32 protein-coding genes are annotated in these 52,917 nt (G+C 75.2%); 14 read left to right on the top strand and 18 right to left on the bottom strand.

Features of this window, described 5'->3' with window-relative positions; translation table 11 throughout:
* The first annotated feature begins 117 nt into the window (after positions 1 to 117).
* Entirely contained in the window at positions 118 to 1,410 is a 1,293-nt protein-coding gene (locus tag ACFXGA_RS17955; protein WP_378089163.1) for a cellulose binding domain-containing protein, read from the top strand.
* A 71-nt stretch (positions 1,411 to 1,481) separates the two neighbouring features.
* On the opposite strand, the gene ACFXGA_RS17960 is transcribed toward ACFXGA_RS17955, so the two are convergent.
* Positions 1,482 to 4,307, bottom strand: a complete 2,826-nt coding sequence (locus tag ACFXGA_RS17960) for a beta-L-arabinofuranosidase domain-containing protein (RefSeq protein ID WP_378089165.1) — start codon at positions 4,305 to 4,307, stop codon at positions 1,482 to 1,484.
* Positions 4,308 to 5,179: 872 nt separating this feature from the next.
* On the opposite strand from ACFXGA_RS17960, the gene ACFXGA_RS17965 reads away from it, so the two are divergent.
* Positions 5,180 to 6,157: a PASTA domain-containing protein gene (locus tag ACFXGA_RS17965; protein WP_378089167.1), complete on the top strand. Its 978-nt coding sequence runs from the start codon at positions 5,180 to 5,182 to the stop codon at positions 6,155 to 6,157.
* Between the two features lie 91 nt (positions 6,158 to 6,248).
* Here the strand turns inward: ACFXGA_RS17965 and ACFXGA_RS17970 are convergent, their stop codons facing one another.
* A complete protein-coding gene (locus ACFXGA_RS17970; protein ID WP_378089169.1) occupies positions 6,249 to 7,529 on the bottom strand; it encodes a citrate/2-methylcitrate synthase in 1,281 nt (426 codons plus the stop codon).
* Here ACFXGA_RS17970 and ACFXGA_RS17975 point away from each other — a divergent pair.
* Entirely contained in the window at positions 7,528 to 8,691 is a 1,164-nt protein-coding gene (locus ACFXGA_RS17975) for a citrate/2-methylcitrate synthase (RefSeq protein ID WP_378089171.1), read from the top strand. The genes ACFXGA_RS17970 and ACFXGA_RS17975 overlap by 2 nt on opposite strands.
* Positions 8,692 to 8,835: 144 nt before the next feature.
* On the opposite strand, the gene ACFXGA_RS17980 is transcribed toward ACFXGA_RS17975, so the two are convergent.
* The 7 genes from ACFXGA_RS17980 to ACFXGA_RS18010 all read right to left on the bottom strand — a co-directional run bounded on the left by ACFXGA_RS17980 (position 8,836) and on the right by ACFXGA_RS18010 (position 14,830).
* The gene (locus ACFXGA_RS17980; protein ID WP_378089173.1) at positions 8,836 to 9,600 is read right to left on the bottom strand and encodes a class I SAM-dependent methyltransferase; all 765 of its coding nucleotides are present in this window, start codon (positions 9,598 to 9,600) and stop codon (positions 8,836 to 8,838) included.
* Between the two features lie 229 nt (positions 9,601 to 9,829).
* On the bottom strand, positions 9,830 to 11,029 hold the full coding sequence (locus tag ACFXGA_RS17985) for a thiolase family protein (RefSeq protein WP_378089175.1): 1,200 nt from the start codon (positions 11,027 to 11,029) through the stop codon (positions 9,830 to 9,832).
* The gene (locus tag ACFXGA_RS17990) at positions 10,995 to 12,494 is read right to left on the bottom strand and encodes a class I adenylate-forming enzyme family protein (protein ID WP_378089176.1); all 1,500 of its coding nucleotides are present in this window, start codon (positions 12,492 to 12,494) and stop codon (positions 10,995 to 10,997) included. The genes ACFXGA_RS17985 and ACFXGA_RS17990 overlap by 35 nt, the downstream gene beginning before the upstream one ends.
* Positions 12,494 to 13,075: a biotin transporter BioY gene (locus tag ACFXGA_RS17995; protein ID WP_378089178.1), complete on the bottom strand. Its 582-nt coding sequence runs from the start codon at positions 13,073 to 13,075 to the stop codon at positions 12,494 to 12,496. Before ACFXGA_RS17995 ends, ACFXGA_RS17990 begins: the two co-directional genes overlap by 1 nt.
* On the bottom strand, positions 13,075 to 13,704 hold the full coding sequence (locus tag ACFXGA_RS18000) for an energy-coupling factor transporter transmembrane component T family protein (protein WP_378089180.1): 630 nt from the start codon (positions 13,702 to 13,704) through the stop codon (positions 13,075 to 13,077). The genes ACFXGA_RS17995 and ACFXGA_RS18000 overlap by 1 nt, the downstream gene beginning before the upstream one ends.
* On the bottom strand, positions 13,701 to 14,423 hold the full coding sequence (locus ACFXGA_RS18005; RefSeq protein ID WP_378089182.1) for an energy-coupling factor ABC transporter ATP-binding protein: 723 nt from the start codon (positions 14,421 to 14,423) through the stop codon (positions 13,701 to 13,703). Before ACFXGA_RS18005 ends, ACFXGA_RS18000 begins: the two co-directional genes overlap by 4 nt.
* Complete coding sequence (locus ACFXGA_RS18010) at positions 14,420 to 14,830, bottom strand: acyl-CoA thioesterase (protein WP_378089184.1); 411 nt, start codon at positions 14,828 to 14,830, stop codon at positions 14,420 to 14,422. The genes ACFXGA_RS18005 and ACFXGA_RS18010 overlap by 4 nt, the downstream gene beginning before the upstream one ends.
* 87 nt (positions 14,831 to 14,917) lie before the next feature.
* Here ACFXGA_RS18010 and ACFXGA_RS18015 point away from each other — a divergent pair, with 87 nt between their 5' ends.
* The gene (locus ACFXGA_RS18015) at positions 14,918 to 15,895 is read left to right on the top strand and encodes a zinc-dependent alcohol dehydrogenase family protein (RefSeq protein ID WP_378089186.1); all 978 of its coding nucleotides are present in this window, start codon (positions 14,918 to 14,920) and stop codon (positions 15,893 to 15,895) included.
* A gap of 39 nt (positions 15,896 to 15,934) precedes the next feature.
* On the opposite strand, the gene ACFXGA_RS18020 is transcribed toward ACFXGA_RS18015, so the two are convergent.
* Together ACFXGA_RS18020 and ACFXGA_RS18025 are read right to left on the bottom strand one after the other, a co-directional pair.
* Positions 15,935 to 17,023 (bottom strand): polysaccharide deacetylase family protein, encoded by a 1,089-nt coding sequence (locus tag ACFXGA_RS18020; RefSeq protein WP_378089189.1) that lies wholly within the window; start codon positions 17,021 to 17,023, stop codon positions 15,935 to 15,937.
* 202 nt (positions 17,024 to 17,225) lie between these two features.
* Complete coding sequence (locus ACFXGA_RS18025; protein WP_378089191.1) at positions 17,226 to 18,188, bottom strand: GlxA family transcriptional regulator; 963 nt, start codon at positions 18,186 to 18,188, stop codon at positions 17,226 to 17,228.
* A 72-nt stretch (positions 18,189 to 18,260) separates the two neighbouring features.
* Between ACFXGA_RS18025 and ACFXGA_RS18030 the strand changes: the two genes are divergently transcribed.
* Entirely contained in the window at positions 18,261 to 18,596 is a 336-nt protein-coding gene (locus ACFXGA_RS18030) for a cupin domain-containing protein (RefSeq protein WP_378089193.1), read from the top strand.
* A gap of 43 nt (positions 18,597 to 18,639) precedes the next feature.
* Here ACFXGA_RS18030 and ACFXGA_RS18035 read toward each other — a convergent pair whose 3' ends face one another.
* Entirely contained in the window at positions 18,640 to 18,789 is a 150-nt protein-coding gene (locus ACFXGA_RS18035; RefSeq protein WP_378089195.1) for a hypothetical protein, read from the bottom strand.
* Positions 18,790 to 18,897: 108 nt separating this feature from the next.
* Between ACFXGA_RS18035 and ACFXGA_RS18040 the strand changes: the two genes are divergently transcribed.
* A complete protein-coding gene (locus ACFXGA_RS18040) occupies positions 18,898 to 19,944 on the top strand; it encodes a DUF2330 domain-containing protein (protein ID WP_378089197.1) in 1,047 nt (348 codons plus the stop codon).
* A 13-nt stretch (positions 19,945 to 19,957) separates the two neighbouring features.
* On the opposite strand, the gene ACFXGA_RS18045 is transcribed toward ACFXGA_RS18040, so the two are convergent.
* The gene (locus ACFXGA_RS18045; protein WP_378089198.1) at positions 19,958 to 21,016 is read right to left on the bottom strand and encodes a virginiamycin B lyase; all 1,059 of its coding nucleotides are present in this window, start codon (positions 21,014 to 21,016) and stop codon (positions 19,958 to 19,960) included.
* A gap of 116 nt (positions 21,017 to 21,132) precedes the next feature.
* Here ACFXGA_RS18045 and ACFXGA_RS18050 point away from each other — a divergent pair, with 116 nt between their 5' ends.
* Positions 21,133 to 23,937, top strand: coding sequence for a TIR domain-containing protein (locus tag ACFXGA_RS18050; protein WP_378089200.1), 2,805 nt, complete (start codon positions 21,133 to 21,135; stop codon positions 23,935 to 23,937).
* Positions 23,938 to 24,010: 73 nt separating this feature from the next.
* On the opposite strand, the gene ACFXGA_RS18055 is transcribed toward ACFXGA_RS18050, so the two are convergent.
* The gene (locus ACFXGA_RS18055) at positions 24,011 to 25,051 is read right to left on the bottom strand and encodes a methyltransferase (RefSeq protein ID WP_378089203.1); all 1,041 of its coding nucleotides are present in this window, start codon (positions 25,049 to 25,051) and stop codon (positions 24,011 to 24,013) included.
* Between the two features lie 182 nt (positions 25,052 to 25,233).
* Here ACFXGA_RS18055 and ACFXGA_RS18060 point away from each other — a divergent pair, with 182 nt between their 5' ends.
* Genes ACFXGA_RS18060 through ACFXGA_RS18070 form a run of 3 tightly spaced genes read left to right on the top strand, consistent with a single transcriptional unit; the run spans position 25,234 to position 27,282 of the window.
* Entirely contained in the window at positions 25,234 to 25,602 is a 369-nt protein-coding gene (locus ACFXGA_RS18060; RefSeq protein ID WP_378089205.1) for a hypothetical protein, read from the top strand.
* Positions 25,571 to 27,031 (top strand): glycosyltransferase family 2 protein, encoded by a 1,461-nt coding sequence (locus ACFXGA_RS18065; protein ID WP_378089207.1) that lies wholly within the window; start codon positions 25,571 to 25,573, stop codon positions 27,029 to 27,031. The genes ACFXGA_RS18060 and ACFXGA_RS18065 overlap by 32 nt, the downstream gene beginning before the upstream one ends.
* Positions 26,962 to 27,282, top strand: coding sequence for a hypothetical protein (locus ACFXGA_RS18070; protein ID WP_378089209.1), 321 nt, complete (start codon positions 26,962 to 26,964; stop codon positions 27,280 to 27,282). Before ACFXGA_RS18065 ends, ACFXGA_RS18070 begins: the two co-directional genes overlap by 70 nt.
* On the opposite strand, the gene ACFXGA_RS18075 is transcribed toward ACFXGA_RS18070, so the two are convergent.
* Together ACFXGA_RS18075 and ACFXGA_RS18080 are read right to left on the bottom strand one after the other, a co-directional pair.
* Positions 27,231 to 29,024 (bottom strand): caspase family protein, encoded by a 1,794-nt coding sequence (locus ACFXGA_RS18075; RefSeq protein WP_378089211.1) that lies wholly within the window; start codon positions 29,022 to 29,024, stop codon positions 27,231 to 27,233. The genes ACFXGA_RS18070 and ACFXGA_RS18075 overlap by 52 nt on opposite strands.
* A 5-nt stretch (positions 29,025 to 29,029) precedes the next feature.
* On the bottom strand, positions 29,030 to 29,245 hold the full coding sequence (locus ACFXGA_RS18080) for a hypothetical protein (protein ID WP_378089213.1): 216 nt from the start codon (positions 29,243 to 29,245) through the stop codon (positions 29,030 to 29,032).
* 617 nt (positions 29,246 to 29,862) lie between these two features.
* On the opposite strand from ACFXGA_RS18080, the gene ACFXGA_RS18085 reads away from it, so the two are divergent.
* Both ACFXGA_RS18085 and ACFXGA_RS18090 read left to right on the top strand, forming a co-directional pair.
* Complete coding sequence (locus ACFXGA_RS18085) at positions 29,863 to 31,416, top strand: aspartate aminotransferase family protein (RefSeq protein WP_378089215.1); 1,554 nt, start codon at positions 29,863 to 29,865, stop codon at positions 31,414 to 31,416.
* A 13-nt stretch (positions 31,417 to 31,429) separates the two neighbouring features.
* On the top strand, positions 31,430 to 32,590 hold the full coding sequence (locus ACFXGA_RS18090) for an acyl-CoA dehydrogenase family protein (RefSeq protein ID WP_378089217.1): 1,161 nt from the start codon (positions 31,430 to 31,432) through the stop codon (positions 32,588 to 32,590).
* 124 nt (positions 32,591 to 32,714) lie between these two features.
* Here the strand turns inward: ACFXGA_RS18090 and ACFXGA_RS18095 are convergent, their stop codons facing one another.
* Positions 32,715 to 38,975, bottom strand: a complete 6,261-nt coding sequence (locus ACFXGA_RS18095) for a type I polyketide synthase (RefSeq protein WP_378089219.1) — start codon at positions 38,973 to 38,975, stop codon at positions 32,715 to 32,717.
* Between the two features lie 39 nt (positions 38,976 to 39,014).
* On the bottom strand, positions 39,015 to 50,903 hold the full coding sequence (locus ACFXGA_RS18100; protein ID WP_378089221.1) for a type I polyketide synthase: 11,889 nt from the start codon (positions 50,901 to 50,903) through the stop codon (positions 39,015 to 39,017).
* Between the two features lie 265 nt (positions 50,904 to 51,168).
* Here ACFXGA_RS18100 and ACFXGA_RS18105 point away from each other — a divergent pair, with 265 nt between their 5' ends.
* Both ACFXGA_RS18105 and ACFXGA_RS18110 read left to right on the top strand, forming a co-directional pair.
* Positions 51,169 to 51,714 carry a flavin reductase family protein gene (locus ACFXGA_RS18105; protein WP_378089223.1) on the top strand — a complete coding sequence of 182 codons (546 nt, stop codon included), beginning with the start codon at positions 51,169 to 51,171 and terminating at the stop codon, positions 51,712 to 51,714.
* On the top strand, positions 51,711 to 52,229 hold the full coding sequence (locus ACFXGA_RS18110; protein ID WP_378089225.1) for a pyridoxamine 5'-phosphate oxidase family protein: 519 nt from the start codon (positions 51,711 to 51,713) through the stop codon (positions 52,227 to 52,229). The genes ACFXGA_RS18105 and ACFXGA_RS18110 overlap by 4 nt, the downstream gene beginning before the upstream one ends.
* Positions 52,230 to 52,917: the final 688 nt, after the last annotated feature.

The raw sequence follows: 52,917 nt of genomic DNA on the forward strand, positions 1-52,917 counted from the left end.
CCCCGTCCCCCCCGCGGCGGCCGCGGCGGGGGTGCCACCCGCCCGCGCGGCGGCGCCCCCCCCACTCCCCCACGCCCCCGGGGGCGCGAGGGGTTCTCCAGTGAAGGAGCGACTTGCATGCGCAACAACCAGTCCCGCGCGGCCCGGTCGGCCGCGGCCGTGGCCGCCGTGGCGCTCGTCGTGACCACCGCCGCCGTGGTCGGCTCGCAGTCCGCGGCGGCCGCCGCCGGTTGCCGGGTCGACTACGCGATCGGCTCGCAGTGGCCCGGCGGGTTCACCGCCACCGCGGTCGTGACGAACCTCGGCGACCCCGTGAACGGCTGGCGGCTGTCGTGGTCGTTCGCCGGCGACGAGCGGATCACGCAGTCGTGGAACGGGTCGCACACCCAGTCGGGCACGCAGGTCACCGCGGTCAACGCCGCGTGGAACGGGACCATCGCCACCGGCGCGACGGCGTCGTTCGGGTTCAACGCCTCCTCCAGCGCGCGCTCCACGCCGCCCTCGGTGTTCACCCTCAACGGCACGGTGTGCACCGGCTCCACCACGACCACCACGACAACGACCACCACGACAACGACGACCACCACCACGACCGACACGACCACGACGACGACCACGACGACCCAGCCGAGCCGCCCGGCGATCGAGAACAACTTCGCCGTCACCAGGGAAGCCGCCTACGGCGACAACCGGTTCACCGTGTTCCGCCCGAGCAACCCGCAGGCGGTCGACCGGCCGCTGCCCGTGCTGGCCTTCGGCAACGGCGCGTGCGCGCACACGAACAACAGCGAGGTCACGCGGGCGCTGACGTTCGTCGCGTCCAAGGGCTTCGTCGTGGTGGACACCGGCTCGGTGGACGGTTCGCCGAACGGCGTGCCCAGCGGCTCGCCCATCCCCTCCCTGCTGACCGACGCGATCACGTGGGCCGAGCGCGAGCAGAACCGCTCCGGGTCGCCGCTGCGCGCGCGGCTGGACCTGACCAAGGTGGCCACCGCGGGCCACTCGTGCGGCGGTCTGGAGGCGCTCGTCGCCGCCCAGGACCGGCGGGTGTCCGGCGTGGTCTCGCTGAACAGCGGCTTCTTCGCCGACGGCTCGTTCGGCTACCCCCGCTCCGAGGTCGGCAAGCTGCACTCGCCCGCGTTGTTCCTCGACGGCGGCCCGTCCGACGTCGCCTACGCCAACAACCAAGCCACCTACGACCTGGCCACGGTGCCCGCCGTGCTGGCCAGGCAGCCGGAGGCCGGTCACGTCGGCTTCATCACCGGCAACCAGATGGTGGACGGCATGACGACGGTCGTGCAGTTCCTCGACATGGTGCTCAACGGCAACCAGACGGCCCGCGCCTACATCCTGAGCCCGTCGGGGCTGGCGGCCAAGGCGCCGTGGACGGTGGCGCGGAAGAACTTCTGACCGGCACCGACCGACCGGGGGAAGGACCGCCCCCCCCCGGAACCCGGGCGGGGCGGTCACGACCACCGCGGTCAGATGAAGCGCCACAGGTGGTCGTTGGTGCCGTTGTCGTCCCAGAGGACGATCTGGGCACCCCGGGCGGTGGAGGCGCCGTTGACGCCGAGCACGCGCCCGCCGTTGCCGCACTGGATGCGGAAGTAGCCGTTCGCGCCGTAGCGCAGCCGCCAGCGGTGGTCGTTGGTGCCGTTGTCCGCCCACTGCAGGACCCGCGCGCCGTTGGCGTTGGCCGCGTTCTCGACGCCGAGGACCTTGCCGCTGTTGGAGTTGCGCAGCCGGAACCAGCCGTCGGGGTCGAGGACGGCCGTCCACAGGTGGTCGGCGGTGCCGTGGGGGTGCCCCCGGGCGCCCCAGCCGGGCCCCCCCCCCCCCCCGGGGGGGGCCCCCCCCCCGCCCCCCCCGGGGGGGGGGGGGGGGGGGGGCCCCCCCCCCCCCCCCCCGCGGCCGCCGTCGGCGGTGGACATGTCCTGCACGCCCAGCACCAGGCCGCTGGCCAGGTTCTGGATCCGGCGGGCCCCGGAGGGCACGAAGCGCCAGCGGTTGTCCGCGCTGCCGTTGTCCGGGTCCTGCACGGCCTGGGCGCCCGCCGAGGTGGCGCCGTTGAGGATGCCGAGCAGCTTGCCGCTGTTGGCGTTGCGGATCTTGTGGGTGCCGTCGCCGTTGTCCAGGACGGTCCACCGGTGGTCGGCCGTGCCGGTGTCGCCCCACTGGAGGACCCTGGCGTTGTCCGCGGTGGACATGTTCTCCACGCCGAGCACCTTGCCGCTGTTGAGGTTGCGCAGCCGCACCGCGCTGCCGTCGGCGACGAGCTGCCAGTTGTGGTCGGCCGTCCCGGTGTCGTTCCACTGCACGGCGAGGCCGCCGTCGGCGGTGGACATGTTCTGCACGCCCAGGACCAGGCCGCTGGCCGCGTTGAACAGCCGGTAGCCGGCGTCCGACGTGCCACCGCCGCCGCCGGTGCTCCAGTAGACCGTGTAGTTGTAGCCGTGGGCGTCGTAGAACGGGCCCAGGTTGACCGTCGCGCCGTCGGCGCGGGCGGCGAACGCCAGCGTCGAGGTGCCGGTGCGGGTGATCGAGGTCGGGTCGAGGGACGGCAGCCGGCTCAGGGCGGTGTTGCCGTAGTTGCCGGACAGCACGACCGGCCCGTAGGTGATCGCGGCGACGGCGGCGTTGTCGTTGGCGGGCTGCATCACCACGCGCATCGGCAGGCGGACGGTGACCACGTCGCCGGACGTCCACGACCGGGTGAGCGAGGCGTAGGCGCCGGGGGTCGTGGCGAGGTCCTGCGCCGTGCCGTTGACGCTGACGGTCGCGCCGCTGGTCCAGGACGGGATGCGCAGGCGCATGGTCCACGACCCGCTCACGTTGCCGGTCACGGTCAGCGTGGTGGTGTCGGAGGCCGGGTAGGTCGTGGTCTGCGTGACGGTGATCCCCCGTTGCGCCCAGGTCAGCACCGAGGGCGTGTAGAGGTTCACGGTGAGCGTGGTGCCGCTCTGGAAGTAGATCGAGTTGGCCAGCGACGTGTTGACCTCCAGCGCCGTGCCCTGGCAGCACCAGAACGTGGTGTAGTCGGTGCTCCAGTTGCCGCCGCCCCAGGCCGGTCCGGTGTTGCCGCGCCGGTGGCCGGGGTTGAGGCCGGTGAAGTAGCAGATGTGGCCGTGCGGGTCGGCCGGGTTCTGCTGCCCGAGCAGGTGGTTGAGCAGGGCGCGCTCGTAGAAGTCGAAGTAGGCGACCCGGTTCGGGTCGAGCAGCCACAGCTCGCGGGTCAGCTTGAGCATGTTGTAGGTGTTGCACGCCTCGGCCGTGTCGGTGTTGAGGTAGGCGGCGATGGCGTTGGGGGCGCGGAAGTGCTCGGCCTGGCTGTTGCCGCCGATGACGTAGGTGTGCGCGCCCACGGTGATGTTCCACGCGTTCGACGCGATGTCGCGGTAGCGGGTCGTGCCCGTGGCCTTGTACTCGCGGGCCGCGCCGATCCACTTCGGCACCTGGGTGTTGGCGTGCAGGCCGTTGAGCCGGTCCTGGTTCGCGGCCAGCGGGTCGAACACGGCGGCGTGGTCGAACCGCTGCGCGGCGGTGAGCCACCGGGCGTCGCCGGTCTGCTGGTACAGGTCGGTCAGCACGGCGTTCATGCCGCCGAACTCGGTGCCCAGCACGCGCTGCATCTGGCTGTAGGACAGCCGGCCGGTGCGCCAGTCCACCCAGCCCGCGAACCGCAGCAGCACGTCGCGGGCCTGGGTGTTGCCGATGTGCCGCCACACGTCCAGCAGGCCCGCCAGGGTCTTGTGCAGCGCGTAGTAGGACACCGACTTCGGCGAGCCGGCCTCCATCGCGTCGAAGTCGGATTCCGGGAACCCGGACAGGTACCCGGTGTTGAACCCGGCCGCGGCGTTGTTCGCCTGGCACTTGGCCAGCTCCGCCACCATGTAGTTCGCGCGGTCCCGGCACGTGGTGTCGCCGAGCACCGCCCACGCCTGCGCCCACGCGCTGAGGAAGTGGCCCTGGCTGTGCGTGCGGAACGGGAAGTTCGGCGCTTCCCAGCCGCCGAGCGCCGCCGCGCCGTTGGTGGACAGCCGGTGGTTGGCGCGGAAGTTGTAGAGCAGCCGGTCGACGTCGACGAACTTCAGGTACGACAGCGTCCGGCTCTGGTTCTCCATCCAGCGGCCGGGGCTCAGGCGCACCTCGCCCAGGTCGAACGGCTGCGCGGACACGCCGAGGTCGCCGCGGACCGGCGGGACGCTCGCCGCGGCGGCGGAGCCCGTGGTCACGCCGGGCACGGTCGTCGCGACGGCCGCGACGCCCACGGCTTGCAGCAACGTGCGGCGGCTCAAGGGTGAGGGCATCAGCTCTCCTGTGGGTCGGGTGGCGGCCGGCAGTCGTGCCTGCCGCCACGCACGGCGAAGCGGGGTGGTGATCCCGCCGCGGGTTCGCGGTCGCGTCGATCGCGTGGCGCGCACGGCGGCGTGACCGGCGGGATCGGCCCGTCGGTGGTGGAGGAGGCGTGGGGACGCGGGGTGCGGGTGGTCGCGCGAGGTGGGTCCGGCCCGATGGGTCCGGCCCGATGGGTCTGGCCCGGCCGATCGAGCCCGGCCGATCGAGCCCGGCCGACTCGGCCCGGTGGGTCCGGCCCGGCCGATCCGGCCCGGTGAATCCCTGGTCGGTGGACCCGACCCGGTGTGGCCCGCCGGGTTCGACCCGCTGGTTCGGGGCGGTGGGTTCGGGGCGGGGCGCGCGGTGTGGAGCTACTGCGGTGGCGACCCGGTTGGCCTCGGCGCGGCGGCCGGTTGGTGTGTTCGTCGCATCGGAGTCCCATCGTCGTCGTTGACGAGCGGTCGTGCCGGCGGATGCGTGACCGACTCGGGCCCGGCGGCCCGGATGTCAGCACAGTAGCCATCGCCGGAGCGGGCCGTCAACGGAGCGCGGAGGCTAAAATGTTCGCGTTCACTTTAGCCGCCAACCGCCGGATAGACCGTCGAACGAGCGTCAAATTGGTTGGTACTACGCCAAAACGGCACGATCACCCTCGCGCTGACCCAGCGACCGGCCACGCGACCGGACCACGTATGTGAACGCAAACATCGACGTGGTGACCACCGCCGGGCCGCCGTGCGCGAGAGGCGTCGCTACATCGATCGAGTGGTTCCGCGGCAACCGGCGTACTCACCGCGCCCCGACGCCGACGTTAGTGGCGAGGGCAGCGGGCGGAGGGGACGGCATGGCCGAGCAGACGAACGTGGGAGTCGGTGACAGCGAGGCCGGACCGGGGACCGACGAGCCCCGGGACGACCGGCGGCAGCGCCGTGGCCGGTGGTGGCGGCGCTTCCGGCCGGAGCTGAAGGTCGAGGGCACCGCGGACGGCATCGGCGTCGCCGGCGTCGGCGTGGCGGGGCTGGTCGTGGCGTTGGCGGGAGCGGCGCTGTGGTGGTTCGTCATCCACGACGCGAAGGTGTCCGTGCCGAACCTGACCGGCATGTCGCAGGTCGGCGCGGAACTCCGGCTGAAGGAGGACGACCTCGTCGTCCGGCAGACCCTCACCGAGCCCTCGGCGCTGGCCCCCGGTTCCGTGGTGCGCACCGACCCGCCCGCCGGGACGAAGCTCGCGAAGGGCGACGGCGTGGTGCTCTACCTCGCCGGGCCGGCGACCGGCGACCCGTCCCAGCCGACGACCGCGCCACCGCAGCCCACCCACCTCGTGCCGCCGCCCCCGACCGTCGGCGGTCAGCGGCCGACCGTCGCGCCGACCCTGCCCACCCGGGAGCCCGATCCCGGACCGTCGAGCACGCGGCAACCCGACCCCGAGGTGTCCGACGCGCTGCCCGAGTCGCACGCCACGCACGTCGAGCGGGACCTGGTGATCGGCCGCTACAACTGGGTCGACCTGGACACCGGGGCGTACAGCCCCGCCAACGGCGGCGACCTGTACTTCGGGCAGGACGCGAACACGGGCGCGTTCCACCTGCAACCGATGTCCTCCGGCGGCGCGGACGAGGTCGGCACGGCCGCGCGCGCCTACGCCACGTGCGCCGGGGCGTCGCCCACGACCGACCAGATCCCGCTCGACACCCTGCCCGTCGGCACGGTGATCTGCGTGCGCACGGACGAGGACCGGCTGTCCGCCGTGGAGATCACCGGCGCCAGTGAGGGACCGAACGGGCGGGACCTGCACGTCTCCTACACGACCTGGGAACGCTGACCGGACGTGCGCCGCGTCCGACGACCGGGGTGTCCTGAACGTTGAATTCGGGGTACCTGAACGTAGGACACGGTGGTTCTGAACGTAGGACTCACGCGGGTTCGGGGCGCACGCCGGTGTAGACGCCGATCGGGCGGAAGCGCAGGCCGGGTTCGCGGTACTCCTCGATCGCGTGCGCGAGCCAGCCCGCGCAGCGCGCCAGCGCGAAGATCGCCTCGCCGGCGTCCGGGCGCAGGCCGAACGCGTGCATCAGCGCCGCCAGGGCCAGGTCGACGTTCGGGAACGTGCCCGCGCCGGGCGTCACCGCGTCCACGACCGCCATGACGTCGCGGGCGGCGGCGTGGCGGCGCAGGGCGGTGAGCAACGCGTCCGCCCGCGGGTCCCTGGTGCGGTAGACGCGGTGGCCGAAGCCGGGGACGCCACCGGTGCGCTGCCGTTCCGCCAGCGCGCCGAACGGGTCCTCCGCCGCGTCGCGCAGGAACCGGTACGCCAGCGTGCTCGCGACGCCGTGGTACTGGCCGTCCACCGCGCCGAGGCCGGCCGACACCGCGGCGTACGGGTGGGCGCGGGCGCTGGCCGCCACCCGCACCGCGACCGTGGACACCGCGAGGTCGTGGTCGGCGAGCAGCACGAGCGCCAGGTCGAGCAGCCCCGGGTCGACGGGCCGGTCGCCGAGCTTGCCCGCCAGGCGGTGGGCGAGGGAGTCGCCGTCGCCCGGGTCGCCGGGCAGGGCGTCGGCGAACACGCCGATGAGCCGCCTGCCGACCCGGACCACGGCGGCCGGCGACAGGTCGAACCGCAGCGGGTCGGTCGCCCCGAGCACGGCCGCGGCGACCTTGAACCGGTCCGTCGTCCGCGCCGCGTCCGGCAGCGCGGCCAGCGCCGCGCCGACCGTGCCGACCGCCGCCGGATCGACGGGGAACGGTTCGCCGTCGCGCAGGTCGCCGGTCCACAGCAACTCGGCCACCGACTCGAACCCGTACGACGACGCGAGGTCGGTGACGCGGTGGCCCCCGTAGTGCAGTTCGTCGCCGTCGAGCAGGGTCAGCTCGGTGCGGATCCGCTCGACCGCCCCGGAGGGAGGGCGTTCCTCCCGGCCGCGGGCCACGAACGCCTCGACCTCGGCCTGCGCGAAGAAGCTCCCCCGCCGCCCCGGCAGCCGCACGCTGCGCAGCATGCCCCGGCTGGCGTAGGCGTAGACGGTCTCGGTCTTCACGCCGAGCCGTCGCGCCACCTCGGCGGTGGTCAGGTAACGCTCGTCACTCCCGGTCGCCACGACCTGCGACTCCTCGTCCATGTTGACTGCATCAACGTTGACAATAGTTGATTCACGAATCGACAGTGAGCCCAGGTCGACGAGGAGGTTGTTCATGGACGCACCGGCTGGCCTGCGCGATGTCGTGGTCACCACCACCGAACTGGGTGACGTGCGCGGCGACGAGGGCTTCTACCACTACCGCGGCTACCCGGCGATCGAGCTGGCCCGGACCCGGGCGCTGGAGGACGTCTGGTTCCTGTTCCTCGAAGGCCGGCTGCCCGACCCGGCCGAACGCGCACGCTTCGCCGAGGACGTCGCCGCCCGGCGGCACCTGCCCGACGAGGTGCGCGAGGTGCTACCCGCCGTCGCCCGCGCGGGCGACCGGTTCGCCCCGATCGCGGGCCTTCGCACCGCCCTGTCGGTGCTCGCCGCGGCCCGCGGCCTGCCGCCGGTCTGGGACGCCGCGCCCGAGCGCCGCCGGGCCGACGCCCTGCTGGTCGCCGCCGTCACGCCGACCGTGCTGGCCGCGCTGCACCGGCTGCGCGCCGGCCTGGAGCCGCTGGAGCCGCGGGCCGACCTGTCCGCGGCGGCGAACTGGCTGTACCTGCTCACCGGCGAGGTGCCCGACGAGGCGCGGGCCGCCGCCGTGCAGAGCTACCTGGTGTCCACTGTGGACCACGGGTTCAACGCCTCGACGTTCACCGCCCGCGTCGTCGCGTCCACCGGGTCCGACGTGGTCTCCGCGGTCGCGGCGGCCATGGGCGCGTTCGTCGGACCGCTGCACGGCGGCGCGCCGGACCGCGCGCTGGACGGCCTGGACGAGATCGGCTCGCCCGACCGCGTCGACGCCTGGGTGCGGGAGAAGGTGCGGTCCGGCGACCGCGTCATGGGGTTCGGGCACGCCGTCTACCGCACCGAGGACCCGCGGGCGCGGATGCTGCGCGACATCGCGCTCGACCTCGGCCGGCGCGGGTTCGACCCGGACCTGGCCGAGTTCGCGACGACCGTCGAGCGGCGCGTGGTCGAGGTCCTGGCCGAGCTGAAGCCGGGACGCGCGCTCTACGCCAACGTCGAGTTCTACGCGGGCGTCGTGATGGCGCAGTGCGGCATCCCCAGGTCGATGTTCACGCCGACGTTCGCCGTGGGCCGGGTCATCGGGTGGGCCGCCAACGTGCTGGAGCAGGCGGCCGGCGGCAAGGTCATCCGCCCGGCGGCCCGCTACGTGGGCCCACCCGCCCCGCGACCGCTCCCGACCACCGTGCCGACCGGGGCGTGACCGCGCACCTCCCGCAGCCGGGCGGCGAGGGCACGCACCTCCGGCGGCCGGGCGGCGAGGGCACGCACCTCCGGCGGCCGGGCGGCGAGGGCACGCGCCGCCCGTCCGCGCCGTCGTGGTGCGCGGCCGGCGGGTGGAGGGCTCCTAGTGGGCCGGTTTGCGGGCCTCGACGAGGAAGCGGCGGGAGTGGGCGACGAACGGGCCCTCGTCCCGGATCCGCTCGTGCAGCGACCGCAGTCGGTCCCGGTACTTCGCGGCGGTGAAGTCCGGGACGAACCAGATCACCTTGCGCAGGAAGTAGACCATCGCCCCGACGTCGAAGAACTCCATCCTCAGCTCGGCGGTCCGCAGGTCCACCACCTCCAGGCCGGCCGCCTCCGCCCTCGCCCGGGCGAGGTCCGGGTCGCGGTCGCGGCGACCCGTCGGCCGGGGGCCGAGGAAGAAGTCGTAGACCTCGTGGCCGCTGTCCGGGCCGACCTGCTGGGAGAGGTAGGTGCCGCCCGGCGCGAGCACGCGGGCGATCTCGTCCCAGTGGACGGCGACCGGGTGGCGGCTCGTGACCAGGTCGAACGTGCCGTCGGCGAACGGCAGCGGCGGCTCGTCCGGGTCGGCGACCACGACCACGCCCTTGGCCCGCAGGTTCTCCTGGGCACGGGCCAGGTTCGGCGGCCAGGACTCGGTGGCGACCATCGCCTTGGCCGCGCGTTGCGGCACCCCCGCGAGGACTTCGCCGCCGCCCGTCTGGACGTCCAGGCTCATGACCGCCCGGCCGATCCGCTCCCCCATCAGCCGCTGGTACCCCCACGGCGGGCGCTCCTCGGTGGCCCGGCCGTCGAGCCAGGAGAAGTCCCACCCGGTGACGTCGACCGCGTCCGCCTCCGCCACCAGTGCGTCGAAACCGTCGTCCATGATCGGGATGGTCACACGCCACCGCGCCGGGCGGCCACCGCATTACGCCCGTCCCCGCTTCGACCGCTCCCCGGGGTGCGATCCCGCTCCCCCGCCGCCGAAACCGTCACCCGACCCACCGCGCGGACCCGGCGGCAAGGGCGCGACCCCGCTCCCCGCCGCCGAGCCCCGTCACCCACCCAACCCACCCGCGCGGACTCGGGGGGGAACGGCGCGGCCCCGCTCCCCGTCACCCGATCCGTTCGAACAGCGCGGTCAGGCCCAGGCCGCCGGCGATGCCGAGCATCGCCAACCCCTGCGCGCCGGCCGGGGCCGCTTCGCGCACCAGCTGCGTGTGCAGGCGCGTCACCAGGATCGCGCCGGACGCCCCGTACGGGTGGCCCAGCGCGATCGCGCCGCCGTCCCGGTTGACCCGCTCCTCGGCGATCGACAACGCGTCCAGCGAGGCGAGCACCTGGGCGGCGAACGCCTCGTTGAACTCGATCGCCGCCACCGAGCCCAGGTCCAGCCCCGGCCGCCGGACGAGCAGGCGGCGGGTCGACTCGACCGGGCCGATGCCCAGCAGGTTGGGGTCCACGCCCGCCGAAGCGCCGTCCACGAAGCCCAGCACCGGACCGACCCCGAGCCGCCGCGCCTTCGCCAGGCTCGTCACCAGCATCGCGCTCGCGCCGTCGTTGAGCGGGCACGAGTTGCCGGCCGTCACCGTGCCGCCCTCGGCGAAGACCGGGCGCAGCGCGGCCAGCGCCTCCGCCGAGGTGTCGGGCCGGGGGCACTCGTCCGCCTCCACCACGCCGCCGCGGGTCGGCACCGGGACGATCTCGGCGCGGAAGCGGCCCGCCGCCGCGGCGGCCGTGGCGCGCCGGTGGCTGCGCAGCGCGAACGCGTCCTGGCGGGCCCGGTCGACGCCGAACGCCCGCGCCACGTTCTCCGCCGCCTCGCCCATCTCCGGGTCGCCGACCGAGTCCGGCGCGAACCGGGCCCGCGCGTAGAAGCGGGGCATCCCGGTCGGGCGGGTCGGCCGTTCCGCCCGCCACGGCGCGGTGCTGGTGCTCTCGACCCCGCCCGCCAGGTAGCAGTCCCCCGCGCCGGCGGCGACCAGGCGCGCGGCCAGCACCACCGCCTCCAGCCCGGACCCGCACTGCCGGTCCACGGTCACGCCCGGCACGTCGACCGGCAGCCCGGCGGTCAGCGCGGCCAGCCGGGCGACGTTGCCGCCACCGCCGGCGGCGTTGCCGATGACGACGTCGTCCACCTCGCCCGCCGCCACCCCGGCCTCGGTCAGCACGGCCCGCAGCACGGGGGCCAGCAGGTCCTCCGCCCGCACGGCCGCGAACGCGCCGCCCGCGCGCCCGACCGGCGTGCGCCGGGCGGCGACCACGACGGGGCGGCGGTCGTCAGGCGGGTAGCTGGACGAGTCGGCTGTCGCCATGGTCGATCCACTCCTCGATCCGGGCGCGGGCGGTCTTGCCGCTGCGCGTGAGCGGCCACTCGCGGGCGGCGTAGACCCGGCGCGGCACCTTGTGGCGCGGCAGGTGGTCGGCGCTGCGGCGGAGCACCTCCGCCTGCGTGAGGTCGAACGCGCCGGGACCGGTCACGACCGCCACCAGCACGCTGCCCAGGTACTCGTCGGGCCGGCCGACCACGACGGCGTCCTCCACCCCGTCCAGCCGCCGCAGCGCCTCCTCGACCTCGCCGGGGTAGACGTTGTGGCCGCCGGTGATCACCATCGACCCCGCGCGGCCGACCAGGTGCAGGCCGCCCGCGTCGTCGAGCCACCCGTGGTCGCCCACGGTGGCCCACTCGCCGTCGGTGCGGAACGCCTGCCCGTCGTCGCCCCAGACGTACCCGGAGCTGACGAGCGGGCCGCGCACGTGGACCTCGCCCGGCGTCCCGGTCGGCACGGCGCGGCCCTCCGGGTCGCGGACCTCCAGCTCCACGCCCGGGAACGGGAGGCCGACCGCGTCGGGATCCCCGTCGGCCCCGGCGTCCGGCGGGGTGTGCCGCACGGTCACGAAGCTCAGCTCCGACGCGCCGTAGTACTCGTGCACGTGGGCGTGCGGGAAGAACGCCCGGGCGCGGGCCAGGGTGGCGGGGTCGAGCTTGGCCCCGCTGCTGACGATGGCGGTCACGCCGGGGTACGGCCCGGGCGCGGCGGCCAGCTCCCGGTGCAGGCCGCGCAGCATGGTCGGCACGACGACGAGCCGCGTCACCGACCCCAGCCCGGCACGCACCGCCCCGGCGTCGAACCGGGGCAGCGTCGCGAACGCCGCCCCCTCGTGCAACGCCTCCACCAGGGCGTACAGCCCCAGCCCGTGGGAGAGCGGACCCGGCGCCAGGATGTGGTCGTCCGGGCCGACCCCGAACACGTCGCGGGCGTGCGCGAGGCTCGCGCGCCACGTGCCGCGCGCCCGGGAGAACGCCTTGGGCAGCCCCGAGGTGCCCGAGGTGAAGCCGATCAGGAACGTGCTGCCCGGGTCGCCGGGCGCCAGCTCGCGCGCGGGGTCCACGCCGCGGAGCCCGTCGAGCCAGTCCTCGTACGAGTCGCCGACGACCAGCACCGGCGCGTCGGTCTCGACCGGCCGGGAGGTCACCACCAGGTCGGGCCGCAACCGGCGCAGCACCTCGGCCGTCCGCGCGGGCGGCCAGGCCGGGTCCAGCACCGCGCACGCGCCGTCGCCGGCCGTGCCGCCGACGACCAGCTCGGCGAAGGCGGGCGAGTTGCCCACGTCGATCGCGAGCAGGGGACGCCCCGGTCGCCGCGGCCGCAGACCCGCCGCGACGGCCGCCGCGCGCTCGGCCAGCTCGCCGTACCCGATCCGGTGCCCCGGCAACCGGAACGCGGTGGCGTCGGGACGCTCGCGCCACCACCTGACCACCCGTTCGGCGACGGGCATCACTTCACCGGCATGGGGTACGCGCGACGGACGCCGTGCACCACCAGCGCGGTGATGGCCGCCTTGACCAGGTCGCCGGGGACGAACACGAGCCCGCCCACGAGCGCCTGGCCGAGCGACAGCCCGCCGGCGACCGACAGCCACGGGATGCCCACCAGGTAGACGGCGAGGATGCCGCCGACGACGCACGCCGCGAAGTACGCCCCCACCTGCGCCCACCGGCTGCGCAGCCGCAGCACCCAGTGCTTGACCAGCAGCCCGGAGACCAGCGCGCCGAGGATCCAGCCGACCACGTACCCGCCGGTCGCGCCGAGGAAGACGCCGATCCCGCCCCGACCGCCGGCCAGCACGGGCAGGCCGATCGCGGTCAGCAACGCCACCAGGGCGCAGGCCAGCGCGCCGCGCACCGGTCCCAGCGCCGCGCCGGCGAGCATCACGCCGAGCGTCTGGAGCGTGATCGGCACCGGCACCACGCCGAGGGTGACGGGCGGGACGAGCCCGAGCGTGACGATGATCGCGGCGAACAGCGCGATCATCACGACGTCCCTGGTGGTGATCCCGGTTTCGTTGCGCGTGGCCATCACGTGGTCTCCCGGCCGGTGGGGTGGGGTGGTGGGTAACAGCGGGCGTCGATCGCGTCCGCGATGTCGTCGGCCGACTTCAGGACCCGCACGACCAACGGCACGATCAGGGCCACCGGGCTCGCGCGCAGCCCGCGCGCGGCCTGCGCCTCCCGGATCTCGTGGTAGCGGCGGGACACCTCGGGCACGAACCGCAGCACCAGCGACACGCCCAGGCTGATCTTCGCCGGGTTCGCCAGGCCGAGCCCGGCCAACGGGGTCAGCAGCCGCTCGAAGAACTCCAGCACGTCGCTCGCCCGGGTGCTCGACGTGACCGCGAGCGCGAGCAGGAGCAGCGCCAGCAGCCGGCACACGCTCGTGACGGCGGCGTGGACGTCCTGGAAGACCGCCGTGGCGGTGAAGATCACGGCGAGCATGACGAGCAGGCCGGCGAGTTGGCGGCGCAGCGTGGCGAGCGGCGGGCGCACCGAGGCGAGCAGCGCGGCGGCCACCGCGGCGGCCGACCCGAGCACGACCGCGTCGTCGGTGAGGAACAGGGCGATGCCCGTCACGAACAGCGCGCCGAACTTCCACCCCGCCGGCAGCCGGTGCAGCGGTGTGCGCCTCCTCACGTACAGCGAGAGGCTCACGAGCAGTGCTCCCGGTACCACGCCACGGCGTCGGCCGGGTCGCCGTCGCGGGCGATGCGGCCCTGGTGGACGACCAGCACGCGGTCGAAGCCGTCGAGCAGGTCCAGGTCGTGGGTGACGACCACGGCCGACTGGGGCATGCGCGCGATGGCGTCCCGGATGCGGTTGCGGTTCTTCAGGTCCAGCAGCGTGGTCGGTTCGTCGAACACCACCACGTCCGGTCGCATGACCATCACCGCGGCCAGCGCGACCAACTGCTTCTCGCCGCCGCTGAGCAGGTGGCTCTGCCGGTCCGCGAGGTGCCCGATGTCGAATTCCGCCAACGCGTCGGCCACCCGCCCCGGAATTGTGCTCTTGGGCACACCGAGGTTCTTCAACCCGAATGCGAGGTCCTCGGCGACGATCGGGAACACGATCTGGTTGTCGGGGTTCTGGAAGACGAAACCGACTTTCGCTCGCACTTCCCGCGCGTGCTCGACGGTGTCCAGCCCGTCCACCCGGACGCGGCCCGCGGCCGGCCGCACCAGGCCGTTGAGCAGCCGGGCGAACGTGCTCTTGCCCGAGCCGTTCTCGCCGATGACGCCGATCCGGCGCTCGGCGAGCCGGGCGGTCACGTCGACCAGCACGGGACGGCCGTCGAAGGACACGTGCACGCCGTCCAGTTCGAGGACGGGCGCGGTGGTCGGGGTGGGCGAGGGCGCGCCCGCGGCTCGCGTCATGCCGAGGAGGCGCCGGCCGTGGCGCTCAGCGCCGCGTGGACGTGCGGGGGCACCGGTTCGGCGCGCCGGGTGGCGGGGTCCACGCACACCCACACCACCGTCGCCTCGACGGCGGGCGCGTCCGCGCCGACCGGTCGGACCTCGGCGGCGAACGTGAGGCTCGTGCGGCCGACGCGGTCCACCCGGGCGGTGATGTCCACCACGTCCTCGAAGCCGACCGGCGACCGGTAGACGAGCTCGACCTTCTTCACGTGGTAGGCGAGTTCGGTCGACGCCGGGTCGAACTGCGCGGCGAGCCCGTTCTCCCGGAGGAACTCGTTGATCGCGTCTTCGACGTAGGCGACATAACGCCCGTTGTGCACGTTTCCGTGCATGTCGACATCGGAGAACGAGATCCTCGTCCGCACGTGCGCTCCTCCCGATGACCGGCCCATTGTCGTGGCGCTCCCGGGCATTGTCCATATGATGACCGACGACTTCCCGCGGAGGTGCGCTTGTACCGGTCGATCGTGCGGTCCTTCGGCAACGCCGTCGACGTCGTGGAGGTGGAGGAGTACGAACCGCCCCGCCCCGGCCCGGACGAGGTGCTGGTGCGCATGACCGCCGCCACCGTCAACCCGTCCGACCTGGTCACGATCGCCGGCGCGTACCGGTCGCGGACCACCCTGCCGTTCGTGCCCGGTTTCGAGGGCGTGGGCGTGGTGGAGCGGGTCGGCGCGGAGGTCACGGGCCTGGCCGCGGGCGACCGGGTGCTGCCCATCGGCACGTCCGGGGCGTGGCAGCAGGTCAAGCCGACGCAGGCCCGGTGGTGCTTCCGGGTGCGCCCGGAGCTGACCGACGAGCAGGCCGCGACCTGCTACATCAACCCGCTGACCGCGCGGCGGATGATCGACGAGCACGTCGTGCCGCGCGGCCGGCCGCTCGTCGTGGTCAACGCCGCCGGGTCGGCCATCGGCCTGATGCTCGCCCGGATGCTGCACCGGCTGGGCGTCCCGGCTATCGGCCTGGTCCGCCGCGACCCCGACCGCCCGGAGCTGGCCGCCACGCCCTGGACCGCCGTGCTGGCCACCGACCGGCCCGACTGGCACCACGCGCTGCGGGACCTCACCGACGGGCTGGGTCCGGAGGTCGTGCTGGACGCCGTGGGCGGCGAGGAGGGCGAACGCCTCGCGCTGGGCACCCGCGTGGGCGGCTGCCTGGTGCACTACGGCCTGCTGTCCGGGCGGCCGCTGCCCGTCGACCTCGCCGCCCGCCGGCCGGACCTGACCGTCCGGCTGTTCCGGCTGCGCGACTGGGTGCACGCCGGCGGTCACGCCGAGATCCAGCAGGCCCTGGACGAGGCGGGCGGGCTGGTGCTCGACGGGGTGGCCGCGTCCCGGGTCCAGGGCCGGTTCCCGCTGGACCAGCTCACCACGGCCATCCAGCGCAGCGTCGCGTGGGGACGCGCGGGCAAGGTGATCATCACCCCGTGACGGTGCGCCCCCCGGTTGTGAGGGGCGCACCGCGTCCGGTCAGGGGCTGGTGCAGGTGAGCGCGGCGCCCGTGGGGCTGCTGCCGCTGGCGATGAACCCGAACGTGGTCGACGCGTTGGCCGCGAGCGAGCCGTTCCACGACGCGTTGCGGACCGCCGCCTGCATGCCGCTGCCGACCAGCTCGCCGCTCCAGACCTGGGTGATCTGGCCCGAGGGCAACGTCCACCGCACGGTCCAGCCGGTGATCGCCGACCCGGCGGTCACCGTCACCTCGCCCTGGTAGCCGCCCTGCCACGAGTTGACCGTCCGGTAGGAGGCCGCGCACGCGCCGGTCGGGGGCGTGCCCGTCGTGGTCGTGGTGGTGGTCGTCGTGGTGGTCGTGGTCGTCGTCGTGGTGGTCGGGGTGTCGGTGGGTGCGACGGCGCGGCCGGTGGTGGGGGAGATCATGCCGGCGCAGAGGTTGCGGGAGGCGAGGTTGGCGGCGATCTGGGGGATGGCGTTGATGGTGGTCTGGTAGCCGTCGTGCATGAGGATGACGCCGCCGTTCTGCAGGGTGGAGGCGGCTTGGACGATCTGGGCGGTGGTGGCGTTGTTCCAGTCCTGGGAGTCGACGTTCCAGAGGACTTCGGTGAGGCCGAACTGGGCCTGGACGGTTTTGAGGGTGTTGTTGGTCTCGCCGTAGGGGGGTCGGAAGAGTTTGGGTGCGGTGCCGGTGGCGTTCTGGATCGCCTGTTGGGTCTGGGAGATCTCGGTGGTCATCTGGGTTTGGTTGAGTTGGGTCATGTGGGGGTGGGACCAGCTGTGGTTGCCGATCCACATGCCGGCGTCGCGTTGCGCGCGGGCGAGGGCGGGGTTGGCCTGGACGGCGTTGCCCTGGTTGAAGAAGGTGGCGCGCAGGCCGGCGGAGCGCAGGGCGTTGAGCAGTGTGGTGGTGGTGGCGGGTTTGGGGCCGTCGTCGTAGGTGAGGGCGACGTAGCCGGCGGAGCAGTCGGCGGCGCCGGCGGGGCTGGGCAGCGCGACGGCCAGCGCGCCGAGCAGGCCGACCGCGCCGGCCAGGGCCGCGGCCAGGCGTCGTCGCGCGCCACGGGTCACCGGCCTGCCGGCGACGGTGACAGCAGTTCTGGACATCACTTCCTCCAAGAGGTCGAGCCGGGTCCGAAACTTGCGATACCTGGATTTGACGCTTTCGCAAACTAGGATGCGTGATTGCGGGCGTCAAGGGGTTGAATAACGCCTATAGAGACGCAAGACAGCAGGTAGAGCCGCCGGTAGGGCTAATCGGACCACCGATGCGACTGCCGAAAATTTCGGCCTGCGGGGCTCAACGGCGTCACGCGGAACGCTCGCCGGAGGCCGGTGACGCCGCCCGGAAGGCCCGCCGGTAGGCACCCGGTGTCGTCCCCACCAGCACGCGGAACCGGCGACGCAGGGCGAGGGCCGACCCGAGACCGACCCGGGCCGCGATCGCCTCCACCGGCAGGTTCGTCTCCTCCAGCAGGGTGCGCGCCTCGGCCACCCGGCGGGCCAGCAGCCACGCGCCCGGACTCGTGCCGAGCTGGTCGGCGAAGCGGCGGGCCAGGGTGCGGGGCGAGACGCGGGCGTGCGCCGCGAGGTCGCCCACGGACAGCGGCGTCCCGAGGCGGGCGGCGGCCCAGTCGAGGAGGCCGTCCAGCGCCTCCGCGGGCGGTGCGGGCGGCGGCGGGGGCGGCTGGTCGCCCTCGCGGTGCGGCGGCATCACCATGTGCCGGGCGAGCCGGGCGGCGTAGGCCGCGCCGTGGTCCCGGCGGACCAGGTGCAGGCACAGGTCCAGCCCCGCGCCCGCCCCGGCGCTCGTGGCCACGTCTCCGTGGTCCACGTAGAGCACGCCCGTCTCCACGCGCACCGCGGGGAACTCGCGGCGCAGCTGCTCGGCCCGTGCCCAGTGCGTGGTGGCCGAACGCCCGTCCAGCAGCCCCGTGCGGGCCAGCGCGAACACCCCGGAGCAGATCGTCACGAGCCGCGCGCCGCGGGCGTGCCCGGCCAGCAGCGCGTCCCGCACCGGCGCGGACAGCGGCGCCTCCACCGGGGCCCAGCCCGGGATGAGCACGGTGTCGGCGGACGCGAGCGCGGACAGGTCCCGCCGCACGACCATGGAGTACCCGGCCGTCGTGGGCACCGGACCGGGCGTCTCCGCGCACACGTCGAACTCGTAGTGCCGCGGTATCCCGGCCCGCTCGGTGCCGAAGACCTCGACGGCGCAGCCCAGCTCGAACGTCGACTGCACCGGACGCACCAAGGCCACCACTCGATGCATGGCAGGAAAATACCCAAGGGCGTCCGGGCCGGCACTGTCCCGGCACGCGGCGCGGGCGGCACCGTGGTGGGCATGCACCCGGAGATCCTGGACCAGGAGGGCTACACCTCCGCCACCGTCGCCGAATCCCCCGTCCGCGAGCTGTTCCCCGGCGTCCGCGTCCGTCCCCTGTGGACCGGGCCGACGGGCGCGCACGCCAACGTGCTGGAGATGGACCCGGGCGCGTCCTGGCCGCACCGCGACGTGCACGAACCGGGGCCGGAGGAGGTCTACGTGCTCACCGGCACGTTCCACGACGGCGCGCGCGACTACCCGGCCGGGACGTTCCTGCACGCCCCGGCGGGCACGTGGCACGTCCCCGCGACCGCCACCGGCTGCACGCTGTTCCTCTTCTACCCGGAGGGTTGACCCGGCGGCACGGCGTGGTCTGTGCGCCGGGCCGCCGGCGGCGTCACCCCTTGAACGGGTTGACGTCACCGATCAGGTCGGCCAGCGGCCGCAGCAGGTCGAAGACGACCTCCCTCACCGGCGGCACCAGGATGACCACCGCCACCAGCAGCGCCACGTACGGGGCCAGACCGCCCTTGCGCTTCGACGCCATGCACACCCCCGGATGCGTTGCCCGTCACAGCATGGCACGGCGGCGACCGGCTCCGTGACCGGTGTCGAACGGCGGAACCCGGTGGCGTCCGGACGCGTCCGACGCGTCATGGCAATCGGCCGATCGGCGACCAGGTCCGCGGTGGTGCTCGCGCTCGCCCTGACCACCGTGGTGCTCGACCCCGCGACGTCCGGGGCGTGCGCGTGCGGGGCGTTCGTGGCGAACGACGAGCTGCGCGCCCAGCAGGAGACCGCGCTGGTCGAGCTGACCGGCCGCACCGAGTCGATCACCCTGTCCGTGCGGGCGCGGTCGGAGGCGACGCAGGCGGCGTTCCTGATGCCGGTGCCCGCCCGCGCCCGGTTCGAGGTGGCCGACGGCGAGCTGTTCGGCGAGCTGGACCGGATCAGCCGCCCGGACGTCGAGGTGCGGCGCGTGGTGGTGGACGGCGACGGCGTGGGCGGCGCGCCGCGGTCGGACCAGGGCGCGACCGTCGTGGACCACGTCGAGGTCGGGCCGTACGAGGTCGCCCAGCTCGCCGGCACGGACGCGACCGCCGTGGCGGACTGGCTCGGCGACCACGACTTCACCCTGCCCCCCGCGCTCGGGACCGCGCTCGGGCCGTACCTGGCGGAGGGGTGGCTCGTCGTCGCGGTGCGGTTGGCCCCGGCGTCGGGCAGCCTGGCCGGCGGCCTGCCGCCGATGCGGCTGGCGTTCGAGACCGACACCCCGGTCTACCCGATGCGGCTGTCCGCCACCGCCGAGGTCGTCCAGCCGCTGCGCCTGTACGTGCTGGCCGACCACCGGGTGGACGTCGGCAACCCGGCCCCGGGCGGCCGCCCGCCGGACCTGACGTTCGCGGGCCCGGTGGAACCGCACCCGGACCACCCGGCGCTGTCCGCGATGCTGCCCGGCCGCCGCTTCCTGACCCGCTACGACGGCGAGTTCAGCCCGACCCGCATCACCGACGACATCCTCATCACCCGCTCCGCGACCGACGAACCACACCGCGCCGTCGTCACCGTCACCGAGTACGTCCGCTCCTCGTGGCCGCTGCCGGGCGCGCCGCTCACCCTCCTGGGCCTGGCCGTGCTCGGCGGGGGCGTGTTCGCCGTGCGGCGCCTCGTCACCCGGCGGCGGGCGGGCCGGTCCGCGTGAAGCGGGCGCGCCGTCACCTCGCCGGGGTGTAGCGCCACAGCGTGTCGGCCTCGCCGTCGGCGATCCACAGGGTGCCGTCCCGTGCCGCGGTGATGCCGATCAACTGCTCCGCTCCCTCGATCGGGTGGAGGGTCATCTCACCGGACGTGGTGAGCCGGCCGATGCTCCGCTCGTCGGTGGTGAACCACAACGCGCCGTCCGCGCCGGCGGTGAGGTCGAACGGCTCCGCGCCGGGCGGCGTGGGGAACTCGGTGATCGCGCCCGCCACGGTGATCCGGCCGAGGCCGCGAGCGGTGGTGAACCACAGCGCGCCGTCGGGACCGGCCACGATCCGGCGCGGGTTCGCCGAGGTGGCGGGCAGGACCCAGCGGCGGTACTCGCCGTCCGTGGTCATCCGGCCGATGCCGTGCGGCCCGTCGACGATCATGAAGTTCTCGGTGAACCACAGCGCGCCGTCCGGCCCCGCGGCGATGCCCGACAGGTACGGGTTCTCACCCCCGGGGTCGAAGCGGTGGTGCGTGAGCGCGCCGGCCGCGCTGATCCGGCTGATCGCGGGAGGGTTCGTCTCGTTGGTGAACCAGATCGCGCCGTCCGGCCCCGCGGTCGGCGCCGCCGGGTACCCGAGCGGACCGCCGCTCCAGCCGGAGGGTCGGAGGTCCGTGGTGATCCGGCCGACCACCTGGTGCGCGGTGTACCACATCAGGCCGTCCGGACCGCGCACCACACCGTCCGGGCCGCCGGTGCCGCCCGGGAGGCGCACGTGGGTGACCGTGCCGTCCGCGCCGACCCGCGCCATCGCCTCACCGGAGGATTCCGTGCACCACACCGCGCCGTCCGGCCCCACGGCCGGGTAGCGCGGGAACGCGCCCTCGGGCAGCCGCACCGCGCGCACCTCTCCCCCTGGCCGGGACGCCGACGCCGAACCGGTCGCGGAACCGGTCGAACCGGTCGCGGAACCGGTCGAACCGGTCACGGGACCGGGCGGGGCGAACGGGGCGGGAGCGACCGAGCAGGCGGCCAGCAGCACACCCACCGCGGCGGCCGGCACCGACCGCGCGGACCTCCGGACCATGCGCGCCTCCCGCCGCGACCGACGCCGGCCGTGTCGCACCGGCCCGGCGATGCCCAACCCGAGTATGGTATCCACGCCGTCGCCCTCGCGGCGGCAGGTCACGGGGACCGGTGCGGATGACCAGCCGAACTCGGGGTTACGACGCGTTCATCTCCTACAGCCACCAGGCCGACGACGGCACCGCGGCACGCCTGCAACGCCTGGTCCGCCGGGTCGGCCGGCCGTGGTACCAGCGCAGTGGGCTGCGGATCTTCCGCGACCAGACCAACCTGGTGATGTCGGAGAGCCTCTGGGAGTCGATCGCCCGGGAACTGCGGCGCTCCCACCACTTCGTCCTCATCGCCTCGCCGCAGGCGGCGAAGTCGACCTGGGTGCGCCGCGAGGTCCGGTTCTGGCGCGACAACCGGGATCGCGCGACGTTCTCCGTGGTGCGCGTCGCCGGCACGATCGCCTGGGACGAGGAGGCGGGCGACTTCGACTGGGCCGCCACCGACGCGCTGCCGCCCGACCTGGCCGGCTGGTTCACCTCCGAACCGCACTGGGGCGACGTCGTCGCGGCGGACGAGCGGGAGCGGAGCGCACGACTGCGCGACGTGGCCGTGGCGATCGCCGCCCGCCTGTACGGCGTCGACAAGGACGAGCTGCACGACGAGGACGAACGCGAGTGGCGCCGGACCCGGCGCGTGCGGCGCGGCGCGGTCACCGCGCTCGCCCTGCTGTCCGCCCTGGCCCTGGTCCTGGGTGTCACGGCGGTCGTGCAGGGCGGCCGGGCGGACGACGAGGCGCGCGTCGCGCTGTCGCACCGGCTCGCCTCGGTGGCCGAGAGCCAGTTCGCCACGAACCTCGACGTGGGGAACCTGCTGGCGGTGCGGGCGTTCCGGACCGACGCCAACGCGCGAACGCGGGCCACGCTGTTCCGCGCCGTCACCGAGAACGGCACGCTGGTGCGCACGCTGCCCTTCGACCAGGACGTCGTCGAAGTGGCCACGAGCGCGGACGGTGGCGCGGTCGCCGTCGTCCTGCGCGACGGCGCGGTCCTGCGGTGGCGCCTGGACCAGCGCGAACCCGAGCGCCTGTTCCGGCTCACCGGCGAGCCGCGCGGCGTGTCGATGAGCGCCGACGGCGACGTCGTGGTGGCCGCGAGCCGGGACGGCGCGAGCCTCGCCCGTCCCGGGCGGCCGGTGGAACCCCTCGCCGTCCGCGCGGGGTGGCGCGTCCACGGCGCGGCGGTGTCACCGTCGGGGCGCACCGCCCTGCTGTCGGTCGCCGAGGACGTGTGGCAGGGCCGGATGGCGGTCACCGCGTTCCCGGTCGGCGACGGCCCGCTCACCGGCGCCGACCACGAGCAGGGCGCGGAGCGGGCGGCGGCCGCCGACCTGGTCGAGACCTCGGACGACGAGGTGTTCCTCCTCGACAGCGGGTACGGGTTCTGGGAGCGGCGGCGGCTGTCCGACTGGGCGGTGGTGGCGGCTTCGCGGGCCTCGTTCGGCACGGTGAACGACGGCGTCGCCGTCGCGGCGGACCGCGGCGCGTTCGGCTACACCAACGGATCGCCCACGATCCCGGTGTGGCGCACCGACCGCGAGACCGACATCGAACGGCCCCACCTGACCGCCCACGCGCCGATCGGCGATCCCGACGCGCTCGCGCTCAGCCCGGACGCCTCCCGGTTGGCCGTCGCCGAGGACCACACCGTCCACGTCGTCCCGGTGGGTGAGGTCGGCGCGCCGCCGACCGAGCCCGTCCGGCTGGTCGGCACCGGTCGGATCACGCCCGACACGCTGCGGTTCCTCGGCGCGGACGGCACCGCGCTGGTGGCGGCGTCGGGCAACCGGGTGGCGGTGTGGGACACGACGCGGGCCGACCGGATCAGCCGCACGTTCCCGGTCGACGTGGGCAGCGGGTGCTCCGCGTGCGGTCCGCCGCGGGTCGCCCCGTCGCCCGACGGCTCGCACCTGATCGCGTTCGACGGCGCGGGGTTCGCGGGCGTCGCCGGACCGACCGACCGGCCGGGGGCGGTCCGGCCTCTCCCCGACCTGGGCGCGAACCTGTACGCCGAGTACGGCCCGGCCGTCTGGGACCGCGAGGGCGACCGCGCGACGGTGCTGGTCGAGCCGCCCAGCGGCGGCAGCGCCGCGGCGGTGCCGGCCGGGTTGCCGGACTTCGTGCGCGGCGTGGCGGCGGGCGAACGGGCCGGTGGTGTGCTCGCCGCGGGCCTCACGTCGGACGGCCGCCAAGTGGTCGTGGTGGGCGTGGACGGCGGCATCGACCTGGTCGACCCCGCGACCGGCGCGACCCGCACCGTGGTGCCCGACCCGGGTGCGCCGGTCGGCCCGAAGCCGCCGAGGCTCCGCGCCGGCGCGGTCAGCGCCACCGGCGACCTCGCGGCCGTGCACGACGGGGACTCGGTGGTCGTGCGGGCGGTGCGCACCGGCGACGTGGTGGGCGACATCCCGGTGCCGGACCGGCAACCGCACCTGGTGTTCGTGCGCGACCGACTGCTGGTCCAGCGCGACTCCGGTGAGCTGGAGGTCTGGGACGAGCGGGGCGGGCGGCGGCTCGGCGCCATCGCGGGCGACGGCGGGTTCTTCAACCCGCCGGCCTCGAACGGCGCGCTGGTGGCACGGGTCCGCGACGACGGGTCCACCTCCTTGGCCGACCTGGACAGCGGCGCGGTGGTCGGCACGATCCCGGCGGGTCCGCCCGGACGCCGGGTCGGGGTGGGCTTCTCCGGCGACGGGACCGAGCTGGTGGCCGTGACCGAGGGCAACGACCTGGGCCGCGGCTCGGCGACCGTGCGGGACGTGTCCGACGAAGCCCTGGTGCGGACGGCGTGCGCCACGGCCGGCCGCGACCTGACCCCCGCCGAGTGGGACGCCCTGCTGGACGTGCCGGCGCCGGCGGACCTCACCTGCCGTTGACCCGCGCCCCGAACCTCGGGCGCAGCCGACCGGCGGACGGGCCGCGCGCCCACGTCGGCCGCCGACGGGCCGCTCAGGGCGACGGCACGACCTTGAGGACCGAGACCGGCATCGCGTGGACGTGCGTGATCGAGCGCAGGGTCAGGTCCGCGGCCCGGAAGAGGTCGCGGAACTGGGCCTCGGTCCGCTCGTGGCCGGGCAGGACGGTCATCATCAACAGGTCCAGCGCCTTGGCCTGCTGCGGCTCGTCGCCCTCGGCCAGGACCGCGTCGAACACCAGGAGGTGGCCGCCGGGGCGCAGCGCGTCGCGGCAGTTCCGCAGGATCCGCACGCACGTCGCGTCGTCCCAGTCGTGCAGGATCCGCTTGAGCAGCACGACGTCGCCCACCGGGACGCCGGTCAGGAAGTCGCCCGCCACCGACCGCAGGCGTTCCGCCGGACCGGGCTCCGGGGCGGGGCGGCCGCCCTCCAGGACGTGGGCCAGGTCGAACAGGATGCCCCGGGCCGAGGGGTTGCGCCGCAGCACCTCCAGCAGCAGCCCGCCCCGGCCGCCGCCCACGTCGACGACGGTCGCGTCCTCCGGGATCTCGCACGCCGCCGCCACCGGCGCGTTCTCCACGCGGGAGAACGCGGCCATGCCGTCGTTGAAGCCGGCGGCCGCCTCCGGGTCCCGGGCGTAGTACTCGAACAGCGACATGCCGAAGATGCGGTCGAACGACGGCGTGGCGTCGCGCGCGCTGTCCACCACCTCGCCCGCCGAGCGCCACATCGCGGGCTCGGTCATCATCAACACGGCCTCGCGGACGGACACCGGCGAGGTCGTGCACAGCGCGGCGGCGGGCGGCGTCAGCCGGAACCGGCCCGGCTCCTGCTCGCTGAACAGGCCCCTGGTGGCCAGCAGGCGCAGCACCCGGTGGATCGCCAGCGCCGCGCACCCGGTCAGCTCGGCCAACTCCCCCACCGTCCGCGGCCCGTCCCGCAGGTGGTCGGCGAGGTTGAGCGCGGCCGCCGCCCGCAACGCGGCCGAGTGCAGGTAGCCGAAGATCTCGTCCAGGACGAAGGCCGCGGCTTCGTGCTCGCCGCCGAAGCCGCCGTCCGCACCGGTGCCGGCCATGGCGCCTCCCACTCGTGGTCGGTCCCAGGGTAGGGCGGTCGGCGGTGTCCGCCTGACGGCCGAACGCCTGGCCTGCCCGACCGGATCAGCCACGATCGGGTGAACCTGGGCCGTCCGGCGTATCACCGTCCGCGACCAGCGCACCAATGGACAGAGCCGAACCGCCGAACGGAGGTCGCCCGATGTCCGACTCCCTGGTGCTGACCGTCGACTGCGGACCCGACGGCGCGCCCGACGAAGTGGGCGAGGCCGCCGCCGGGCTGCGGCGCGAACTGCTCGAACTCGACCTCGACGTCGAACCGCTGACCGGCGGCGCCGCGCCGGCGGGCGCGAAGGGCGACCCGGTCACCGTGGGCGCGCTCGTCGTCACGCTGGCCACGTCCGGCACGCTCACCGCGCTCCTCGCGACCGTCCGGGCCTGGATCGACCGCGACGACTCGCGCTCGGTGAAGCTGCGGGTCGGCGACCGGACCCTGGACGCCCGCGGGCTGCGCCCGGACGAGCTGCGGGTGGTGCTCGATGAGTGGTCGCGGCACGAGTCCGCCGGGTGACGCGCTCCGCCGGCCGGCCGGCGGGTACCGCGGCTTGGAGGCCATCGCCGGCCCGGTGGCCGACCAGGGCGGCGCCGAGGTCGCGGTGCGGTTCCGGCCGGTCGTCACCGGGCCGCGACGGCGGTTGCTGTGCCTGCTGGTGTCGGTCGACGCGGTCGCGGTCGCGGCGTTCCTGGGCTGGCTCCTGCCCGTCACGACGTCCGGCGGGCCGTGGCCCGGCCGCGCGTGCGCGGTGCTCGTCCTCGTCGTGGAGTCGGTCCGGGCGGTGCAGGCGGCGGCGATGTGGGTGTTCTGCCTGGCCGCCCGCGATCCCGTGCCGATGAGCCCCCCGCCGGGGCTGCGGGTCGCCGTGCTCACGACGATCGTGCCCGCCAGCGAGCCGCTGGACACCGTGGTGCCGACGCTGCGCGCGATGCGCCGGCTCGCCTACGCGGGCCGCGTGGACGTGTGGGTGCTGGACGAGGGCGACGACCCGGACGTGCGCGCCGCGGCCGCCCGCCTCGGCGTCCGGCACTTCTCCCGCGCCGGCCGGCCGGAGTACAACCGGCCGTCCGGCCCCTACCGCCGGCGCACCAAGGCGGGCAACCACAACGCCTGGCGGGCCGAGCACGAGTCGGACTACGACGTCGTCGCCCAGGTCGACCCCGACCACGTGCCGGTGCGGGACTTCCTGGCCCGCTCGCTCGGGTACTTCCGCGACCCCGACGTGGCCTACGTGGTGGCGCCGCAGGTCTACGGCAACACCGCGCACGGCTTCGTGCCGCACGCGGCGGCCGCCCAGTCCTACCTGTTCAACGGCGTCGTGCAGCGCGGCGGCAACGGGCTCGGCGCGCCGCTGCTCATCGGCACCAACCACCTGTACCGGGTCCGCGCGTGGCGGCAGATCGGCGGCTACCAGGACTCGCTCACCGAGGACCACCTGACCGGCATGACGGTGGTGGCGACGACGAACCCGGCCACGGGCCGACGGTGGAAGGGCGTCTACACGCCGGACGTGCTGGCCGTCGGCGAAGGGCCGGTGAGCTGGGCCGACTACTTCAACCAGCAGCGCCGCTGGGCCTACGGGGTGTGGGACATCGCGCTGCACCACAGCCCGCGGCTGATGCCCCGGCTGGCGCCGCGGCAACGCCTGGCGTACGCGCTGATGCAGTCGTTCTACCCCGGCGCGGCCGCGTGCTGGTTGTGCGGCAACGCGGCGACCTGGCTGTGCCTGCTGCCGGGGCCGGCGGTGGCGTGTGGCCGGTGCTGTGGGGCGGCACCGTGCTCGCCTGGCTCGCGTTGTTCCGGTGGCTGCGCCGGTTCAACCTGGCCGAGCACGAGCGGCGCGAGTCCGGCCTGTCCGGGTTGGCGATCTCCGCGATGTCCGGGCCGGTGTACGTCGCGGCGGCGGCCGCCGCGGTCGCCAACCGGGCGTTGCGCTACCAGGTGACCGGCAAGGGCGACCTGGTCAGCCGGGACCGGCCGCGCACCTTCGTCCCGCACCTGGCCTGGGCCGCGTCGGCGCTGGTCGCGCTGGCCGGCGGTCTGGTGACGGCCGGCGCCGACCGCGCCGCGCCGGCGTGCTGGCTGTCGGTCACGCTCGCCGCGAGCGCCGCCCCGCCGCTGATCGCCCTGTGGTCGCGGCGCCGTCACGGGCGGAAGGCGAAGACGTGCCCGGAACCGTGCTCGCCGTCGTTGTAGCCGCCGACCACGTACACCACGCCGTCCAGCACCGCCGCGCCGACGCCGGCCCGCGCCTCGGGCAGCCGCGGCAGGTCCGGCTTCGCCGCGCCGCGCCAGCACGCCGTCCGGTCGCTGAACCCGTCGGGCGCGTACCCCGCGACGACGCACGGCCCGACCCCCGGCCACCACACGCCACCGGGCGCCTCCACCGCCGGGACCGGGTAGCCCAGCGACCGGGTGCGGCCGCCGGCCACCTCGTCCACCGCGCCGTAGAGCGATCCCGCGTCGCGATCGCGCCCGCCGACGAACCAGACCGTGCCGTTCGAGTCGGTCACGGCGGCCAGCTTCTCCCGGGCCACCTGCAACGGGGGCAGGTCGTGCCACGCGTCCTGCTGCAACGCCCACACGGTCGCGGTCGCCTGCTGGTCCGGGGCCACACCCCCGGCGAACACCACCCGGGCCCCGTCCCACGCCGCCGCGCCGGCCGTGCGCGGACCGGGCAGCGGCCGGTCGGGCGTCCACTGGCCATCCGGCCGGTCCAGGCGCCACACCTCGGCCACCGCGCCGACCTGCGCCCAGCCGCCGAGCAGGAAGAGCCGCGACCCGTCGCTGACCAGCGCCGCGTGGCTCAGCGGCACGGGCAGGCGGGGACCGGAGGACCACGTGCCCGAGCGCGGGTCGTACACCTGCACCGCGTCGAGCTTGTGCCGGTCCTCGTCCGGGGAGATCCCGCCGGCCACCCAGATCCCGCCCAGGTGGGCGGTCACCGCGGCGGCCTCCACCGGGGCGGGCAGGTCCGCCACCCGGGTCCACTGCGGCGTGGGCGACGGCCGTGACACCACCACCCCGAGGACGAGCAGCAGCACGAGCGCCGCCGCGCCGGCCGCCCACCGCCACCTCGACCGGGCCCACCGCCGCCACCGCCCGGTCCGGCCGCCCGGCGGCTCGACCGGGACGAGCGCGGGTCCGGGCCGGGGCGTTCCGGGGTCGGGGTCCAGGCTCGTGCCGGCCCCGGCGCGGGGGTCGCGGGCGAGGTAGATGCTGCCGTGCAGGCTCGCGAACATGCCCGGCGTCTGCGTGCCGGTCGTGTGCTCCTGGACCGAGTCGTAGACGTACTCGTAGAGGTCGTGGACCGACACCCGGCCGTCGCCGTCGCGGTCGGCCGCGCCGGTGCGCAGGCCGCGCACCACCGCGGCGGTGAACACGGACGGCGCGGCGGCGTCCAGGGAGAGCTGTTCGCCCTCGAACGCGTACTCCATCGCGTTCGACGCGGTGAGCACGGCCCGGCCGTGCCCGTCGAAGCGCTCGCGGACGTGCACGTCGTAGGTGGACTTGCTGCCGAGCCGGGTGAACGCGCCGCTGTAGCAGCAGTCCAGCAGCAGGACGATCCGGCGGGACCGGCTGCGGTTCATCTGCTCGTTCACGAACTGCGCCGACACGCCCGTGGCGGCCAGCCGGTGCAGCTTCGTGTTGCGCACGGCGAAGTACAACCGCCCGTCGGGGTCCTTCACCCCGTGGCAGGACAGGTAGAGCAGCAGCAGGTCGTCCCGGCGGCGGTCGGCGAAGAAGCCCTCGACCTCCTCGGCCACCACGGCGGCCGGCTCGTCGAACAGCGTGCTCACCTGGAAGTCGCCGATCCGCTCGTCGCGCAGCACGGAGGCCAGCAGCTCCGCGTCCGCCGCCGGGGCGCGCAGCGCGCGCAACTTCGCGTCCTCGTACGCGCCGTTGGCCACGACGAGCGCGAGCCTCGCGCCCGGCACCGCCGTCACCCCGCCCCGGCACGGCCGCCGGCGACCGCGCTCGACTCGCCGGGGACGTCGTTCGGCCCACCGGGGACTTCGCTCGGCCTGCCGGGGACCGCGCTCGACCCATCGGTGACGTCGCTCGGCCCGTCGGGGACCGCGCTCGGCCCGCCGGTGGCGTCGTTCGGCGGCGGGTCGGCCGAGCGGCGCGCCCGGAGTCGCAGCAGCGCCACGGCCATCCCGGCTCCCGCTGGTTCGCGCCGCGCTACGGAGAGCGGTCCACGGGTGCGGACACCGCACACGATAGGACGAGCCGGCCACCCCGGGCGGCGGTTATCACCCGATGGTGTGACCCTGCGGGACCTGCGGACGGACGCCTCCGGCCAACGCCGGTCACACGTCGCCACCCCAGGCCGTACTGCGGGCGGCCTCTCCCGAATGCCGGCGCGGGTCAAACGATGGGCTCTGGCGGCGGTCGCGCCCCTGCTCGCGGTGCTCGCCCCGCTTCTGGGCGCGCTGGCGGCTTCGGCCGCGAGCGGCTTCCACGTCGGCAACGGGCGGTTGTACGACGCCAACGGCAACGTTCCACCTCGCCCCGAGCGGGTGACAGCACCGACAATGCGCTACTGAACCGCTTCAGCGGACACCGGAGCGCTTGACCGCCCGCCGGGAACCGCGTCGGAGCCGGTAATCGCGGCACGACGGCTTTTCGTCGCAATCGCGGAATCCGGTGGGAGCACTGCGGAAGAACGCGATTACCGCACCGTTCCCGACCGGTTCACGACCCCGGTTAGCCTCGCGTGGTCCGCACGAATCCCATTCCGCGTTGCCCACCGGAAGTGACGAGGGACAGCCCATGACCACACCCCCGATCGAATTGGCCGAACCGACGATGCTCGGCTGGTTGACCGATTACCACCTGGACGCCGAATACGTCCGGTCGAGCGGCAACACGCTGTTCGCGAGGCAGGCAGACGGCACGGAGCGGCCGGTGCTCGACTTCGCGGGCGGGTACGGCTCGGTGTTGCTGGGGCACAACCACCCGGAACTGGTCGCGCTCGCCCGCGAGTTGTTCGAACAGGGCACGCCGATCCACGCCCAGTTCTCCCGCCACCCCTACGCGAACGACCTGACGCACCGGCTGAACGCGATCCTGCACCGCGAGTTCGGCGTCACGGAGCCGTACTACGCGGTATTCGCCAACAGCGGCGCGGAGGCGATCGAAGCCGCCGTGAAGCACGCCGAGTTGGACCGCGTCCTCAAGGTGAAAGCCGCCGTGGAGGCGGTCGAGTCGGCGCTGGACCGGGCCCGCACCGCGGTCGCCGGCGGCACGGCGGTCGCCGAGGACGCCTACCGCGCGCTCGGCGTGCCGCAGGGCGACGTCGAGGCCCTGTTCGCGGAGGTGAGCCGGGTCAACGGCGAGCTGGCGGCGCGGCAGCCGGTGTTCCTGAGCCTGGAGAGCGGGTTCCACGGCAAGCTGGTCGGCAGCGTGCAGCTCACGCACAACCCGGGCTACCGCACGCCGTTCGGCGCGCTGGCCCGGCCGTCCCGGTTCGTGCCGTTCAACGAGCCCGGCGCGGTGCGCAAGATCCTCGACCAGGAGCGGGTGCACCTGCACGAGCTGGTCGCCGCGGACGGCGAGGTGCGGTTGGCCGGGCGCGAGCTGCCGGTGGTGACGGCGTTCCTGCTGGAGCCCATCCAGGGCGAGGGCGGCATCCAGGAGGTGAGCGCCGAGTTCGCCGCGGAGATCGCGGCCGCGTGCGCCGAGGCGGGCGTGCCGGTGGTGGTGGACGAGGTCCAGAGCGGCATGGGCCGGACCGGGTCGTTCTTCGCCAGCGCGCAGATCGGGCTGCGCGGCGACTACTACGCGTTGTCCAAGAGCCTGGGCGGCGGCGTGGCCAAGGCGGCGGTGATGCTGGTCCGGGAGGAGTTCTACCGGGGCGAGTTCGAGCTGGTGCACAGCTCCACGTTCGCCAAGGACAGCTTCTCGACCACGATCGCGGGCAAGGTGCTCGACCTGCTGGAGGCCGACGGCGGCCGCGCGTACCGCCTGGCGGCCGAGCTGGGCGGCAAGCTGACCGCGATGCTGGAGTCGATCCGGGCGGACCACCCGGACCTCGTCAAGGAGGTCCGCGGCCGGGGCCTGATGCTGGGCCTGGAGTTCTACGACCAGAGCGCGTCGCCCTCGCCCGCGGTCGCCGGGCAGGCCGCCGCCGGGATGCTCGGCTACGCCATCGCCGGCTACCTGCTGCGGGAGCACGCGATCCGCACGTTCCCCACCGCGAGCGCCACGAACACGCTGCGGTTCGAGCCGTCGCTCCAGCTCACCGACGAGGAGATCACGCGGTTGGAGACCGGCCTGCGGGCCGCGGTGGAGGTTCTGCGCGACCCGTCCGGTCGTCTGGTCTGAGGGGGGTTCACCGATGGATGCCGAGGAAGCGCTGGGGTTGGTGCGGGAGTTCGTCCGCGACGAGCTGCTGGGCGAGCGCCCCGAGCTGGACGTGCTGGGCGACATGCCGTTGCCCCTGTACGAGAGGTTCGCCAAGACCGGGCTGATGAACTGGTGGCTGTCGCCCGAGCTGGGCGGCCACGGGATCGGCCTGGAGCACGGCGTCGACATCGTGTCCGAGCTGGCCTACGGCGACGCCGGCGTGGCGTTCACGCTGTTCATCTCCATCATGGCGACGAACATGGTGTGGCTGTACGGCTCGGACGAGCTGAAGAAGCGCTACCTGGAGCCGCTGGCGGCGGCCGGCGGGTTCGGCGCGACGCTGGGCAGCGAGGAGGCCGCGGGCAGCGAGCTGGGCCGCACGGCCACGGTCGCCGTCCGCGAGGGCGCGGAACTCGTGCTCAACGGCGAGAAGTACTTCTCCACCAACACCGCGTTCGCGGACTTCCTGGTGGTGGTGGCGAAGTCGGCGGACAACCCGTCCGGCCACGCCGCGATCGTCGTGCCGAGGGACGCCCCCGGGGTGCGGATCGTGAAGCGGTGGGACGTGCTCGGGCTGCGGGCGTCGGGCACCTACCAGGTCGCGCTGGACGGCGTGCGGGTGCCGGTGTCGCACGCGCTCACCGGGCCGGGCCTGCGGATCCTGGAGGTGGGGCTGAACGCGAGCCGCGTGCTCATCGCCACGACCGCGGTCGGCGTGGCCCGGCGGATCCGCGACCTGGCCGTCGACTACGCCCGGACCAAGGAGCTGCGCGGCTCGACGTTGCTGAACAACGCCGTGTTCGCGGCCAAGGCGGGGCAGATGGAGATGGCGATCGGCGTCATGCGCAACCAGTGCGCGGCGGCCGGGCGCGACTTCGACGCCATCGCGGCGCTGCCCTCGCCCGGCGCGGAGTTCCTGCGCCAGGGCGCGTTGAAGTCGGCCCTGACGGCGAAGATGTTCACCGGCCAGGCCGGGTGGCAGGTGGCGACGGTGGGGTCGGAGCTGTTCGGCGGGCTCGGGTACACCGGCGACTCGCCGATCGGCAAGCTGGTGCGCGACATGCGTTACGTGTCGATCGTGGAGGGCGGCGACGACGTCCTGCGCGAGCTGATGTTCAACCGGTACGTGCTGCCCGAGGGCAAGCGGATCTGACGCCGCGCCGGGGCCGTCGCGCGACGGCCCCGGCCGGGGCCGCACCTGCCGCGCGAACGGACACCCCGCACCGCAACCACGGCGGTGCGGGGTGTTCTCCCGTCGGTGCCCGGGGGTGTGGTCGCTACTGGCGGGGGCTGTCGGCGTCCGCGCGCGGGAAGTAGCCGGCGCCGGCGAAGAACTCGACGTACTTGGCGAACAGGTCGGCGCCCATCGGCGGGCACTCGATGCCGCTGCCCCGCAGCGCCGCCTCGATGTCGGAGACGTCGAAGTCGGGGTACGCGCCCTCCCCCGCCGCCGCGATCGCCTCGAACGCGTCGAGCAGCGGTTGCAGGGCGTTGTCCCGGTCGGCCCGCACCCGGTCGCGCCACTGCGGCCAGTCCAGCTCCCGCAGGTCGTACCCGGCGTCCCGCAGGTGGGCGATCATCTCCCGGTAGCGGATCGGGTTCGGGTTGGACACGTGGAACGTGCGGCCGGCCGCCTCGGGCCGGGTGGCGAGGTGCGTGACGGCGGCGCTGGCGTAGTCGACCGGCACCAGGTGGAACCGCCCGGCCAGGCCCGCCGGCACCGCGCGGCCCTGGAGGATCCCCTTGAGGCTGAGCCACAGGAAGTCCTTGGTCTGGCAGGCGCCGTTGACCTGGTCGCCGGACACCACGTCCACGCGGTAGACCGACACCGGCAGACCGCGGTCGCGGGCCAGGTCGATCATCTTCTCGGCCACCCACTTGGTCTGCCGGTAGCCGTTGGACAGCAGCTCCGGCGGGCCGGGGACGTCGTCGACCCTCAGCGGCACGCCCGGCTCCACCGGCTGGTCGAACACGCCGGTGGAGGACAGGAAGTGCACCGGCACCGTCCGGTGGGCGGCGGCCAGGCGCAGCACCTCCTCGGTGCCCGTCACGTTGGCCGCCTTCAGCGCCGCGTACGGCTGGAGCCAGTTCACCGTCGCGCCCGCGTGGTACACCACGTCCACCGACCGGGACAGCGCGTCGAAGACCTCCTCGGCCAGGCCGAGCCGGGGCCGGGCGAGGTCGCCCGCGTGGACGACGACGCGGGACAGGTCCACCTCGCCGTCCAGCCGGTACCAGCGCAGGTTGTCGGCGATCCGCGCCAGGCCGTCGGCCGGGTCGGCGGCGCGCACGACGCAGTGCACCCGGGCCGCGGTGGTGCGCAGCACGTCGCGCAGCAGGAACGCGCCGAGGAAGCCGGTCGCCCCGGTCAGCAGCACCTCGCGCGGGTCGGCGGCGTGGGTCAGCACCTCGGCGGCCGGCCGGACGTCGTCGGCGAGGCGCACCTCGGCGGCGAAGTCGACCTCGGCCCGGACCGGCGCCTCGGCCGACGGCGCCAGCAGGTCGCTCAGGTGCTCGGCCACGGCGTGCGGCGAGGGGTGGTCGAACACGAGCGTGGCGGGCAGCGGCGTGCCGATCGCGGCGATGAGCCGGTTGCGCAGCTCCACCGAGGTCAGCGAGTCGAAGCCCAGCTCGGTGAACGGCCGGGTCGGCTCGGGCGGCGACGACGTGCCGAGGACGGCGGCGACCTCGGCGCCGACGCGGTCCAGCAGCAGGTCGTACCGCTCGTCCGGGGCCAGTGCGGCGAGCTGCTCGGCGGGCGGCACGGCCGGGGTGGCGTTGTTGCCCGCCCGGCGCCGCGCCGGCGTGCGGACGAGGTCGGCGAACAGGGCGGGCACCCGGCCGGAGGCGCGCATCGCCGCGACGTCGAGCGGTGTCGCGACCACGGCGGGCAGCCCGGTGGCCAGCGCGGCGTCGAGCAGGTGCGGGCCGTCGGCCGCGGTGATGGCGCGGAAGCCGCTGCGCGCGATGCGCGCCAGGTCCACCTCGGACAGACCGCTGCCCATGCCCGTGGGCATCGACCACAGGCCCCACGCGATCGACGTGGACGGGTGGCCGTTGGCGACGCGGAAGTGCGCGACGGCGTCGAGGAACGTGTTGGCCGCGGCGTAGTTCGCCTGACCCGGCCCGCCGACGGTGGCCGCGATGGACGAGAAGTGGACGTGGTGCGCGTCGGGGACCAGGCGGTGCAGGTGCCACGCCGTGGTGACCTTCGGCCGCAGCACGGCGTCGAGCCGCTCGGGGGTCAGCGTGGGGAACGCGGTGTCGTCCAGCACGCCCGCGGTGTGCAGGACCACCGACACCGGCGCGGCGGCCCGGGCCAGGATGCCCGCCAGGACGGCCTCGTCGGTCACGTCGCCGCCGACGATGTCCACGCTCGCGCCCGCGGCGACCAGGTCCGCGCGCAACTCCTCCGCGCCGGGCGCGGCCGCGCCGCGGCGGCTGACCAGCAGCAGCCGGCGCGCGCCGCGGTCGACCAGGTGCCGGGCGAACAACCCGCCCAGGGTGCCCGTGCCGCCGGTGACGAGCACCGTGCCGTCGAGGTCGGCGAGGTCGCCGCCCAGGGGGCCGCGCCACGTCGTCGCGCCCGGCGGCACCGGTTTGGCGACGCGCGCCAGGCGCGGCACGCGCGCGTCCAGCCCCAGGGCGACCTGCGGTTCGCCGGACGCGAGGGCGGCGGCCACACCGGCCGGGTTCGGGTGGGCGGGGTCGAGGTCCACCAGGGTGATCCGGTCGGGGTTCTCCGACTGCGCGGAGCGCAGCAGGCCCCACACCGCCGCGGCGTGCGGCGCGGTCCGGCCGTGGGCCGGGGTGGCGCCCGAGGTCAGCACCACCAGGCGGGCGCCGGACAGGCGCTGGTCGTCCAGCCACCGCTGGGTCAGCTCCAGCGCGGCCCGGGTGTCGGCGAACACGCGGTCGACCACCTCGTCGTCCGCCGCGCCGGTCAGGAACGGCACCACGACCGCGTCCGCGCCGACGGCGTCGGACAGGTCCGCCGCCCGCCGCGCGCCGGGCAGCTCGGGCGTGCCGCGCCCGACGTCGAGCACGGCGAGCGAGGTGAGCGGCGGTTCGGGCAGGTCGACCCGCTCCCACACCACGTCGAACAACGCGCCCGCCGAGCGGTCCAGCACGCCTCGCTCCGGTTCCCGCAGCACCACCTCGTCCGCGGTCGCCACGACGTTGCCGGACAGGTCGGCCAACCACAGCGCGAGCACGTCGCCCGCCCGGGCGGCGCGCGCGACGACCGCCGTCGCGCCCACCGCGTGCAGCCGGAAGCCCTTCCAGCCCGACGCCACCAGGCCGCCCGACACCGCCCGCACGGCGGCGTCCAGCAACTGCGGGTGCAGCCCGTAGGAGGCGGCCGTCGACGGGTCGGGCAGCTCGACGGTGACCTCCGGCCCGTCGACCTCGACCGCGGCCGGCCACCGCTCGGGGCTCACCGCGCCGCGCGCCACCAGCTCCCAGGGCGCGCCGGAGCCGTGCGGCCGGGTGTGCACCTCCAGCGCCCGCGCGCCGTCGGCGCCCGCCGCGCCCAGCGCCAGCTGGACGACCACCGCGCCGTCGGCGGGCCACACCACCGGCGCGAGGGCGGTCAGGGAGTCGAGCCGGGCGCAGCCGACCTCGTCCCCGGCCCGCACGGCGAGTTCGACCAGGGCCGAGCCGGGCAGCTCGGCCACCCCGTCCACCACGTGCTCGGCGAGCCACGGGTGGTCGCGCACCGCCACCCGGCCCGTGACCAGCACCCCGTCGGACCCGGCGAGCGGGACCGCCGCGCCGACCAGCGGGTGCTCCGCCGGCGTGAGCCCCGCGGCGGCCAGGTCGGGTCCGGCGGCGGCGTCGCGGGTCAGCCAGAACCGCTCGCGCTGGAACGCGTAGGTCGGCAGGTCGACCAGCGGCGCGGCGCCGCCGAGGAACGCGGCCCAGTCCACCCCGACGCCGCGGGTGTGCAGGCGGCCCACCGCGGCGACGACGGTGTGCGCCTCGTCCCGGTCGCGGCGCATCGTCGGCACGGCCGCCGACGCGTCCACCACGGTCCCGACCAGGCCGCTGAGCACGGCGTCCGGCCCGAGTTCCAGGTACGTCGTCACGTCGAGGTCGCGCAGCGCGCGCACGCCGTCGGCGAACCGCACGGTCCGCGACACGTGCGCGACCCAGTAGTCCGGGTCCCGCAGCTCGCGGCCGGCCAGCGCGCCGGTCACCGTGGACACGATCGGGATCGTCGCCTCCCGGTACTCCAGCGTGGCGGCGACGCGCGCGAACTCCTCCGCCATCGGTGCCATCAGCGGCGAGTGGAACGCGTGGCTCACCGACAGCCGCTTGGTCTTCAGCCCGCGCCCGGCCAGCACGGCCGCGATCCCGTCGACCGCCTCGGCCGCGCCGGACAGCACCACCGACGACGGCCCGTTGACCGCCGCGATGCCCACCTCGGGGACCAGCAGCGGGAGGACGTCCTCCTCCCCCGCCTCGACCGCCACCATCGCGCCGCCCCCGGGCAACGCCTGCATCAGCCGTGCCCGCGCGCCGACCAGGGCGGCGGCGTCGGCCAGCGACAGCACGCCGGCCACGTGCGCGGCGGCGATCTCGCCGATCGAGTGGCCGGCCAGGAAGTCCGGGCGGACGCCCCACGACTCCAGCAGCCGGAACAACGCGACCTCGACCGCGAACAACGCCGGCTGCGCGTACCCGGTGCGCCGCAGCAGGTCGGCGTCGGAGCCCGACACCACGTCACGGATCGGCACGTCCAGGTGCGGCCGCAGGTGCGCCTCCACGTCGGCCAGGGCCGAGGCGAAGACCGGGAACGCGGCGGCGGCCCGCACGCCCATGCCGAGGCGCTGCGCGCCCTGGCCGGTGAACAGGAACGCCGTCTTCCCGCCGACCGGCGACCCGTGCAGGACCGACGGGTGGGACGTGCCGTCGGCGATCGCGCGCAGGCCGTCCTCCGGGTCGCCGAGCACGACCGCGCGGTGCGACAGGGCCGCCCGGGTCAGGGCCGCGGACCGGGCCACCGACGCCGGCTCGACCGACGGGTGCTCCGCCAGCCACTCCAGCAGCCGGGTCGCCTGGGCCCGCAGCGCCTGCGGGGACCGCGCCGACAGCGGCAGGGGCAGCGGGGACGGCAGCGCCGGCGGCGGCTCGGCGGCGGGCTCCGCCGCGACCTCGGGCGCCTGCTCCAGGATGACGTGCGCGTTGGTGCCGCTGACCCCGAACGCGGACACCGCCGCGCGGCGCGGCTGGTCGCCGGTGGACGGCCACGGCCGCTGCTCGGTCAGCAGCGACACCGAACCCGCCGACCAGTCGACGGCGGGCGTCGGCCCGTCCACGTGCAGGGTCTTCGGCAGCACGCCGTGCCGGATCGCGAGCACCGCCTTCATCACCCCGGCGATGCCCGCCGCCGCCACGGTGTGCCCGATGTTGGACTTCAGCGACCCCAGCCACGCGGGCCGGTCGGCGGGCCGGTTCTGCCCGTAGGTGGCCAGCAGGGCCTGCGCCTCGATCGGGTCGCCGAGCCGGGTGCCGGTGCCGTGCGCCTCGATCAGGTCGACGTCGGTGGCCGCGAGCCGGGCGTTCGCCAGGGCGGCCCGGATCACCCGCTGCTGCGACGGTCCGTTCGGCGCGGTCAGCCCGTTGGACGCGCCGTCCTGGTTCACCGCGCTGCCCCGCACGACCGCGAGCACCCGGTGGCCGTTCTTGCGCGCCTCGGACAGCAGCTCCAGCACCACCACGCCGACGCCCTCGGACCAGGTGGTCCCGTCGGCCGCCGCGGCGAACGACTTGCACCGGCCGTCCGCGGCCAGGCCGCGCTGGCGGGAGAAGTCCACGAACGCGGACGGGTTGCCGTAGACCGTGCTGCCGCCGACCAGCGCCAGCGTGGACTCGCCCTGCCGCAGCGACTGCATCGCCAGGTGCAGCGCGACCAGCGACGACGAGCACGCCGTGTCCACGCTCACCGCAGGCCCCTCCAGCCCGAGCGCGTACGCGAGCCGGCCGGAGGCGACGCTGGTCAGGCCGCCGGTGGTCAGGTAGCCCTCCAGCTCCCGCGGTCCCCACAGGTCCAGGTAGCTCTGCGCCACGACCCCGGCGAACACGCCGGTCTTGCTGCCCTTCAGGGCCGTGGGGTCGATGTGCGCGCGTTCCAGCGCCTCCCACGCGACCTCCAGCAGGACCCGCTGCTGCGGGTCCATCGCGGTCGCCTCGCGCGGGCTGATGCCGAAGAACTCGGCGTCGAAGCGGGTCGCGTCGTCGATGAACCCGCTGTGCTTGGAGTACGACTTGCCGGGCAGCCCCGGTTCCGGGTCGTAGATGCCCTCGACGTCCCAGCCGCGGTCCTCGGGGAACGGCGTGATGGCGTCGTGCCCGCCGGACACCAGCCGCCACAGGTCCTCCGGCGAGGACACCCCGCCGGGCAGCCGGCAGGCCATCGCGACGATCGCGACCGGCTCGTCGCGGCCGGACTCCAGCTCCGCGAGCCGTCGCCGCGCCTTGTGCAGGTCGGCCGTGACCCACTTCAGGTAGTCGACCAGCTTCTGTTCCTTGGACATGGGGGGTGCACCCTCCTCGGGCAGCTCGGGACGGGCCGGTCAGTCAGCGGTGCGGCCGAGCTCGTCGTCGATGAAGGCGAACAGCTCGTCCGCGGACGCCTCCGTGAGCCGGTCCTCGGCGTCCGGCGCGTCGGGTGCGGCGGACGTCTCGGTCCAGCGGGCGAGCATCGTGCGCAACCGGTTCGCGACGTCGTCGGCGTCGCCGTCGCGCGGCACGGTCGCCAGCAACGCCTCCAGGCGGTCCAGCTCGGCGTGCAGGGGCGCCTCCGCGGACGCGACCAGGAGGCCGAGCAGGTGGTCGGTGAGCGCGCCCAGCGTCGGGTGGTCGAACACCACGGTCGCCGAGAGCTGCTCGCCCACCACCGCGCCGAGCCGGTTGCGCAGGTCCACGGCGGTCAGCGAGTCGAACCCGAGCGCCTGGAACGCGCGGTCCTCCTCGATGCCCGACGCGTCGTCGCGTTGCAGCACCGCGGCCACCTCGGCGCGGACCGCGGCCAGCACCGCGGGACGCCGCCCGGCGGCCGGGGTCGCGGCCAGCTCCGCCCGCAGCGCCGAGCGGTCGGGCTGCTCGGCGGCGGCCGGCGCGTCCTGGCGCGGCGGGGTCAGGACCGAGCCGTCGCGCACGGCGGCCAGCCGGAGCCCCGCGGCGGCCGCGGCGGCGGCCACCCCGACGTCCGCGCGTTCGGTGTCGAAGTCGACCAGCACGACCCGCTCGGGGTTCTGCCCCTGGGCGGCCTGCAGGAGGCTCCAGGCGAGCCGGGTGCCCTCGGTGGCCGAGTCGGACGGCCGCGCGGGTGCCGCCGAGGTGGTCGTGACGACCAGCTTCGCGTCGCCGTGCGCCCAGTCGCGGATCAGGTCCAGCGTCTCGCGGGTCCGGTCGTAGCGGCTGTCGACGCCCTCCTCGGCCGCGGGGGTGACGTGCACGGCCAGCGGCAGCAGGACGACGTCGAACTCCCGTCCGGCGAGCGCTTCCACCCGGTCGACCACCTCCGCGCCGGGCAGGTCGGCCACGCCGTGGCCCACGTCGAGCACGGCGACCCGCGGCTGCGCCGGCGCCTCGGGCACCTCGACCGGCTGCCAGGAGGCCCCGGTCCGGGCGGTGGCGGAGCTGTCGACCACCAGCGCGTACCGCTGCCGCTGGAACGCGTAGGTCGGCAGGTCCACCGCCCGCGCGCCGGTGCCGGCGAAGAACGCCCGCCAGTCCACCGCGACGCCCCGGGTGTGCAGGCCCGCGAGGCTCGCCACCAGGGTCTCCGGCTCCGGCCGGTCCCGGCGCACCGACGTGAACACGGCCCGGTCCCGGTTGTCGGGCAGCCCGTCCAGCACGGCGTCGGCCATCGCGGTGAGCACGCCGTCCGGGCCGACCTCCAGGAACGTGGCCACGCCCTGGGCGGCCAGCGTGGTGACGGCCTGCGCGAACCGGACCGTGCCGCGCAGCTGGCGGACCCAGTAGCCCGGCGTGGTCAGGTCCTCGGCGACCGCGCCGGTGACCGTGGAGACGATCGGGATGCGCGGCGCGCGGTAGTCGACGGTGGCCGCGACGTCCGCGAACTCGCCGAGCATGGGCTCCATCGCGGGCGAGTGGAACGCGTGGCTCACGGTGAGCCGGCGGGTGCGCCGCCCCTGGTTCTCCCACTGCTCGGCGGCCAGGAGCGTGGCCTTCTCGTCACCGGAGAGGACCACCGCGCGCGGTCCGTTGACCGCGGCGACGTCCACCACGCCGACGAACGGGTCCAGCTCGGCGCGGACCTCTTCCTCGGTGGCCTCCACCGCCACCATCACGCCCGTGCGCGGCAACGCCTGCATCAGCCGGCCGCGCGCGGCCACCAGCCGTGCCGCGTCGGAGAGCGAGAACACGCCCGCGACGTGGGCGGCGGCCAGCTCGCCGATCGAGTGCCCGGCCAGGAAGTCCGGTCGGACGCCCCAGGACTCCAGCAGCCGGAACAACGCCACCTCGACGGCGAACAGCGCCGGTTGCGTGTAGCCGGTCTCGTCCAGGTCCACCCCGTCCGCGATCACGTCGCGCAGCGGGCGGTCCAGCATCGGGTCCAGCTCGGCGCACACCGCGTCGAACGCCTCCGCGTACGCGGGGAACTCGTCCGCCAGGGCCAGGCCCATCCCGACCCGCTGCGCGCCCTGCCCGGTGAACAGGAAGCCGAGCCGGCCGCCCACCGCCGTGTGGCCGGCGCGCACCGGGTCGACCGCGGCCAGCCGGTCGGCGAAGTCCGCCGGGTCGGAGCCGACGAGCACGGTGTGCCGCTCCAGCGTGGTCCGCCGGGTGAGCAGGGTGTACGCCACGTCGACCGGCGCCACGTCCGGCCGGTCGGCCAGGAACGCGCCGATGGCGTCGGCCTGGGCCTTGAGGCCCGCCGGCGTCTTGGCCGACAGCAGCCACGGCACGACCGGCCGCGCCGCGGGCGCCTCCGGCGCGGCCTCGTCCGGCGCCTGCTCGATGATGACGTGCGCGTTGGTGCCGCTGATGCCGAACGACGACACCCCGGCCCGGCGCGGGCGACCCACCTCGGGCCACGGCGTGGACTCGGTCAGCAGCGACACCGCACCGGCGTCCCAGTAGACGTGCAACGACGGCTCGGTGACGTGGAGCGTCTTCGGCATCACCCCGTGGCGCATGGCCTGGACGGTCTTGATGATGCCCGCCACGCCGGCCGCCGCCTGGGTGTGCCCGATGTTGGACTTGAGGCTGCCCAGCCACAGCGGGCGCTCGCGGTCCTGGCCGTAGGTGGCCAGCAACGCCTGCGCCTCGATCGGGTCGCCGAGCGCCGTGCCCGTGCCGTGCGCCTCCACCACGTCGACGTCCGCGGGCGACAGCCCGGCCTTGCCGAGGGCCTGGCGGATCACGCGTTCCTGCGACGGGCCGTTCGGCGCGGTCAGCCCGTTCGACGCGCCGTCCTGGTTCACCGCGCTGCCCCGCACGATCGCGAGCACCGGGTGACCGTTGCGCCGCGCGTCCGACAACCGCTCCAGCACCAGCAGCCCGACGCCCTCCGACCAGCCCGTGCCGTCCGCGTCCGCCGAGAACGCCTTGCACCGACCGTCCGGCGACAACCCCCGCTGCCGCGAGAACTCGATGAACGGGTTGGGCGTGGACATGACCGTCACGCCGCCGGCCAGCGCCAGGTCGGCCTCGCCGGACCGCAGCGCCTGCCCGGCCAGGTGCACCGCGACCAGCGACGATGAGCACGCCGTGTCGATCGTCAGCGCGGGACCCTCCAGGCCGAACGTGTACGCCACCCGGCCCGACGCCACGCTGCCCGCGGTGCCGCTGGCCAGGTAGCCCTCCAGCTCGGCGGGCAGCTGGCCGGACTGCTCGGTGTAGTCGGTGTACATCACCCCGGCGAAGACCCCGGTGTTGCTGCCGCGCAACGACTTCGGGTCGATGCCCGCCCGCTCGAACGCCTCCCACGCCACCTCCAGCAGCAACCGCTGCTGCGGGTCGGTGGCCAGCGCCTCGCGCGGCGACATGCCGAAGAACTCGGGTTCGAAGTCGTAGGCGTCGTGCAGGAAGCCGCCGTTCTTGGTGTAGGTCTTGCCCGCCCGGTCCGGGTCCGGGTCGAACAGCGCCGCGATGTCCCAGCCGCGGTCCGTGGGGAACTCGCCGACCGCGTCCACCTCGTCGCGCACCAGCGCCCAGAGGTCTTCCGGCGACCGCACGCCGCCGGGGAACCGGCACGCCATGCCCACCACCGCGATCAGGTCCTCCTCGGTGGCGACGGCGGCGGTGGTCTGCTCGACCGCCGCCGAGCGCGGCGACACCTGGCGGGCCAGGTAGTCCGCCACGCCGGCGGGCGACGGGTAGTCGAAGACCAGCGTGCTGGGCAGGCGCAGCCCGGTCGCGCCGGTCAGGTGGTTGCGCAGCTCGACCGCCGTGAGCGAGTCGAAGCCCAGCTCCTTGAACGCGGCCGACATGTCCACGCCCGAGTCGTCGGCGTGGCCCAGGACCTGGGCGACCGCGGCGCGCACGAGGTCCTGCACGGCCGTCTCGCGCTCGACCGCGCCGAGGCCGGTCAGGCGGTCCGCCCACGGCGACCCGGTGTCGGCGGTCGCGTCGTCGGCGGCGGCGCGGCGGGTCGGCGCGGCGGTGACCAGCCCGCGCAGAACGGCGGGCAGGTGCTCGCCCTGCTCGCGCAGCGCGGCGTGGTCGAGCAGGGCGGCCGTCACCACGGGCTCGGCCGCGGCGGTCGCGGCGTCGAACAGGGCCAGGCCCTCCTCCGTCGGCAGCGGCCGGACGCCGTTGCGGGCCAGGCGTTGCCGGTCGGTGTCGCTCAACGTGCCGGTGATGCCGCTGTCCTGCTCCCACAGGCCCCACGCGATGGAGGTGGCGGCCTGCCCGTGCGCCCGGCGGTGCCGCGCCAGCGCGTCGAGGAACGCGTTGCCGGCGGCGTAGTTGCCCTGGCCGGGCGTGCCGAACGTGCCCGCGACCGACGAGTACAGGACGAACGCGGACAGCTCGCCGGCCAGCTCGTGCAGGTGCCAGGCGCCGTCGACCTTGGGGCCGAGCACGGCGTCCAGCCGGCGGCGGTCCAGCGAGGTGACGACGCCGTCGTCGACCACACCCGCGGTGTGCACGACCGCGCGCACCGGGTGCTCGGCCAGCAGGTCCGCCACCGCGGTGCGGTCCTCCACGGCCAGCGCCCGGACGGCGACCTCGGCCCCGGCCGCGGTCAGCTCGGCGACCAGCTCCGCCGCGCCGGGCGCGTCCGGCCCGCGCCTGCTGACCAGCAGCAGGCTGCGCGCGCCGTGCCCGGTCACGAGGTGCCGGGCGACCGAGGCGCCCAACGCGCCCGTGCCGCCGGTGATCAGCACGGTGCCCTCGGACCAGTCCACCGCGCCGTCGCCGGCCGGCGCGCGCACCAGGCGCGGCACCAGGACCGCGCCCTCGCGCAGCGCCACCTGCGGCTCGCCGCTGCCCAGCGCGCCGGGCAGCGCCGCCCACGAGTCGGCGTGGCCGTCGTGCTCGACCAGCACGAACCGGCCGGGGTGCTCGGACTGGGCGGACCGCACCAGGCCCCACACGGCCGCGTGGTGCACGGGGTCGCGGGTGACGACGACCAACTTCGCGTCGGTCAACCGGTCGTCGGCCAACCACACCCGGATCAGGTCGAGCGCGGCGCCGCTCGCGTGGCGCGCCGTCGTCGCGGGCGACCCGTCCGGGACGGGCAGCAGGGCCACGACGTGGTTCGGCACGTCGTCGCCGCCCGACGCCTGCGCCAGGTCGGGCACGTCGATGTAGGTGCGGTCCGGCCGCACCTCGGCGGGCAGCGCGAACACGTCCTCGAACCCGTCCGCGCCGACCACCGCCCACGGCGCCGGCTCGCCCGCCCGGCCGGCGGTCCAGTCCAGGCGCAGGAGCTTGCCCGGCTCGCGCAACGCCTCCCGCGACACCGGGCGCAGCACCAGCGACTGCGCGGCGAGCACCGGGGTGCCGTTGCCGTCGGTGGTCTCGACCGACACCACGGTGGTGTCCGCGTCGCGCCGGGTGACGCGGTGCCGCACGCGCAGGGTCCGCGCGCCCGCCGCCCGGACGCTCACGCCCGACCAGGCGAACGGCAGGAGCGTGCCCGAGCCGTCCTCGACGACGCCGGGGAGCAGGGGGTGCAGCGCCGCGTCCAGCAGGGCGGGGTGCAGCACGTAGTCGCCGGCCGCCGCGCGCTGCTCCTCCGGCAGCGCCACCTCGGCGAACAGCTCGCCGTCACCGCGCCACAACCGCGTGAGGCCCTGGAACGCGGGCCCGTAGCCGTAGCCGTGGCCGGTCAGGCGCGGGTAGACGTCGGTGAGGTCGACCTCGGTCGCGTCGGGCGGCCAGGCGCCCACGTCGGCCCCGCCCACGTCGTCCGCGGCCAGCACGCCGGCGGCGTGCTCGGTCCACTCCGCGCCGTCCTCGTCGCGCCGGGCGTAGACGCGCAGCGCCCGGTGGCCCGAACCGTCCGGCTCGTCCACCACGACCTGGACGTGCACGCCGCCGTGGTCGGGCAGCACCAGCGGCGCGGCCAGGGTCAGCTCCACCACCCGCCCGGCGCCGACCCGCTCGCCGGCGGACAGCGCCAGCTCCAGGTAGGCGGTGCCGGGCAGCACGACCGAGCCCTCGACGGCGTGGTCGGCGAGCCACCCGTGCGCGCCCAGGGCCAGCCGCCCGGTCAGCACCAGCCGGTCGCCGCCCGCGAGGTCCACCGCCGCGCCGAGCAGCGGGTGCCCGGCCGCGGCGAGCCCGGCCTCGGTGACGTCGCCGCCGGTCGGGGCGACGAGCCAGAACCGCTTGGGCTGGAAGGCGTACGTCGGCAGCTCGACCCGCCGCGCGCCCGTGCCCTCGTAGAGCCGGGTCCACCGCACGTCCACGCCGGTGACGAACGCGCGGGCCAGGGCCGAGAGCAGCGTTCCGGGCTCGTCCCGGTCGGCGCGCAGCAGCGGCACGGCGACGACGTCCTCGGCCACGATGGCGGGGACCATCGCCGACAGCACGCCGGCGGGTCCCAGCTCGACCAGCGCCGTGACGCCCTCGGCGACCAGGGTGCGCACCGCGTCCGCGAACCGGACGGCCTGGCGCGCCTGCCGCACCCAGTAGCCGGGCGTGGTCAGGTCGGCGTCGGCGAGCCGGCCGGTCACCGTGGACACGATCGGCACGCGCGGCGCGGCGTACACCACGCCCTCGGCCACCGCCGCGAACTCCTCCAGTATCGGCTCGATCAGCGGCGAGTGGAACGCGTGGCTGACCTCCAGCCGCTTGGTGCGCCGGCCGCGCGCGGCCAGGGTGGCGGCGACGGCCAGCGCGGCGTCGGTCTCCCCCGCGATCACGACGGCGGTGGGCCCGTTGACCCCGGCGATGTCCACACCGTCCACCAGTTCGGCGCGGACCTCCTCCTCGGTGGCCTCGACCGCCACCATCACGCCCGTGCGCGGCAACGCCTGCATCAGCCGGCCGCGTGCCGCGACCAGCCGTGCCGCGTCGACCAACGAGAACACGCCCGCGACGTGGGCGGCGGCCAGCTCGCCGATCGAGTGCCCGGCCAGGAAGTCGGGACGCACGCCCCAGGACTCCAGCAGCCGGAACAACGCCACCTCGACCGCGAACAACGCGGGCTGGGTGTAGCCGGTCTCGTCCAGGTCCACCCCGTCCGCGATCACCTCGCGCAACGGGCGGTCCAGCATCGGGTCCAGCTCCGCGCACACCGCGTCGAACGCCTCCGCGTACGCCGGGAAGGCGTCCGCCAGCGCCAGGCCCATCCCGACCCGCTGCGCGCCCTGCCCGGTGAACAGGAACGCCGCGCGGATGGAGCCCGCGACGCCGGTCACGGCGGTCGGGCCGCTCCGACCCTCGGCGACCGCGTCCAGCGCGGCCGCCAACGCCTCGTGGTCCTCGCCCCACACCACCGCGCGGTGCTCCAGCGCGCCGCGGGTGGACGCCAGCGACCAGCCGACGTCCAGCGGGTCCGGCGAGGTCTCCGCCAGGAACGCGCGCAGCCGGGCGGCCTGCGCGGCCACCGAGCCGGGGCCGCGACCGGAGATCACCCACGGCAGGGGCGTCGCCGGCGCGGCGGAGGGGGTGTCGTCGGCCGGGGCCGGGACCTCGGGGGCCTGTTCGAGGATGACGTGCGCGTTGGTGCCGCTGATGCCGAACGACGACACCCCGGCCCGGCGCGGACGGCCGACCTCCGGCCACGGCGCGGTCTCCGTCGCCAGCGCCACCGCGCCGCTCGTCCAGTCGACGTGCGGCGTCGGCTCGTCGGCGTGCAGCGTCCGGGGCACGGCGCCGTGCCGGATCGCCTCGACGGTCTTGATGATGCCCGCCACGCCGGCCGCCGCCTGGGTGTGCCCGATGTTGGACTTCAGGCTGCCCAACCGCAGCGGCTCGGCCCGGTCCTGGCCGTAGGTGGCCAGCAACGCCTGCGCCTCGATCGGGTCGCCCAGCGTGGTGCCGGTGCCGTGCGCCTCCACCACGTCCACATCGGACGGGGCGAGCCCCGCGTTCGCGAGCGCCTGGCGGATCACGCGTTCCTGCGACGGGCCGTTCGGTGCGGTCAGCCCGTTCGACGCGCCGTCCTGGTTCACCGCGCTGCCCCGGACCACCGCCAACACCGGGTGTCCGTTGCGCCGGGCGTCCGACAAGCGCTCCAGCACGAGCAGACCCACGCCCTCCGACCAGCCCGTGCCGTCCGCGTCCGCCGAGAACGCCTTGCACCGACCGTCCGGCGACAACCCCCGCTGCCGCGAGAACTCCACGAAGATGCCCGGCGTGGACATGACCGTGACGCCGCCGGCCAGCGCGATCGACGTCTCGCCCCGGTTGAGCGCCTGCGCGGCCAGGTGCACCGCGACCAACGACGACGAGCACGCCGTGTCGATCGTCAGCGCGGGACCCTCCAGGCCGAACGTGTACGCCACCCGGCCCGACGCCACGCTGACCTGGTTGCCCGTCAGCAGGAAGCCGTCGTAGCCGTTGGAGCCCTGGTGCAGGCGCGGGCCGTAGTCCTGGCTCATCGCGCCCACGAACACGCCGGCGTTGCTGCCGCGCAACGACTTCGGGTCGATGCCCGCCCGCTCGAACGCCTCCCACGCCACCTCCAGCAGCAACCGCTGCTGCGGGTCCATCGCGGTCGCCTCGCGCGGGCTGATGCCGAAGAACGCGGCGTCGAACTCGTCCGCGTCGTGCAGGAAGCCGCCGTAGCGGGCGTTGGTCGAGCCGGGCTTGTCCGGGTCCGGGTCGTACAGCGAGCCGGTGTCCCAGCCGCGGTTGACCGGGAAGCCGGAGATCGCGTCCACGCCGTCGCGGACCAGGTCCCACAGCTGTTCCGGCGACCGCACCCCGCCCGGGAACCGGCACGCCATGCCCACCACGGCGATCGGCTCGTCCGAGAGCGCCACCGGCCGGGTGGTCACCGGCGCGGCGGCGGTGGCGCCCGCCAGCTCGGCGTCGAGGTACTTCGCCAGCGCCTGCGGCGTCGGCTGGTCGAACGTCACCGCGGCGGGCAGCCTCAGCCCGGTGGCCACGGCCAGCCGGTTGCGGAACTCGACCGACGTGACGGAGTCCAGGCCCAGGTCCTTGAACGTGCGGGTGCCCTGCACCGCCGACGCGCCGTCGAAGCCGAGCACCGGCGCGACCTGCGTGCGGACCAGGTCCTCCAGCACCCGCAGCCGCTCCCGGTCCGGCTGACCCGCCAGCCGCGCCCGCAACGCGCTCGTCGCGTCGTCGGCGTCGGCCTCGGAGAGTTCCTCGACCGGACGCGCGCCGGGCGCGGTCTTCGGCGTGAAGTCGCCGCCCGCGAACCAGTGGTGGCGGCGCTGGAACGCGTAGGTGGGCAGGTCCACCACCCGCGCGTCCGCGCCGTCCAGCAGCGACGCCCAGTCCAGCGCGACGCCGTGCGCGTGCACCGCGCCCAGCGCCAGCAGCAGCCGACGCGGGCCGCCGTCGTCGCGCCGCAACGTGCCGAACGCCGCCGCGCCGTCGATCTGCTCGGCGTCGATGGTGTCGGAGATCGCGTGGGTGAGCACCGGGTGCGGGCTCACCTCGATGAACGTCCGGTGACCGCTCGCCAGCAGCCCGAGCACGGTCTCGTGGAACCGGACCTGGTGGCGCAGGTTGCGGAACCAGTAGTCGTGGTCCATCCCGGTGGTGTCGAGCAACCCGCCGGTCAGCGTCGAGTGGAACGGGATCTCCGACGCCTGCGGGGCGACGGCCGCCAGCACGTCCAGCAGCTCGGTCTTCAGGCTCTCCACGTCCGCGGAGTGGGACGCGTAGTCCACCGCGATGACCGAGGCGCGCACGTCCTGCGCCTGGTAGCCGGCCACGATCTCGGCCAGCGCCTGCGGGTCGCCCGCGATGATCGTGTTGGTCGGGCCGTTCACCGCGGCGACGCTGACCCGGCCGCCGTGCTCGGCGAGCCGTTCGGCCACCCGGGCGGCGGGCGCGGACACCGCGGCCATGCCGCCGGTGCCCGCCAGCGCCAGGATCGCCTTGCTGCGCAACGCGACCACGCGTGCCGCGTCGGCCAGCGACAGCGCGCCGGCGACGTGGGCCGCGGCGATCTCGCCCTGCGAGTGGCCGATGACCGCGTCCACCCGCAGGCCGTGGTGCTGCCACAGCCGGGCCAGCGACACCATGACCGCGAACAGCGCGGGCTGCACCACGTCCACCCGGTCCAGGCCGGGCGCGCCCTCGACACCGCGCAGCACGTCCAGCAGCGACCAGTCCGTGTGCTCGGCCAGCGCCTCGGCGCACGCCTCCAGGTGGCGGGCGAAGACCGGGGACGCGTCCAGCAGCTCCACCGCCATGCCCGCCCACTGCGAGCCCTGGCCGGGGAACACCAGCACGGTGCGGCCGGGGTCGCCGGCGGTGCCCTGCACGACGTTGGCCGACGCGCCGCCGCTCGCCAGCGCCTCGACGCCCGCGTCCAGCTCCTCGCGGGTGGCGCCGACGACGACCGCGCGGTGCTCGAACGCGGCGCGGGTGGTGGCCAGCGAGAGCGCCACGTCCACCGGCCGCTCGTCGGCGAGGCGGTCGCGCAGCGCCCGCGCCTGGCCCGCGAGCGCGGCCTGGCCGCGGCCGGACAGCAGCCACGGCACCACCCGGTCCGCCGCCGGGGCGGGCGGCTCGGTCCGCGGCCGCGGTCCTTCGGCGAGCACGACGTGCGCGTTCGTGCCGCCCATGCCCCACGCGCTGACGCCCGCGATCAGCGGCTCGTCCGGGCGCGGCCACGGCGACAGGTCGGTCTGCACGCGCAGGTTCAGCTCGTCGAGCGGGATGTCGGGGTGCGGCGTGGCGAAGTTCAGGCTCGCGGGCAGCAGCCGGTGCCGGATGCTCAGCGCCGCCTTGGCGAAGCCGACGATGCCCGCCGCGCCCTCCAGGTGGCCGACGTTGGTCTTGGCCGACCCGACCGGCAGCGGCTCGTCGCGGTGCGCGCCCACCGCCGCGCCCAGCGCGCGGGCCTCGATCGGGTCGCCGACCGGCGTGCCGGTGCCGTGCAGCTCCACGTACTGCGCCCGCGCCGGGTCCACGCCCGCGTCGGCGAACGCGGCGCGGATGACCTCGGTCTGCGCGCGTTCGCTGGGCACGGTGAGGCCGTCGGTCGCGCCGTCGCTGTTGACCGCGCTGCCGAGCACCACCGCGTAGATCCGGTCGTGGTCGGCGATCGCCCCGTCGAGCCCCGTTTGGGAGGCCACCCCCCCCCCCCCGCCGCGCCCCGATCCCGTGGGGCGGGCGGGGGCGGTGGAGAGGGGGCCCTCCGGCGACAGCGCGCCGAACCGCTCCAGGCTGACCGTGCCCTCGCCGAGCAGGTTGAGGTTCACGCCGCCGGCCAGGGCGAGGTCGGCCGAGCCGTCCCGCAGGCTCTGCGCCGCCAGGTGCACGGCGACCAACGACGACGACTGCGCGGCGTCCACCGTGAGGCTCGGCCCGTGCAGGTCGAAGGCGTAGGAGACGCGGTTGGCGATGATGCCGCGGTGGGTGCCGGTGACCGTGTGCTGCGTGACCGCGGTGTCGCCGTGCTGGTAGAGCAGGGAGGCGTAGTCGTCGCGGATGCTGCCGACGAACACCGCCGTGCGGCTGCCGCGCAGGTCGGCCGGCACGATCCGGGCGTCCTCGACCGCCTCCCACGCCAGCTCCAGCACCAGGCGCTGCTGCGGGTCCATCGCGCCGGCCTCGCGCGGCGAGATGCCGAAGAAGCCGGCGTCGAAATCCCCTACCGCGTCGAGGAAACCGCCCCGGTTGACGCCGCCGAGGCCCCATCGGCCCTCCGGGGCGTCGGTGATCGCGTCGCGCCCGTCGCGCAGCAGGTCCCAGAACGCGGTCGGCCCGTCCGCCTTCGGCAACCTCACCGCCATGCCGATGACGGCGACCGCGTCCTGATCACCGCCCGCCGGCGGCAGCCCCGAACCGGGGTTCTCCGACGAAGAATGGCTGACAGTGGGGTGATCCATGCGGCCGACCGCCTCTCGTGACCGACTTGCGCGAAGAAACTCCGGCACGTTCCCGGGTGCTCTTGCCCGCAAGCGTTGTCGCGCCCGGTAATCGCGCGTCCAACACAACGTCATGACGGGTGCGTTACCCGGCGATGGTGGGCGAGTAGGGGTCCGCGACTACGTTCGGAGCATCCGGCTTGCGCCGACGTCCTTTGCGGACAGTGGTGGGCGCTCCGCGGTTACCACACCGAGACGAGGGGACAGCACGAGGATGCCCGACAAGGTGCACGTCTTTCCCAAGGACACGGACCACGCGGACGCCGCGCAGGCCCCGCCGGGCCCCGTCGCCGCCGCGGACCTGCGCTCGGTCATGGGCCGCTTCGCCACCGGCGTGGTGGTCATCACCGTGGGCGACGAGCACGTCCACGGCATGACGGCCAACGCGTTCGGCTCGGTGTCGCTCGACCCGCCGCTCGTGCACTGCTGCATCGCGCACACCGCGGTCATGCACGAGGCGCTGGCCGGCTCCGGCCGGTTCGGGGTGTCCGTGATGAGCGCCGACCAGGAGTCGGTGGCCCGCTACTTCGCCGACCGGTCCCGGCCGCTGGGCGCGGCCCAGTTCGACGTCGTGGACTGGACCCCGGGCCGCCGCACCGGCGCGCCGCTGCTCACCGGAGCGCTGGCGTGGCTGGAGTGCGAGGTCGTGGACGTGCACGCGGCGGGCGACCACTCGCTGTTCCTCGGCCGCGTGCTGTCGTGCGAGCCGGGTGACGGCGACCGCGCCCTGCTGTTCTACCAAGGGTTGTTCCACCGCGTGGTGCCCGGGTGAGCGACCCCGGGTCGACCCGGGTCGACGCGTTCGCCGAGCTGCAGGGCGCGTTCATGTCGTACGTGCAGCGAATCGCCTACGCCACCATGACGACCGTCGACCGGCGCAACCGGCCGAGGGGCAGGGTGTTGCTGCCGGTCTGGCAGGTGCGCGGCGGGCGGCCGGTCGGGTGGATCGCGGCGAACCGGACGCCGGTGAAGGTGGCGCACCTGGCGCGCAACCCGCACGCCACCATTTCGTACTGGGACCGCTCGCAGGACGCGGTGTTCGCCGACTGCACGGCGCGGTGGGTCGAGGACCGGGAGACCCGCGCGGAGGTCTGGGACGTGTACCGGGCGGGCAGCCCGCCCGGTGTCGGCTACGACCCGATCCGCTTCTGGCCCGGAGGGCCGGCGGATCCGGGGTTCGCCGTGATCCGGCTCGACCCGTGGCGCGTGCAGGTGGTGGACGGGCGGGACCTCACCAGCCGGATCTGGACCGCGCCCGAGCCGGGCGACGCCGCCCCGTCGCCCTGAGCGCATCCGCCACGCCGTGCCCGGACCGCCGGATGCGCCGCCCTCTCCTGCCTTGGGGTACAGGGTGAGGGCGGCGCACGGCGCCTGCGGAGCGGCAGGCGGCCGGCGCGGGAGGCCGTCCGCGCTGGGGTGCGGAGGGCCTGCGGCGCCGGGTCTGTGGGGCGCGTCCCGTGGTCACCGGGCCACGGGCGGACGCCGGTCCGCGGTTGCCGCGACGCCACCGTCCGGCAGCGTCGTGGCGACCGCGGAAGAGGTGCGGGGCGTGGGCCCGGCTCGCTCCCGCCCGGTGTCGAAGCGCGGTGCCGCCGGACCTCCTCGCCTCACCGGGACGAGCACCGGGCGCGGCACCGCCCCGGCCTCGCCCGCCGCTGCCGCCCGGTGAGCACGCGGTCGACCGGCCGCCGAGCGGCCTGCCCGCCGCGATCGGCGGCAGCGGTCACGTGTCACGGACCTGGTCGGCGGCAGCGGTCCCGGATCCGGTCCGCAGTGGTCGCGGACCCGGTCCTCGGTGGTCGCGGACCGGTCGGCGGCAGCGGTCCCGAACCCGGTCCGCGATGGTCCCGGCCCTGGTCGGCGGCAGCGGTCCCGAACCCGGGGGCCCAGGGGGGCCGGCCCCGGGTGGCTGGTAAAAAAAAAACCGAACCCCCGCGACACCACCCTAAGCTCGAAGTCCGACGTGGGGGGGTTA

Origin of the sequence: Actinosynnema sp. NPDC059335, from assembly GCF_042752395.1 — a bacterium.
Taxonomy (GTDB): domain Bacteria; phylum Actinomycetota; class Actinomycetes; order Mycobacteriales; family Pseudonocardiaceae; genus Actinosynnema.

Coding starts and splice junctions, on each gene's coding strand:
- ACFXGA_RS17955 (WP_378089163.1), top strand. CDS start 118: ATGCGCAACAACCAGTCCCGCGCGGCCCGGTCGGCCGCGGCCGTGGCC.
- ACFXGA_RS17960 (WP_378089165.1), bottom strand. CDS start 4,307: ATGCCCTCACCCTTGAGCCGCCGCACGTTGCTGCAAGCCGTGGGCGTC.
- ACFXGA_RS17965 (WP_378089167.1), top strand. CDS start 5,180: ATGGCCGAGCAGACGAACGTGGGAGTCGGTGACAGCGAGGCCGGACCG.
- ACFXGA_RS17975 (WP_378089171.1), top strand. CDS start 7,528: ATGGACGCACCGGCTGGCCTGCGCGATGTCGTGGTCACCACCACCGAA.
- ACFXGA_RS17970 (WP_378089169.1), bottom strand. CDS start 7,529: ATGAACAACCTCCTCGTCGACCTGGGCTCACTGTCGATTCGTGAATCA.
- ACFXGA_RS17980 (WP_378089173.1), bottom strand. CDS start 9,600: ATGGACGACGGTTTCGACGCACTGGTGGCGGAGGCGGACGCGGTCGAC.
- ACFXGA_RS17985 (WP_378089175.1), bottom strand. CDS start 11,029: ATGGCGACAGCCGACTCGTCCAGCTACCCGCCTGACGACCGCCGCCCC.
- ACFXGA_RS17990 (WP_378089176.1), bottom strand. CDS start 12,494: ATGCCCGTCGCCGAACGGGTGGTCAGGTGGTGGCGCGAGCGTCCCGAC.
- ACFXGA_RS17995 (WP_378089178.1), bottom strand. CDS start 13,075: ATGGCCACGCGCAACGAAACCGGGATCACCACCAGGGACGTCGTGATG.
- ACFXGA_RS18005 (WP_378089182.1), bottom strand. CDS start 14,423: ATGACGCGAGCCGCGGGCGCGCCCTCGCCCACCCCGACCACCGCGCCC.
- ACFXGA_RS18020 (WP_378089189.1), bottom strand. CDS start 17,023: ATGTCCAGAACTGCTGTCACCGTCGCCGGCAGGCCGGTGACCCGTGGC.
- ACFXGA_RS18025 (WP_378089191.1), bottom strand. CDS start 18,188: ATGCATCGAGTGGTGGCCTTGGTGCGTCCGGTGCAGTCGACGTTCGAG.
- ACFXGA_RS18030 (WP_378089193.1), top strand. CDS start 18,261: ATGCACCCGGAGATCCTGGACCAGGAGGGCTACACCTCCGCCACCGTC.
- ACFXGA_RS18035 (WP_378089195.1), bottom strand. CDS start 18,789: ATGGCGTCGAAGCGCAAGGGCGGTCTGGCCCCGTACGTGGCGCTGCTG.
- ACFXGA_RS18040 (WP_378089197.1), top strand. CDS start 18,898: ATGGCAATCGGCCGATCGGCGACCAGGTCCGCGGTGGTGCTCGCGCTC.
- ACFXGA_RS18045 (WP_378089198.1), bottom strand. CDS start 21,016: ATGGTCCGGAGGTCCGCGCGGTCGGTGCCGGCCGCCGCGGTGGGTGTG.
- ACFXGA_RS18050 (WP_378089200.1), top strand. CDS start 21,133: ATGACCAGCCGAACTCGGGGTTACGACGCGTTCATCTCCTACAGCCAC.
- ACFXGA_RS18055 (WP_378089203.1), bottom strand. CDS start 25,051: ATGGCCGGCACCGGTGCGGACGGCGGCTTCGGCGGCGAGCACGAAGCC.
- ACFXGA_RS18060 (WP_378089205.1), top strand. CDS start 25,234: ATGTCCGACTCCCTGGTGCTGACCGTCGACTGCGGACCCGACGGCGCG.
- ACFXGA_RS18065 (WP_378089207.1), top strand. CDS start 25,571: ATGAGTGGTCGCGGCACGAGTCCGCCGGGTGACGCGCTCCGCCGGCCG.
- ACFXGA_RS18070 (WP_378089209.1), top strand. CDS start 26,962: ATGTCCGGGCCGGTGTACGTCGCGGCGGCGGCCGCCGCGGTCGCCAAC.
- ACFXGA_RS18080 (WP_378089213.1), bottom strand. CDS start 29,245: ATGGCCGTGGCGCTGCTGCGACTCCGGGCGCGCCGCTCGGCCGACCCG.
- ACFXGA_RS18085 (WP_378089215.1), top strand. CDS start 29,863: ATGACCACACCCCCGATCGAATTGGCCGAACCGACGATGCTCGGCTGG.
- ACFXGA_RS18090 (WP_378089217.1), top strand. CDS start 31,430: ATGGATGCCGAGGAAGCGCTGGGGTTGGTGCGGGAGTTCGTCCGCGAC.
- ACFXGA_RS18095 (WP_378089219.1), bottom strand. CDS start 38,975: ATGTCCAAGGAACAGAAGCTGGTCGACTACCTGAAGTGGGTCACGGCC.
- ACFXGA_RS18100 (WP_378089221.1), bottom strand. CDS start 50,903: ATGGATCACCCCACTGTCAGCCATTCTTCGTCGGAGAACCCCGGTTCG.